Below are 57,671 nucleotides of genomic sequence, written 5' to 3' on the forward strand. Positions count from 1 at the left end.
CATTTGAATTGTCAATTTTGACAAGTCTATCGAGAAAGTTATTAGTTGCTTTTCTGAGTATATCAATTACTTGCTGGTCTGAAGAGTTAAGTCCACGAGCTTCCCAATTTTCAGAATTCTCATAAATGTCTGAATTTTTAATCTCGTTTACCGTTTTCAAAAGTTTATCGTTATTCATGTTTTTTCAGTGTTGTCCTTTTTAGTTTAAAAAAGTTTAGCTGCAATAAGCTATAAAAGTTGCTATCTAAAGTACTTTTATGTTAAACATTGTCTGATAATATACACCAAGAACTATAGCTAATCTATTATCAAATTCTTTTAAATCATATTCACTTGCATGTAATAAACTTTTCTTGGCAAGTTTTGGACTGTATCGATACTTAGTATTTACTATTAAAAAATTTCTAATCCCTTCTGCTTTTGTTGAAAATGCAATACATTTAGAAAATTGTTCGTTCAATTTAATCCTAATTGGATTCATTGAATCAACATTGAATAACCTCTTTTCCATCTCCATGTCTTTTCCCGAGCGATTGGACTCTGTCCACAAATTCAGATTACGGATTTTTAATTCCAGTGAATCTTTGAAAAAATCTTCTGACAGTTTTTTGTCACTCCAATCAGAAATAAATTCAAAATAAGCTGCTTCATTGGAAAGCTCAGGATATTGTTTTTTTAATTTAAGTTCAAACAATCGAACTGAATTCTCCAAAACATCCCGTTGTTCACTTTCATAACATTTTTTAGATGAAATATTTTTTTCTGTTTTACATGAAAGAAGTCCCAGAAATAATATGATTATTAGTTTTTTCATATTAAAATCAACTTTATAAAAATATAGATTGCTTTAATAATCAATATCTATTTAAAATTGTTGCTATTTGTTGTTAATAGTCTTTTAATTTAAAAAAAGTTTAGCCGAAATGAGCTATAAATCTTGTCAGCAACTGTTTTTTAATTCAGTTAGTTCATTTATTATATTTGGAAAATTAGTTGGGTTAAATTCAAATTCCACTTTAATAAAATCTGAATAGTCTTTTTGATGAGGGCTTCTTTTTTCAACTTTCAATTCGACTAATAAATGTCCAAGGTTGTCAATATTCCTGAATCTCAAATAAAATTCGTTTGGACTCATACTTTCCAATTTCTCGTCTCCAGTTCTGTTTTTTTCCATTTCAGTTAGCTTTTGAATAAAAGCTTCTAAATCTGATAACGCAATCCAAATTGGTCGATCAAATTCAGCATTTAATTCCTCTGTCACTAAATTTATTTTCAAGCGACAACTTGGGTAATTTGCAGTCTCTAAATCAGATATGTTTAGTTCTATTTTTCGAGTTCCTGTTTCGTTTTGTATCGTCATTCACAAATAGTTAATCTTCTTTTGAGTTTAAATAATAAGCAATAATTCAACACTAGGGTTATCGTAAGCAAGATAGAATTAGTAATGAATTTTATACAGTATTGCCAACTTTTTCTTATACAGATCATTAATTTTTTAAATTCAAAATATTGTTAATGATTTTTTTAAGATTATTGAGATATTGAACTATCCTGTTCCTGTTTATTGTAAACTTTAGGTTCTATTTCTTGCATATTTGATTTTTTTTGTTCGAGATACTCTGATTGTGACTCTGTATTTAATTTAATTATTGTTGTAAAATATGCAGTTAATAATGCTACTATGAAAGCAATAACAATTCTTATAATTTCTGTCGCTAATGGATTTCTTTTAATTAGATTAGAATCTGGATTCAATGAAATATCAAAATCTATTCTTGTTTCGTTTCCTGATTTTTCTTTTTTATACTTTCCAGAACTTGTTATTTTACTGGCCACATCCTTTATATCAATATCTTTTAGGTGTTCTTTATTACCTGTTACTTGTGTAAGTGCGTATCTAACACCACAGTGTCCTTTCTTTTCTTTGTGGATTTTATTTTTAATGAATTTAATAGCCTCATTCTTTTTTAAATCATCCATATATAAAACATTAAGTTAAGGCTCGAATTACTTTCGTTCCTTTTAATTACATTAGCAAATGTAATACTTACAGCTGTTCAAAAACAGCTAAAAATCAACCTTTTAATGCAATTTTATTAACATATTTGTTTTATTAATCCATCTTAAGCTTTTGTAGCATTTCGTTGGTAATAGGTTCGGTATAAATACCATAACCGTTTACCAATTGTCCTTTTAAACCATACTTTTCAGATGAAATAGCATACAGTATACTATTATCTCCTGGATCGCTCATGCCTTCAAAACGGAAGTACTCGTCTATTTCAAACTCATTATGAAATACTGTATACTCACCATTTCTACACTCAATACAGTTTTGCTTAAGGTTAAAGTCTTCAACATAGCCTTCTTCGCGTAGTGCGTTCATAGCTTGACTTAAGGTTTCAAAATCTCTCATAATTTTATGTTTTAACTTGTGTTATTTTAACGCAGACTCAACAACAATTTCTCCTGTAATCATTTTTTCAATAGGACATTTTGAACCCATTTGTAAAAGTTTTTGGCGTTGTTCATCGTCAAGGTTACCAATGAGCTCGATCTCCTTTTTAAACGTTACCGTTTGTGTGGTTATATTGCGTTTAAAACCAACATTTACAATTACTTGTTGTAAATCCCATTCCTTTCTATTGGCATACATCCTGATAGTCATAGCAGAACATGCAGCTAATGACGACTCTAACAACTCGGTTGGTGTTAAGCCTAAATTTTGTCCGCCAACCGATTCTGGCTCATCGGCAGTTATAATATGATTTTTAGCTTGAATTTCGGTTTTATAAAGTTGTGTGCCAATGGCAGCTGATACGGTTTTCATTGTTGTTTATAGGTATTATTAATGTAATTCAACTTATATTTCATCTTCGATTTCATTTTCAATGAAAATATCATCCTCCAAAGCGTTTTGGTTCTGGTAAAGGAATACGAACGGTTTCGGTTGGTACACTAGGGAATTTGTTGTCCTTCCAATCTTGTTTGGCTTTTTCAATAAGCGCTTTGTCTGAAGCCACAAAATTCCACTCAATAAAACGTTCTTCTGGAAATGCTTCACCACCAAAAATATACACGGTTGAATTAGCTTCAATTTCAAAAGCACAAAGTGTCGCGTCTTTAGCTACCAAAAGTTGTTTAGGTCCATAGGTATGACCATCGCTAGTAATGCTACCTTCTAGAATGTAAAGCGCGCTTTCGCCAAATAAATGTTCGCCAATGGAAACGGTTTTGGTTTCGGTTGTTTTAATTTCGATAAAATACAACGGACTATACACTGGCACAGGCGACTGCTTACCAAAGGCTTTACCTGCTATGAGTTTAAATTGCACGTTGTTGTCTGTCCAACTAGGAATGTCGTTTGCAGAAACGTGTGTAAACGATGGTTCGCATTGCTCATGAGCTTTTGGTAAAGCCACCCAAATTTGTAACCCATGAAGCATTTTTTTAGAATCTCGTAAACGGTCTGGTGTTCGCTCGGTATGTACAACGCCTTTTCCTGCGGTCATCCAGTTTACAGCACCAGGAGTAATTTCCATAGCTGTTCCTAAACTATCACGATGCATTACAACTCCTTCAAACAAAAAGGTTAAGGTAGATAAACCTATATGCGGATGCATAGCAATATCCATATTATCTTGGTCGCTCATACAAGCTGGTCCCATGTGGTCAATAAAAATGAATGGTCCTACCATTCGTTTTTGACGAAATGGTAACAATCTACCAACAATAAAATTGCCTATGTTAGCTGCGCGTTCTTCAATTATTAATTTGGTATTAGACATAATTTATGTTGTGTTTAAAATTTATCATAACCCTTAAATTTTGGGTTTACATTTGTGTGTGGTTTCTAACTTCAAAAGGTGCTGGAATGTCTTATTTTGCTAATGACACAGCTAATCCTAGCACAGCAAATATGCCTCCGCCAACCATTCCGCCTATTCCAATTGATATAGCATCTTTTAAGCTTATTTTTTTGGAATCGGTCATGATATTTTACTTTTTTGGATGATTAGCCTAATATAGTTTTTTTATACCTAATACGTATAATAAAATTTTCTCATCAAAGAATCTTCTTCTCAAAACACACGCTATTTTCTACTCCTTCGTATTGACCGTAATTAGAAATAATGTTATAACCGTTGCGTTTGTAGAGTGCAATTGCCTCTGGTTGTTTAATTCCTGTTTCTAGCTTGCAAGAGGTATAACCCAATGTTTTGGTCCATTGTTCTAGAGCTTTTAAAATTGTAGTAGCAATCCCTTTACCGCGTTGTTCAGGAAATACAAACATTCGTTTTACTTCCATTGAGATATCATCTAAAGGTTTTATGGCGCCACAACCTACTGCATGATTACCATGATAAGCTACAATGCAATGTTTTAAGGCTTCGATACCATTAAACTGATTGTAAAACTCGTGGTCGTCGCCATCACGAATTTTTAAATCGGCATCTAAATGACTGACTAATGTTATAAAGTCTGAATGTGAAGCGTCTGTATGCTTTAGAGTGATTTCCATACTTTAAAGCTACAAAACTTTTGTTATTAATTGGTTGTTAAACTTTTTACAAACTCTAAATGTTTGCTGTTTGCCATTCCATTAGGATTACAACCTAGTTTTCCTTCAGGAATTTCAATACCTAATTCTTCATAATGCTTAATCCAACCTTCGTGAAATACTTTGTTTTCAGGGTTTTTAAAAGTCATAGGCTCTAGCTCAAAAATAGCATCTTCTTTAAACACTTCGTAGATATATTCTGAACAATAGAGTCCGTCGTCTTCTAAAATATATGTGGTGTTATAAGGTTGACCCAAAAATGTTTTGGCACGATTGAGCGCGTTTTCAACCTGATTTGAAGTTATGTTTTTAATTCTGTAAAAATCTGCAACATATTTTACAGTATCAGTTGCTTTCATAAAGGCTTCAAGAGGTTCGTAAACGACACCTTTACCTAAATCGGAATGATAGATGTAAATTGAACCATCTACCACATCACAAACACCAATGTGGCTATAGTTTGTTGCTTTTTGAGTTTGCGTTACATTATTAATTGCTTCAGAGAGCGAACTGCTTGTTGCGCTTCTAAAAACAATATCTCCTGATTGTATTTTGTTTGAATCACTACACGCAAAAACAAAACTTAAAATGAGAACTAGAAAGCTTAACCGTTTCAATACTTCTAAATTAATTTACTTACAATGTCTTTAACTGGTAAAATAGCGTTGGTATGTTCTATACTTGGTCCTGCAACCCAAACCGTTTTATAAGTGGCTTGTTGTGCTGCTTTTTCAGTGGCTTTCATACCAATATAAAAACGGACCATTTTCACCCATTTTTTAAGCTTTCGGTTTTTGTTAAGCATACGTTCTAACCAAGGTGATTTGGTGCCTATTTTTTTTACATAAGGTGTATTAATTACTGTACAAGGTGTTCCTGAAATACGTTCGGTCATAACAATATCATCAGCACCATAATCTACACAAGCTTGTTTGTACTCATTAGTAACTCCTGCTTCTTCTGAAGCAATAAACGGACTACCTACTGAAACACCAGCTGCTCCATAAGCTAACATAGTATCAACATCGGCTTTAGTTCCTACTCCACCTGCTGAAATAACAGGAATAGATAAATTATCGTTTAACGTTTTTATAAGTGTTTGCGGATCTATATTACCACGATGTCCACCAGCTTGATTATTTACAGCCACAACAGCATCAGCACCTAAACTTTCAACTTTTTGACCGAATTTTAAATCAGTTATATCACAAAAAACTTTAATTCCTACAGCATGTGCTTGATTGATGGTTTCTTCAGGACTTCCTAATGAGGTTAAAATAAAATCGCAACCTTCTTCGCACAATACACGCAGTTGGTCTTTAGCTTTCGGATTAGATTTATTCACTATCAAATTAAAACCAAACGAACCGCCTTCTACTTTTGCTGCTTTTAATTCTTTAATTGCTGCTCGTAACTCCTCTAAAGTTCTGTAGTTCAATGCTGGAATACAACCTGCAATACCACATTTCATAGCTTCTTTAACCATTGCTACATTAGACACCAAAAACATTGGCGCCATAATAATAGGGTGTTTTATATCTAATAACTCTGTTAGCTTTGTGCTCATTGTTTGTATATTTTGTCTAACAAATATACTACATTTTTATTATGCATGCATAATATTTTAAGTGAATTATAAAGCAAGCAAAAGAAAAAAAACACCCTATTGGTTAAGTTCTTATTTTTCTGGACTGATAATCTGTGGATAGTAATTTTTAAGAAATTCTTTTTGTCTAGCTATCATCTGTTCCCTTAACTTATCTAACTCCATTAAATCCATTCCAAAGTTACTATCAAAAAAAGTATCGTTGAAAAAGCGTTGGTTAAAAAGTGAATCTTGAGAAAAAATAGCACCAAAATTATCATCATTAAATTTTGAAAAGCTAGAATGAAATTTTGATTTAAAAGATTCTATTATACTATCTCTGTCTAAAGAAGACAAATTATTTAAATGGCTACTAGAAGACCATGAATAAATGCTATCATACTTAATTAAGTTTCCGTGTTCATCAAACTCTTTATCTACCTTCCAGCTGCCTTTTGGTTTATCATTATTAACATGCTCTTTTAAGTTGCTTAACTCTTTTTTCTCCTCTGAATTTTGTCCATTACAACTTACACACCATGAAAATAACACGAGTAAAAACATATACTTCTTCATAACTAAAAGCCTTAAAAAGTTAAACAAAACTGTATTAAATTCAAGAAGAGATTGTCTATGAACCTCTTCTTGAATATAGTATTAAAACTCTAGAAAAAACACTTAAGATATTTTAATAGTCCTAGCCGGTTTTTGTTTGGCTTCTTCTTTTTTAGGTAAAAGAATATTTAAAATACCTTCTGTGTAGCTTGCTTGGATTTTATCCTCATCTACTGTTTCAGGTAATGTGAAGGTGCGTTTAAATGATGAGTAACCAAACTCTCTACGCGTGTAATTCGCTTCTTTTTGTTCATTTTCTTGCTTTACTTCAGTAGATATTGATAAAACTTGATTGTCTAAATCTATTTGGAAATCTGATTTTTTAAGTCCAGGAACAGCCATTTCAACATAATAAGCTTCTGCTGTTTCTCTAATATTTACCTTTGGTAAGGTAACTCCTGTATTAAAGTTGGAAGTGAAAACCGAAGGTAGTTCTCTATTAAATAAATCATCTAACCAATTAGACCATGTTGGGAAGTTTAAATTTGAATTTGTAGTTGCTAAACTTCCATTTTTTGGAACAGTTACTAAATTGCTCATAATTAAAAAATTTAAGTTAAACATTATTTCAAATTTGAAATCTAATCTGATTTCATGATGCTATATTTCAAAAAAAATACCAAAATGAATATTTGTCATTTATTTTAACATTTCATTTGCTAAACCAACTGATTTAAAAAACTTTACTCACAAAAATATTGTCAATTTGACATTTTAAACATGCTGATAATTAGTTAGTCTATAATGAACTACCCAAGCTTATAGTAACCACATTTTAAGTAAGCACCTTCTGGAAATCCAATTGGATGGTCGCTATCGTGTTGAGTTTTTAACTGTAATTGAAATGGTCTGCCTGCTTGTTTTAAAGCTTGCGAATTAATATCAAAAAAGGCTTGATACTGAACTCTTGACGAACAAGAAGCCAATACTAACATGCCTTTTTTAGCAGTTAACTGTTCTCCCAACACAGCTAATTGCGCATACTTTTTCTTTGCTAATCCTATTTCTGATGCTTGTTTGGCAAAACTTGGAGGATCTATCACTACTACATCAAAGGTTTTACCCACATTAATCAGTTTTTGCATTTCGTCAAAAGCATCGCCTGCAATGGTTTTATGAATCCCTGAATAGGTGTTTAGCTTTCCGTTTTCAATAGCAATTTCTAGGGCTTGCTCACTAATATCTAAACTTGTCACTTCTGTAGCACCATTAGCCAAAGCGTGCACCGAAAATCCGCCAGCATACGAAAACACGTCTAACACTGTTTTACCTTGACTTAACTCACCTACGCGTTTTCGGTTTTCGCGATGATCTAAAAAATAACCCGTTTTATGACCTTTAATAACGTTTGCCGAAAAATTTACACCATGTTCTACAAACTGAACAACTTCATTTTCTAACGTTCCAAAAACTACATCGCCATCTTTTAGTTGGTGTGCTTTGGAGTTTTGTAATCCACGACTTAATCTAATGACAACCGTTTTGGCTTGTGCTGTTTCTTGAAGCATTGGTAATAGGGTTGCTAAATAGGGTAACCAAATTTCAGAGTATAGTTTTACGACCAAAACAGATGCATAAACATCAGCAATCAAACCTGGGAAACCGTCATTTTCTCCAAATAATAAACGGTAGCTATTGGTTGTGGTTTCTAATAAATCTAATCGTTTTTCAAAAGCGGTATCAATCTTTTGCTTAAAAAACGCTGTATTAATTTCAGCTTTTTCCATGCCACTATGTAGCATTTTAATACGAATTGGTGATGACGCATCGTACAAGCCTAAACCAATAACTTTATTTTTATTCTTATTGAAAACAATTGCCAAATCACCTGATTTTGCATCGTCATTTATCTTAACAATACTGTTAGAAAACACCCAAGGATGCGCGTTTAAAACAAACTGCTCGCCTTTTGCTGTGAGTTTAACAGCTAATCGTTTAGGTTGATACGCTGATTGAATTTTTGGTGAAAATGGCATATATAATTTTTATATAAAAGTAAGTGTTTGAAAATAAAAAAAACAATCAAGCAGATGATTGTTTTTTACATAATATGTGTTGAGTTTCGTAAAATTTCCTAGATAAACCCAGAAAATGAAATCCTTATAACTCCTGCATGATTTCAGAAAAAATACGATATGACGCAACCCTATCTTGATGGTCGTAAATATGCGAAACAGCAATTAACTCATCTACTTTGGTATCTTCTAAAAATTGCTTTGTTTTAGATTTTACTGTAGCCTTATCTCCTATAAAGCTATACTGTGTCATTTGCTGTACTTTAGGATGGTTAATAACATCTCGCATTTCTGGCGTTATAACACTTGGAGCTTTTACATAATCGATATTTCCTGTAAGTACACCCAAAATCATTTGATACATTGATGACGATAACGCATCTGCCATCTCATTAGTTTCGGCTGCAATTACACCAATTCCTGCCATAGTATAGGGTGTTTTTAAATATGCAGAAGGCTTAAAGTTTTGACGATAAATGTTTAGAGCTTCTTTTAACTGTGCTGGTGCAAAGTGACTAGCAAACACATAAGGCAGTCCTTTTTTTGCAGCAACATAAGCACTATCTGTACTAGAACCCAATATATATAACGGCACATGTACACCTTCCGAAACATATGAACGAACTTTACCTCTGTAAGAACTTGTGAAAAAATTCTGAATTCGACTCACTTCATCAGGAAATTGATATACAGCTGTCATTCTATCAGACCTGATAGCTTGAGCTGTTTCCTGATCGGTTCCTGGAGCACGACCTAAACCCAAATCAATTCGATTAGGATATAAGTTACCTAAAGTACCAAACTGTTCTGCAACAATTAGTGGCGAATGATTAGGCAACATAATACCACCAGAACCTACACGTATTTTTTCTGTACCTCCTGCAATGTGACCAATTAACACTGAAGTTGCTGAACTTGCAATACTTTTCATATTATGATGTTCGGCAAGCCAAAAACGATGATATCCCATTTTTTCAGCTTGTTGTGCTAAATCTAAACTGTTAGCAAAAGTATCTTGAATGGTTGTATTTTCTGCTACAGTGGCCAATTCTAATATAGAATAAGGAATTTGTGTTTTCATATTTTTTTTGGGATAAAAAAGCGCAACCATGACTGATTGCGCTTTTTCAAATGTTATGTAAAAATTTTTGAGATGCTGAATCAAGTTCAGCATGACAGCTTCGAACTTATTTCACTTCTTCGAAATCTATCTTTCGACAGAGCCTGTATCGAGCTTGTCGAGATGCTCAAGACGGGCTACTTGACTTCTTCGAAGTCTACGTCTTCTACATCGCTACCTTCGTTAGATGCACCTGCACCACCTTGAGGTTGCTCTGCTCCTGCTGCACCTTGTTGTGCTTCAGCTTGTGCTTTGTACATTTCTTCGCTAGCTACTTTCCAAGCTTCATTTATTTTTTCTAAAGCTGGATCAATTACAGCGATATCTTTTGTTTCGTAAGCTTTCTTCAATTCTTCAAGAGCTTCTTCAATTGGTTTCTTTTTATCATCAGATAATTTGTCACCAAATTCTTTTAGCTGACTTTCAGTTTGGAAGATCATAGCGTCAGCACTGTTTAATTTATCAGCAGTTTCTTTTGCTTTAGCATCAGCTTCAGCATTTGCTTCTGCTTCTTGCTTCATCTTTTGGATTTCATCTTCTGTTAATCCTGAAGACGCTTCAATTCTTATATCTTGAGATTTACCAGTTGCTTTATCAGTTGCAGATACTTTAATGATACCATTAGCATCAATATCAAACGTTACTTCAATTTGTGGAGTACCACGTTTTGCTGGTGGAATACCATCTAAATGGAAACGACCAATTGTTTTGTTATCTGCTGCCATAGGACGCTCACCTTGTAATACGTGAATTTCTACTGATGGCTGATTGTCTGCTGCTGTTGAGAATACTTGACTTTTCTTTGTTGGAATAGTTGTATTCGCTTCAATTAACTTGGTCATTACGTTACCCATAGTTTCAATACCAAGAGATAATGGTGTTACGTCTAATAAAAGTACGTCTTTTACATCACCTGTTAATACACCACCTTGGATTCCAGCTCCTAATGATACAACTTCGTCTGGGTTTACACCTTTACTTGGTTTTTTACCAAAGAATTTTTCTACAGCTTCTTGTACTGCAGGAATACGTGTAGAACCACCAACTAAAATAACTTCGTCAATATCACTTTTACTTAAACCTGCTGCTTTTAATGCAGACTCACATGGCTCAATCGTACGTTTTACTAAATCGTCAATTAATTGCTCAAATTTAGAACGTGTTAATGTACGTACCAAGTGCTTTGGTCCGCTAGCTGTAGCTGTTACGTAAGGTAAGTTGATTTCTGTTTGTGCAGAAGATGATAATTCAATCTTTGCTTTTTCAGCAGCTTCTTTAAGACGTTGTAAAGCCATTGGGTCTTTACGTAAGTCCATTCCTTCTTCAGCATTAAATTCATCTGCTAACCAGTTAATGATTTTTTCATCAACATCATCACCACCTAAATGTGTATCTCCATCTGTTGATAATACTTCAAAAACGCCATCTCCTAATTCTAGGATAGACACGTCATGTGTACCACCACCAAAGTCAAATACTACGATTTTTTGGTCTTGTCCTTTTTTATCTAATCCGTAAGCTAAAGCAGCTGCAGTTGGTTCGTTTATAATTCTACGAACTTTTAATCCTGCGATTTCACCAGCTTCTTTTGTTGCTTGACGTTGTGAGTCATTAAAGTAAGCAGGCACTGTAATTACAGCTTCACTTACATCTTGACCTAAATAATCTTCAGCAGTTTTCTTCATTTTTTGAAGAATCATTGCTGATAATTCTTGAGGTGTATATAAACGACCATCAATATCAACTCTTGGTGTATCGTTATCACCTTTTACTACTTTATAAGGTACGCGTTCTGCTTCATTTTTTGATTCAGAATATTTGTTACCCATAAAACGCTTGATAGAATAAACCGTTTTTGTTGGGTTTGTTACTGCTTGACGTTTTGCTGGGTCACCAACTTTAATTTCACCACCTTCTACGAAAGCGATTACAGATGGTGTTGTACGCTTACCTTCTGCGTTAGGAATTACAACTGGCTCATTACCTTCCATTACAGAAACACAAGAGTTTGTTGTACCTAAATCGATTCCAATAATTTTACTCATAATTTATTTTTATTTGTTTTTAAGATTTCCGCTTTCGCAGAAATGTTGTGTTCTAATTTTAATTCGGTTTGTATAAGTCAATGATTGTGCCATGACAAAAAATATGACACGATGTCACTTTTTATAACTTTAATTTTACACATTATTATATTGGGAATGCTCCAAATGTGAGTATATTTGACGCACTAAAACGATTTCGTGAATGGAGTGTATTTCGGTTTTTGATATGCTAAAAATAGGCGTTGGTCCTTCAAGCTCTCATACTTTAGGTCCTTGGCGCGCAGCTGAACGCTGGATTAAAGAATTAAAAGACAAAAACAGGTTTGATAAAATTGAAAAAATTGCTGTTGACCTGTATGGTTCTTTATCCTTAACAGGAAAAGGACATGCTACTGACTATGCGGTTATGCTAGGTTTAAGTGGTGCTGATCCTGAACGTATTCCTGTTGACACCATTGATGTCATTATTGCATCAATAAAAAACACCAACACCCTTTTATTCAACAATGAAAAGCCTTTAGAATTCAACCCAAAAACTGAAATTACTTTCAACAGAAAGTTTTTACCGTTTCATGCCAATGCTTTAACGTTTACTGCTACTATAAATGGTAGAAATTATAAATCTACCTACTACTCTATTGGAGGCGGATTTGTTGTACAAGAAGAACGAAAAACAGCCAAAGCCAATAAAATCATTTTTTACTGCACATTTCCGTATCCTACTGAAACAGGAGTTGATTTACTTAAGTTTTGTAAAGACTTAAATCTACCTATTTCTGGAGTGGTATTGGAAAATGAAAAGTCTATTAATGATGAAAACCATATCGATTCAGAGTTAAGCAGAATTTGGAACACTATGCTAGAATGTATGTATGTAGGTTGTCATACAGAAGGAAATCTTCCTGGAGGATTAAATGTGAGACGTCGCGCTTATGATATGCACCAAAAACTTAAAGGTGATTTACCTTATCAATCTCCTGAAGAATGGCTACAAGTTATTAGAAAAACCGAAGTAAAGTTTCGACAAATATTAAAATGGGTAAGCTGCTTTGCACTTGCTGTAAATGAAGTAAACGCCTCATTAGGTCGCGTGGTTACTGCACCAACCAATGGTAGTGCTGGTGTAATACCTGCTGTATTGATGTATTATATGGTAATTGAAAACCATGAAGCAGATTTTGAGCACATCAAACGATTTTTACTAGTTGCAGGAGAAATTGGCAGTATCTTTAAAAAAGGAGCCACTATAAGTGCTGCAATGGGAGGCTGTCAAGCCGAAATTGGAGTATCATCAGCAATGGCTGCTGGAGCTTTGTGTGAATTACTTGGAGGAACTCCTGAACAAGTTCTAGTTGCTGCCGAAATTTCTATGGAACACCATTTAGGGCTAACTTGCGACCCAATTGGTGGTTTGGTACAAGTCCCATGCATAGAACGCAACTCTATGGGAGCCATAAAAGCGATTAATGCTGCAGAATTAGCTTTAGATACTGATCCTAATAATGTAAAAGTTCCGCTTGACAAAGTAGTAAACACGATGTGGGAAACCGCTAAAGACATGAATTCCAAATACAAAGAAACCAGTGAAGGCGGTTTAGCAGTTGGTGTAAATTTAGTGGATTGTTAATCTTTCCTTATTTGTAGACTGCTCCATTGATAAAAATTCATTAAAACTCATTATTTTTACAGAAATAAACAAACTATAATCTTATGTCAGTAGCTAAAAAAGAATACAAAAGAATTACCGTAAAGTCTTTAATAGAGATGAAACAAAACGGAGAAAAAATCTCCATGCTTACTGCTTATGATTATACCATGGCAAAAATTGTTGATGGTGCAGGAGTTGATGTTATTTTGGTTGGTGATTCTGCTAGTAATGTTATGGCAGGACATGAAACTACACTGCCAATTACTTTAGATCAAATGATATACCATGCCTCTTCGGTAATTAGAGCTATAAGCAGAGCTTTAGTGGTTGTAGACTTACCTTTTGGTAGTTACCAAAGTGATCCTAAAGAAGCGCTACGCTCTGCCATTAGAATTATGAAAGAATCAGGAGGTCATGCCGTAAAATTAGAAGGTGGTAAAGAAATTAAAGAATCTATAAAGCGTATACTGAATGCTGGAATTCCTGTTATGGGACATTTAGGTTTAACACCTCAATCTATATACAAATTTGGAACTTACACAGTAAGAGCTAAAGAAGAAGAAGAAGCAAAAAAATTAAAAGAAGATGCTTTAATGCTTGAAAAAGCAGGTTGTTTCGCCATTGTGTTAGAAAAAATACCTGCAAAATTAGCAAAAGAAGTTGCTGAAAGTGTTAGTATTCCTGTAATTGGTATTGGAGCTGGAAATGGTGTTGATGGTCAAGTACTAGTGGTTCATGATATGTTAGGAATGACTCATGAGTTCCACCCACGTTTTTTACGTCGCTATATGAATTTATACGAAGAGATGACAACATCTATTTCGCAATATGTAGATGATGTAAAATCGGTTAATTTTCCTAATGACTCTGAGCAGTATTAAGTCTTCAGTAAGCAGTAAGCAGTAAGCAAAAATATTCGTGTATTAGTGACTGAGAAACTTCTTTCCAATAAAAACAATCTTCAAGTACTTTATGAAGACAATCACATTATTGTGGTTAATAAACGTGCAGGTGATATTGTACAAGGCGACAAAACTGGAGACAAGCCTTTAAGTGATGTTGTAAAAAGCTATATTAAAGATAAATACAACAAACCTGGAAATGTGTATTTAGGGGTTGTACATCGTTTAGACAGACCCACAACAGGAATTGTATTGTTTTCAAAAACCAGTAAAGCACTCCCAAGGCTTAACAAGCTATTTGCTGAGAAAAAAACTAATAAAACTTATTGGGCTTTAGTTAAAAACCAACCACCTAAACAACAAGATACGTTAATTCATTGGCTGCGTAAAAATCCTAAAAACAATAAGTCTACTGCTTTTATAAAAGAATCTTCAGATAGTAAAAAAGCTATCTTACATTATAAAATCTTGAAGCAACTTGACAATTATTTCTTGTTAGAAATTGAACTAGAAACAGGTAGACATCATCAAATTCGTTGTCAATTAGCAAGTATTGGTTGTCCTATAAAAGGCGACTTAAAATATGGTTTTAAAAGAAGTAATCCTGATGCAAGCATTAGTTTGCATGCTAGACAACTAGAATTTACTCATCCTGTAAAAAAAGAAGCCATTTCGGTTATTGCGCCTTTACCAAAAGATACTATTTGGGACGCTTGTCTCTAACCTAAAGGGTAAGTTAAGGTTAAAGTAACCCCTTCATTAGGTTTTGAATATATATCAAACTTAGCATTAATTAATTCTGCTCTACTTTTCATATTTATCAGTCCAGAGCCTTTTTCAGCAGATTTCATGTCAAAACCTTTACCGTCATCAGTTGCTGTTATAATTAGTTCTTCAGGTTGATAGTTGAGCGTTACTTTTAAGTTTTGAGCTTCGGAATATTTAACTGTGTTTGAAAAAAACTCTTGTAGAATTCTAAATACAATTATTTCATGCTTTTTATCGCTAAACTCTTTTCTTTTTCCTTTAACTTCCAATTCAGTTGATGAAAATTTCATCCGCTTTAATCGGTTAAGTTCATTACTTACAGAGTCTTCAAAACCCATATTTAGTAATACTTCATTGTTTAAAGACTTTGAAAGTGCTCTAACTTCTTTAAGACTATCTTTAACTATGTTTGACGTTTCGTCAACTTTCCCCTTTATGTTTTCAGGAACTAATGCTCCTAGCATATTCAGTTGCATATTAGCATAAGACAACAACTGACCTACATTATCATGCAACTCCCAACCTACATGCTTTAAGGTTTGCTCTTGTATTTCGGTTTGAGCTGTTGCAATTTCTTCATCAAACGCCTGCTGTTGCGCTATTTTGTCTAGTAAGAGTTTATTTTTTCGCTTTTGAAACACTATAAAAAAGACAACGATAAATCCGCATAAAATAAAAAGTACAAACACCATATAAATCAACAAATTCCTTTCAGCAGAAGTTGATATTGGTTGTTGTTCTTGTAAAAAAATCATTAAAAAATTAGTCATAATCAGGGTTTGAAACTATAAGACCTACAGTAAAAGTCAAATACATTAATGAAATTGCAAATAAGTTAATATACCCTCTTAAATTAACATAATCCATATCTGCTACTCTAAAATAAGGCTCAAAAAAAGCCAAAGGTGTTTTTACTAACCAAAAAACAAGAATAGTGCAACTGATATAAAAATTCAGTGATTTATAAAATTTTAAAATTTTATCACTTTGTAGCATTTCAAAAAAATAATAAAACACACACAGCATAATTATTACTGCTCCTAAAACACTAATTGAAGGAATAGAAGTTTTGAAAAAATCAGGTAGAGTCAAAATGATAATACAAAGTGAAGCAATTAAAAATAAAGCAAGCGCTATTTTCAAAGTACTTTTAGCCCTTTGATTAGTGAGAATCTTGAGATAATACCACACAAAAAACACAATTGCCCCTAAGCTCCAACATATTGTATACCACCAATAGTTTTTTTCTAATAAAGTACCTAGTAAAAAACTAAAAATTCCATCTCTAACCCAAAAAGTATAGCGTCCTATAACACCAAACGCCACCACATAAATTAAAAAGTAAATAAAGTATTTAGCAGCTGTATGACGGTATCTTTTATATAAGATTAAACCCGTTACAGCTGCTATTATTTCTACCACTAAGTAGAGGTAGCTTGCATAATCATTTATAAACTTGACCAAAAGTAGACTATAATTTATTGAGGATAATTAGCTCCAGGAGGATGCCCATTACCGCCTTCATTAAATCCACTACCTCCAGTAATATCTCCTTTTCCTCCTTGCATAAAGTGGCTAAAAGCATTCATACTACCATCAGATGTGTTGGTTGCACTTTTTAGATAGCCAGTTGGCACAAAAAACATCGTTGTATAACCTGGAATACCGTTAGCATCTGGATAAGCTCCAAGATATACCCTAATACCATTCATTGTAAACCCTAACGAATCGGCTTCGTTTTCAGCATAATCCAAGTAAGCTCTCATATCATCAAGTGAATACCAAGATGATCGGTTATCTCCTCCTCTTCGCGTCACAATAGAGTCACTGATTAATTGATACCTTGGATTGTAAGCCGCATCCAAAGCTTTAGCTTCTTGAGGTGTTATCAATCCTTTAGGAGGTGTTAAGTTCTCCATTCCTGTTTCAGATTGTTTACAACAAAAAAAGTAAGTCAACACTGCTCCTAAAGCAAATCCTAACAAAAGTAAAATTAGTTTTTTCATAAGTTTTGAATTAATAGTTGGTTCTAAAATATTGAAATCTTTCAATACTGTAAAGTATTTTTTATTGTTTTACTGCTTTAACAATTTTAACCTTATCTTTTCATTAGGCTTTTTTTGCGCTAATCTACTAATAGACAATTCGTTTAAATGCAAAACTCTAGGATAACCGCCTGTTGTTTGACAATCTCGCATTAAAACAATTAGCTTACCTGAAGGTGTCAACTGAATAGTTCCTGGTAAAACCATTGAGGTTATTATTGGCGCTAAGTTATTCTCTAACTTTTCATTAAGTTGATAAGCCATCCGGTTATTAAGTTGGGACACTGAAAACTCTTGATTAAAAAGTAATGCTTTTTGACTATCGTTTAAGCTTTCAAACTCAGGTCCTTCAAATACCTCTATAGTTTTACTTTTAAAGTGATTGGTATTAACTTTAAGTGTTGCATTATGTTCTAAATTAAAAACGGAAGTTGTATTAATCTTTAAAGAGTCTCCCACAGCTATTTTATCTGCTTTAGTCACGTTTGAAAACATACTTTTACTCTCCATTACACTTTCAGACTGAAAGCCTCCCAAAACCGCTAAATAACACCTGTAACCATAATTTAGTTTACCAAATGAAAGTACATATCCTGCTTTCACTTTTATCGCTTTATTTAAACTAATTGATACGTCATTTAATTTTGGAGATAAGTCTGCTCCTGTTAAACAAATCACTGTTTCTGCTTTAAAAAGAAGCGTTGATCCTGTCATTGTCATCTCCAAAACAGCAGCATTTTCGTTGTTTCCTAAAATTGTGTTTGCAATTTTTGAGCTATATGCATCCATAACACCAGAAAAAGGTATTCCATAACGCTGAAAACCAAACCGACCTAAATCCTGAATAGTTGAAAATAATCCTGATTTTAAAACCTCAACCATTTATTACCTCACTTTCTAATTCATAATTCCCATATGCTACTAATTCTGAAATAGCTTTATGTTCATTTAAAGATATTGGGTAAAACTGAATTTTATCTCCACTCTTCGCAAAACAAGGCTCGTCTTTTGAAACATCAAAAAACTCAATTGGCGAATTGCCTATAATATTCCAGCCTCCAGGACTCACATTTGGGTATATTCCTGTTTGGTATTCTCCAATGGCAACAGCTCCTTTTTTTACTTCCATTCTAGGGGAAGATTTTCTAGGAAAATGCAGTTGATTTTCTAAACCTCCCAAGTATAAAAAACCAGGTAAAAAGCCTACAAAAAAAACAGTATAAATAGCTTGCGAATGTAGTTTTATAATTGCTGATTTTGACAGCTTTTTTTGAGCAGAAATTTCTTCTAAATCAATACCAAAAAACGCATCATAGCACACAGGAATTTTCCACAACAATTGGCTTCTATGTCCAACCTTTTTACGATTAAAATAAATCGATTTCAATGCTGAAATTTCATCATTGATATTATCAATAGTAAATTTACAAATAATTAGTATCGAGTTATATGCATTATTTATCTCAACTACTTCTTTAACATAATTATCAGCTATACTATTTTTAAAAATTAGAACATCTTCAAGAATAATTTCATTTATTTCATTAGGCCATTCTATTAAAATTGAACGCTCACCATAAGCTTTATATTTTAGATTAAAATCCATCAAAACATTAGGCTATTTTAACATGAAGTTCTTTTAATTTTTCGGTAAGATATTGCAATATTTTTTCAACGTTTGGAGAGTCTCCATGCACACAAAAAGTATCTGCTTTTACATCTACTTCTACTCCACTTATTGTTTTTACTTTCTGCCTTGAAATCATATTAAAAACATGCTCAAAAACTGCTTCAGGATGATTTAAAACAGCATTGCTTTTATCTCTTGATACTAAGCTTAAATCTTCATTATAATTTCTGTCAGCAAACGCTTCGTACATTACAGGAATTTGTTCTTCCAAAGCTAAATTTGCTATCACAGAACCATAAGGCACATACAATTTTACTGGTAACGCTATACTTTTTATCACCTCAATAATCACACTAGCAGTCTTTTCATCCTTCATCGCCAGATTATACAATGCGCCATGAGGTTTAATATGATGCAATGCAAGATGTTCGGTACGCAAAACATTCATAAACCCTCTAACCTGCTGTTTTACCGAAGTATATAAATCAGCACAAGACATCTCCATTGGCTTTCTTCCAAAGTTCTCTATATCAGGAAATGAAGGATGCGCACCAATTTTTACACTAAACTCTTTAGCTAGTTTAGCAACAGCAATCATTGTTTCCTCATTTCCAGCGTGTCCTCCACAAGCTATATTACACGAAGACACATAAGGCAACAACCTAGCTTCGTTACCTAAACCTTCTCCAACATCAACATTAATATCTACGGTATATCCATTCATCATAACACATTAAACACTTTTAAAACACTTTTTAAACCTAAGAAAATAGCCACTAAAAGAATCACTACTCCCACAACATTCTGCAATAAGCTGTTTTTATATTTACCCAGCAATTCAGATTTATTCATGACCCAAATCAAAAACACAGCAACTAGAGGCAACAGCAATCCATTAGCCACTTGTGCAAACTTGATTAGCTCTATAGATTTTATTCCTAAAGAAGAAAATACAACTCCTAAAACTAGAACAAACAACCAAACACCTTTAAAGGTCTTAGATTTTAAATTGGTACTCCAACCCAAACATCCACTAGCAACATAAGCAGCTGCCAAAGGCGCAGTAATTGCACTTGTAATACCTGCCGAAAACAGTCCGATAGCCATAAAATACTTTGAAAAACTACCAAACAAAGGCTCTAAACCTAAAGCTAAATCCGCAGCATTGCTAATTGTTTTAGTCTGAATCGCTGAAGCTGAAATAATAATGCACATTGACACCACTCCTCCCAACACAACAGCAACTATAGTATCTTTTCTAGCATACTGCAAATCACTTTCAGCACGCCACTTTTCTTTAACCAATGCTGCATGTAAAAACAAATTATAAGGCACCACAGTAGTTCCTATTAAACCAACAACAGTCAACACACTTTCTTTAGGCATTTTAAAACCAAATAAACCCTTAAAAACCTCCATTAAGTTAGGCTTTGTTAGTATTGCTGTCACTAAAAAAGCAACACTCATTACCATAACCATAGCTACTAATATCCTTTCTAGTGTTTTATAATTTCCAATAGTTAAAATTAAAAACGCAACCAAACCGATGATTAAACTAAAAACATTCACATCAAACACACCAACTTCAACACTCGGATTACCAAATAGCGTTTCCAAACCCAATACGCCTCCACTAATGTTTCCTGCTTCATAAGCTGCATTACCTACAACTATCGCTGACAACATTAAAACAATTACAACAGTCTTAAAAACAGGATTTTTAATTTCAGTCCTTATAACTTCCGAAAGACCTTTTTGAGTAATTACTCCTAATCGTGCTGACATTTCTTGCAATACTATTGTAGCAAATACTGAAAACAACATAGCCCAAAGCAACGCATAACCAAACCCAACTCCTGCAAGCGTACAAACTGTTACTGTTCCAGGTCCAATAAAAGCCGCTGCTACCAATGGTCCTGGACCTATATTTTTAAACCATGCTTTCATTAGCCCAACCAACCTTCCCTATCTAAACTTCTATATTGAATAGCCTCAGAAATATGCGCTCCATTTACCGCTTCACTAGCCTCTAAATCTGCAATAGTACGTGCTACTTTCAAAATTCTATCATAAGCTCTAGCAGAAAGATTTAAACGCTCCATCGCTGTTTTAAGCAATTGCTTTGAATTATCATCCAAAACACAAAATTTTCTAATCTGTTTTGTGTTCATTTGCGCATTGTAATGCACATTATCAAACTCTTTAAATCGCTTAGTTTGAAATTCTCGAGCAGCAGTAACGCGTTTTCTTATATCAACCGAAGATTCACCTTTTCTGTCATCAGATAGTTTTTCAAAAGGCACAGGCGTCACTTCAATATGAATATCAATTCTATCCAATAATGGCCCAGAAACTTTACTTAAATACCGTTGCATTTCAGCAGGAGACGAAGTTACAGGAGCATCAGGATCGTTAAAATAACCTCCAGGACTCGGATTCATACTTGCCACCAACATAAACGACGATGGATAGGTTACTGTAAATTTAGCTCTAGAAATCGTCACTTCTCTATCTTCTAACGGTTGACGCATTACTTCTAAAACCTCTCTTTTAAATTCTGGTAATTCATCTAAAAATAGCACACCATTGTGAGATAAAGAGATTTCTCCTGGTTGAGGGTAGCTTCCTCCACCAACTAGCGCAACGTTGCTTATAGTATGATGAGGACTTCTAAATGGTCGTTGTGACATCAACCCTGTATGTTCTTTTACTCTACCAACTACCGAATGGATTTTTGTAGTTTCTAAAGCTTCACTCAATGTCATTGGAGGCAAAATACTTGGTAATCGTTTTGCCAACATTGTTTTTCCAGCTCCTGGAGGCCCTATTAAAATAATATTATGACCACCTGCTGCAGCAATTTCCATACAGCGTTTTATTCCTTCCTGACCTTTTACATCGGCAAAATCAAACTCAGGAAAATCGAGATTTTTATAAAATTCCTCCCTTGTGTTTATAATAGTCTGTTCTAAAGCTTCATCTTTATCAAAGTAATTAATGACTTGTTTGATGTTATCAACTCCAAAAACCTTTAAATCATTAACAATTGCAGCTTCTTTTGCATTTTGACTTGGCAGAATAAACCCTTTAAAACCTTCTTCTCTAGCTTTAACAGCAATAGGCAATGCACCTTTAATAGGCTGTAATGTTCCATCTAAAGACAATTCTCCCATTATGAGATAGTCTTCTAGGTTTTCAGCTTTTATTTGATTAGAAGCCGCTAAAATTCCGATTGCTAATGTTAAATCATAAGCAGAACCTTCCTTACGCAAATCGGCAGGCGACATATTGATAATTATTTTTTTTCCAGGAATTCGATAACCGTTATTTTGAAGTGCAGCCGCAATACGATAATTACTTTCTTTAATCGCGTTATCAGGAAGACCTACCAAATGATAACCCACTCCATTATCGACATTTACCTCAACAGTAATGGTTGTTGCTTCAACACCAAAAACTGCGCTTCCGAAGACTTTTTTAAGCATAAAAGATTGGTTTCCTTAAATGTAATAAAAAAAGACAAATAACAAATTGATTAAAATTTACTATCATTACTACATATTTGCATTAATAGACTATGAACACCTCCAAACGTATAGGTTTTATTTTAGGACCAGCTTTATTTATTATCATCAAACTTTTTTTTCATCCAGAAGGCTTATCAAGTGAAGCCAATGCTATACTAGCATCTACATCATGGATTGCAGTTTGGTGGATTACCGAAGCTATTCCTATTGCAGCAACTGCACTACTTCCTATAGCTTTGTTTCCCTTATCAAACGGTTTGAGTTTAAGTGACACCACAAGCGCGTTTGGTCATAAGTTTGTGTTTTTATATTTAGGCGGTTTTATTATTGCAATTGCTATTGAGAAATGGAATTTACACAAGCGCATTGCCTTAAACATTATTAACATTATTGGCTCAAACGTTAAGAATATTATTCTTGGGTTTATGGTTGCTACAGCGTTTTTATCGATGTGGATTTCCAACACAGCTACTTCTGTAATGATGCTACCTATTGGCATTGCTATCGTCTCTCAATTAAAAGATAATCCTGATACAATTGAAGACGAAAACCTAATTTTTGGTAAAGCTCTAATGCTTGCCATAGCTTACAGCGCCTCTATTGGTGGTATTGCTACTTTAATTGGCACTCCTCCAAATCTCGTCTTAGCTGGAGTTGTTCTAGATACTTACAACTATGAAATTACATTTTTACAGTGGTTTATGTTTGGGTTTCCTATTTCAATCTTATTGCTTTTTATCTGTTGGAAATACCTCACCAATTTTGCTTTCACCTTTAAACAGAAAGAATTTCCTGGTGGAAAACAAGAAATTAAAAGACTTTTAAAAAACTTAGGAAAACTGAGTTACGAAGAGAAAGCTGTTGCCTTTGTTTTTGCTACAACAGCATTTTTATGGATTACACGCTCCTTTTTATTCAATACAATATTACCACAGCTCGATGATACCATCATAGCAATTATTTTTGCTATAGTCTTGTTTTTTATTCCTTCCAAAGATAAAAAAGAGAAACTCATGACTTGGGAAGATGCTGTAAAATTACCTTGGGGAATTATTTTGCTTTTTGGAGGAGGAATGGCTCTAGCAAAAGGTTTTGAAACAAGCGGATTAGCACAATGGATTGGCAATCAAATGACAACCTTAGTAGGAATCTCATCAATACTAATCGTGTTATTACTTATTGCTGCTATAAACTTTTTAACCGAAATTACTTCCAACTTAGCAACCACAGCTATGCTATTGCCTGTTTTAGCGTCAATGGCAATAGCTGTAGACATGCATCCTTATATCCTTATGGTTGGTGCAGCAGTGGCTGCATCTTGCGCTTTTATGCTTCCTGTGGCAACACCTCCAAACGCTGTAGTTTTTGGCTCTGGTTATTTGAGAATTCCTGATATGGTTCGTAAAGGCATTATAATGAATGTTATATCAATAGTCATTTTAACCTTGTTTGTGTATTTTATGCTGCCTTTACTTTGGGATATTGCTGTTAATGGCTTTCCTGAAAATTTAATAGCTAATTAACGTGAGTTCGATATAGCTGTTTTTAATAAACTGACTACAAGCAATTTAAAAATCACTGTCAGGTCGAGCGCAGTCGAGACCTAATCAAAATAGACCTATTTTAAGACCTTTCGACTGCGCTCAAGGTGACGATGGTATAATTTTATTGGCTTAAGGAACAACTCTGTTAATGTTTTACATCTAACTTCACGTTAATTAACAGAAGATATAAACTCCAAAGCTCGTTTTTCGTTGTAATAAATGTTCTTCCTATCGATAAACCCAACATGACCTCCATACTTAGGCATTTCTAAATGTAAATTAGGATTATGTTTAGCCTCTTTAACAGGAAAACATTCTGGTGATAAAAACGAATCGTTTAAGGCATTAATAAGTAAGGTTGGTGTTTTTATATTTGATAAAAACTGAAGACTGCTACTCTTCTCATAATAGTCAAAAGCATCTTTAAATCCATGCGCTTTGGAAGTATAAACATCGTCAAAATCTTTTAAAGTTTTAATTGAATTAAATTCCTTATCACTCATTTTAACAGAATGTTGCATTTTCTTTTCTTTCAAGTTTTTTAGCAAATGCTTTTTGAAATTATTGTGAAATAAAATATTATTCATTTTATGTAATTCACCCGAAGATCCTTTTAAACTACAAGGTACTGAAACAGCAATTACAGCTTTAATTTGATTTGGAACATCATCGCGTTCTCCTATATATTTCAAAACCATATTACCTCCTAAACTGATGCCTTTTATGTATATATGCGTATATGATTTTTGCTCTAAAACATGCTGAATGACAGCCTCTAAATCTTCGGTAGCACCAGAATGATACGAACGAAATTTTAAGTTTGGTGTTCCACTACATCCTCTAAAATTAACTGCTACAGCATCTATGTTGTTTGTATTAAACAGTTTTGCAGTTCCTGTAATGTATGGTCGTTGCGCATGACCTTCTAATCCATGCAACAACACTATAAGTTTATTGGTTTTTTCTTTTGAAAAACTCCAGTCTAAATCCAGAAAATCGCCATCTGGCAAATGGATTCGTTCTCGTTCTTGAACAACTCCTTTAACGCGTCGCACCAAACCAGAATACACTGTTGACACAAATCCGTTTCTAAAAAAATAAGGCGCTTTGTATTTTGACTCTACTATTGGCATTATTAACTCACTTCTAGTGGTGTAAACGTAAACGCACTACCATTAAACAATCCTTTATCACTTAACTTTAACGACGGAATCACTAACAACGCCATAAAACTCAAAGTCATATATGGCGCATTTAACGTGCTACCTAATTGTTTTGCCATAGCATCTAAGGCTGCATAGTCTTTTCCAATAGCAACACCATCTTTATCACTCATAATTCCTGCAACAGGAAGTGGTACTATTTTTTCTTCGGAATTGGAAATCGCACAAATACCGCCTTTATGTTCAATAACCAGATTAACCGCTTTACAAATCGCTTCATCATCCACTCCAACAGCAATAATATTATGCGAATCATGACCTACCGAACTTGCTATAGCTCCTTCCTTAAGTCCGAAGTTTTTTATAAACCCTAGAGCTGGACTTTGATTTTGATAACGGTTCACAACAGTCATCTTTAAGATATCGTTTTCAATATTTGATATCAAATTTCCATCTTTAAGCAAGCTGTCAGCAATGATTTCATTGGTTACCAATTGTCCTTCTAGTGCTTCAATAACGCGTATTTGTTTAGAAGTTGTTTTAAACTTAAAGTCTTTAACTTGCTTTTTTTCAGTATTAAAATTATTCAATACTTCAAAAGGAGTTGATTGAATTTTAGATTCACCTTTATCATAAACCAACTCACCATTAATATAGGTTTGAAGGGTTTTAAAATCCTTTAAATCATTGACAATAACAAAATCTGCCGCATCGCCAACTTTTAGCAAACCTACATCTAAATCATAATGCTCTACAGGGTTTATGCAAGCTACTTGCAGCACTTTAAACACATCTATACCTTTTGCTACAGCTCTTGCACACAACGTATTGATGTGACCAAGTATTAAATCGTCTGGATGCTTATCATCACTACAAAACATCATGTTTTCAAAATGTTCTGGTAACAAATCGATTAGAGCATTGAAGTTTTTAGCTGCACTACCTTCGCGTATTAAGACTTTCATACCTTTTTGGAGCTTTTCCAAACCCTCTTCAAACGTAAAACATTCGTGGTCGGTTGAAATACCTGCGTTGATATATTTTGAAATTGCTTCACCTCTCAAACCTGGAGCATGACCATCAATGGGCTTATTAAAGTGTTTTGCCCATTCTATTTTTTTTAGAACTTCTGGATCGTCATTAAGCACACCAGGATAATTCATTAGTTCTGCTAAATACTTAATCTCTGGATTAGCCATCAATTGCTTAATTCCGTCAGAATCTACAACAGCTCCAGCCGATTCAAAAGTAGTAGCAGGAACACATGAAGGCGCACCAAAATTGAATTTAAAAGGTGTTTGTTTTCCGTTTTCAATCATAAACTCCACACCTTCTACTCCAAGCACATTGGCAATTTCATGAGGATCAGAAACCGTTGCCACTGTACCATGAGTTACAGCAATTCGCGCAAACTCACTTGGCACTAGCATAGAACTTTCAATATGTATGTGTGCATCTACAAAACCAGGTAGTATATACTGGTTTACGTTATGTGCTTTTTCTTCAATAGCTGCTATTTTTCCATCTTTAATAGTAATTTCACCTTTAAAGATGCGTCGATTAAGAATATCGACAATTTGTCCTTGTAAAATCAAGTTATTTTAATTCTATTTTAATAATTTTCTTAGTCTTGTCAGTAACTTTAAAACGACTGTCGGCACGCTTACCAATAACCCAAATAATGTAATCTCCAGAGCATAGTAAAAGTGTGTTTTCTTTGTCTAAGAGCGACATTTTCTCGTCTTTAAAGTATTTGCTTAATTTCTTTTTCCCTTTCATTCCTAACGGATGAAAATAATCGCCTTCCTGCCAATGTCTTACTGTTAAAGGAAATTTGAGCTTTTTCTTATCTACAAAAATACGATTAGCGTCTTTCCCAAATAGTGCATCAGCTTCATCAAAAAAGAGAACTCCAGCAGTGGTTTTAATTTTATCGTCACATTCAGAAATTGTTATTACTTGCTGCTTATCTTCAGTGTTTAAATCACTCAACAGCAAGTAATCTCTATCTTTTATTAAACGATGGGTTTCAGAAAACACTTGCTTACCTGATTGCGCATCTAACAAATTAAATACATCGTTCCACTCGGTAAAACCATAAACTTTTAATAATTCATACAAATAGGCTTTTGGATGACTGAGTTGCTTAATTTCTGAAATGTCAAATTGAATTTCAAACTCTGTAATGTCTTTTATAACCTTATCGGAAACATCATCTATCCTATCGTCAATTATTGCTTTTGAGTCTTTTAAAAACGCTTGAGTTTGACTAAAGGTTTGCAATAATTGTGGATTAATATCTTTCAACACAGGAATAACCTCATGACGTATTTTATTGCGCAAATATTTTGTGGATGCATTTGTACTATCTTCTCTCCATTTTAAATTATTGTCGTTGGCATATGCTTCAATTTCCAAACGAGAAAATGGCAATAATGGTCTAACCGTATTGTTATTTATAATTGGAATTCCTGTAAAACCCTCTAAACCTGTTCCTCTTGTGAGATTGATTAAAAAGGTTTCTAAATCATCATCAGCATGATGAGCAGTTAAAATGTAGTCAAACTTAAGTTGTGCTGCTAAGTCATTAAACCAGTTGTAGCGCAACTCCCTTGCTGCCATTTGCGTAGATAGTTTGTGCGTTTTGGCATAGGTTTCGGTTTCAAAATTTTGTACAAACACTTCAATTTCTAAATCATCAGCAAGTTGAACGATAAAATCTTCATCTGCATCGCTTTCTTTTCCTCTTAAATTAAAATTACAATGCGCTAAAGCAAACTTAAAATTAGCAGCACGACATAAGTGCATTAACACCACACTATCAATTCCGCCAGAAATTGCAATAAGGAGTTTACTTTCTTTTAGAAAAGGAAGATTTTGTATGATATGTTTATTGAATCTTTCTAGCATTAGTTTTTAATACCTATTTCAAATATAACAACTTGAAACCTTTAACATTAAACTTTAAGCGGAAATTTTCAACTCTCCAACACCTCTCTCATAGCTTTAGCTTTAATCAAGCATTCTTCATACTCTTTTAAAGGGTCGCTTTTTGCGGTAATTGCACCTCCAACCGAATAGGACACATATTGATTGCTTTGATTGTACAAAATACTACGTATCACTACATTAAAATCGAAATCGCCTTGAGGTGTAAAATACCCAACAGCTCCAGAATACAAACCACGCTTGGTTTCTTCTAAAGTTTCAATAATTTTCATTGCCGAAATTTTTGGAGCTCCTGTCATACTTCCCATTGGAAATGTTGTTGCTATTACATCAACTGGATGTGTCGTGGATTCAATTTGAGATGTTACGGTTGAAATCATTTGGTGTACTTGTTCAAAACTGTAGACTTTACAAAGCTCTTTCACCTCTACACTGCCTTTAGTGGCAGTTTGAGACAAATCGTTTCTTACCAAATCCACTATCATAATGTTTTCACTTCGTTCTTTTTCGTCTTTAGCAAGCTCTGTTTTAAGTCTATCATCTTCGTCTTTATCTTTTGAGCGTTTAGCTGTCCCTTTAATAGGTTGCGACACAATTGTAGTTCCTTCTTTTTTTAGGTAACGTTCAGGTGAAGCCGAAAGTAAATACTTATCGTCTAATTTTAAAAACGTTGCAAAAGGCGGTTTGGAAATAGCATTAAGCTTGTTATAAATGTTTAAGGGCTGAATTAAAGTGTCTTCAGCATAAAACTCCTGACAAAAATTAGCTTCATAAATATCTCCTCTATGAATGTGTTTTAACATGGTATTTACCTTGTTAAAATAGTCGTCTTTGTGGATGCGAAGCTTTATTTTAATGTTTTCGGTTTGAGGTTCTTCAACGGTATTTAAAACATCTACAGCATCTATAGTTTTTAAATCGACATCAAGCTCATCGCTAACAAAATTTAAATACCTAACTTCAACCACATCATCTTTAAAAAGGAATAATTTTTTGGGTTGAAAAAAGAACAATTCAGGAAACTGCAAACCGTCAAAATTTCTTGAAGTCAAGTGCTCAACATCGTTTTTTAAATCGTAGGTTAAATACCCAAAAATCCAATCGTTTGTTTGGGTTTGATAGTCTTTTAATGCTTTAAATGCATTTTCATAATCGGTTTGAATACTCGTTATAGCATCTACTGCTAAAACTGCATCAAATGTAGAATATTGGGTGTTGAAAGCATTTGTATCTAACCAAACAACTTCGCGAAACTGTTGGCTCCAATGCAATAATTTTTGTTTATATTGCTCAACGTTACTAATGTTTTGCTTGGATATTGTTCTCAAAAGGGTAATTCTTATAAGTTTCCAAATTTATTAAGAAACTATCAATTTAGAATAATATAAAAGACTTTACTTAATACTAAACAAAAATCTACTTTTTGCACATGAACTTAAAGCGCTCTTTTTCAATCAACATACTTCTTACAGTATGTTTTGTTTTGGTTTCTAACCTTAGTTTTTCAAATTTAACTCTTTGGGATTGGTATACGTATACAAATACCGATTTGGGTTACTCATTAGAGTTACCTAATGAACCAAACTATCAAGATGATTATGATAGTTTTATCATCTATTCCTACAATGACACGAATTCAAAGCGCGTGTATTCCTTTTTTGCTTTAGATTTAAGAGATCGAAATCAAGATAGTAAACCGAGTGAAATTGTTGATAATTTCACAAACAACATCGTCAACAATCTTAATGGAGAGCTGCTAGACAAAAAGGAAATAAAATACAGTGATGGACTCCAATACAAGATACTTGTAAAGATTAACGAAGAAAAACTAATGAGTGCTCAGTTTACTTTACAAAATAATATACTGTACTACTTATCGGTTGAAGATTTAAAAGACAGTGTTGACAACAACAATACCAAACGCTTCTTTAATTCACTTAAAGTTACAAGCGCTAAACCTATGGAAGTTAAAGAATGGCTGGATTTTGTGAGTGAAAAAGGTGCATTTTCTATCACTATCCCAGAAGAACCTACTGACTTGTCGCGCGAATATCCAAATCCGTTAGAAGAAGATGGTGAACCTTACTATTTATACCTTTATTCTGCACCAGACTATAAAAACGACGACAACTATCTATTTAGATACAACGACCAACCGCTTGGATATTTTATGGAAGATCCTGCTGGTGGATTTGAGTCTATGCAAGAGACATTAACAGCAAGAGCTGAACTATTATCACCTCCTAAAACTATATTTTTAGATGGTAATGAAGGACGAGAATATGAATTATTGCTTGATGGTAAATTTCATACTATCTGCAGAATTTATTTAAGAGGAAACAGAGCCTACCTTTTACTAAAGCAAAAACTAAACGAGAAAGAAAAAGCGACTACTGACGATACTTTTTTTAATAGTTTTAAGTTTGAACCTTACAAAACTCCTGAGCTTACAACCTTACAACCAAGAGGCACAAACTTTGAAGTTCTGTTTTTTGACGACCTTAAAAGAGTTATTGACACTGTTGGTTATGAAAGTACTTATCTTAAAAACTCCAACGACTATTTTGCACTCAATGAAATGTCTGGAGGAACGTATCAGTTTGGATACAGTGATTTGAAAGATTATTTTAAAATAGCATCTAAAGATGAGTTTTTTGAAACCAATATTGACGCGCTTAAATCTTGGAATGACAGTATTATAAAGCAAAAAAACATCAAAGTTGGTAATGAAGATGGTGTTGAATTTCATATTCAAAATGAAGGTACAAAGGTGATTACAAAACATCAATTATGGCTTCAAAACAAACGCTTGTTTTTAATGACAGGTTATTTAAGCGACGAAGAACGCGACAGCAAACTAACTGACTCTATATTCAACTCCTTTAAAGTCATTTCAAAAGAACCTGAGTTTGATGTATTCAGTTCAAAAACTGATGCAATTTTTAACGACTTACGCTCAAAAGATTCAATTGTATACAATAATGCACTTGGCGCTTTTGATTATTATGAGTTTGAAACAACCGATCTTCCTAAACTCTACGAAGCTTTAAACTACAGCTACGATTCTCAAGAAAAAACCAATCTTATAAAAGACAAAATAGCTGAACAATTTTCATTGGTTAGCGATAGTAAAACTTTAGACGTTTTAAAAAATCTGTATACCAATGAAAGTACAAACGATGATTTAAAAGCAACAATCTTAACAATTATTCCAGATTTAGAAAATGATGATGCTTTGAGTGTTTACAAAGATTTATTTCTTAATAATCCACCTGTAAATACTGAAAATTATACTTGGGGAGTAGTGTCACCATTTACCGATTCACTTAATTATGCTATTGAAAACTACAAAGATTTTTCAACCTTAATCAAGCATGAAAAATACCGTTCAGATGTTTTAGATGTATCATTAAACATCCTTCAAGACAGTACAGGTCACAGTAGTTTGGTAAGTGATAATATGGAAAAACTGTTTCAGTACATGGAGTCTGATCTTCAAAAATATTTAGAAGAAAAAGATAAAGACGAGTACGACTATTCAATGAACTCATTAATCTATTCGTATTTAAACTTTTTAAATAAGTCTTCATACAAGAATGAATTCACCGACACTTTCACCTCTACTCTAGCAAAAGAAAAAGACAACCAATGGTTTAGCTTACAAGCAACAACAGCACGAATTGTTAACAACTACCCACTTGATAACGCTTTTATTGAAACACAAATGGATAGTTTGTTTTCTAGATACGAAATCATGGAAGCTTACCACAAAACTAATCAGTTTAATAAAGTTCCTAAAAAATATATTAAGCCTGAAGAGTTTGCAAAACTTGCACTTTACAATTATGTTGGCGAAGACGAAGGCTATCCAGACACTATGACTGTAGTAGGGAAAATTAAAAATGAAGGTGACGAATACTATGCTATTTCTTTTGGATATGAATACGAAGAAGCTGAAGGTGAAGAGTATTTAGCCATTGTAGGACCAATAAAAGAAATCTCTCAAAAAACACCATACGAAAGGTACAAATGTTATACTGAATGGGATAGCGTTGAAAAGGACTGGAAAACACAAACCAAAAACCTTATTCCAAGTTTAATAGAATATGGCTACTAAGTTTAATGGATTAAGCCTATTTTTGCAACATGGAACACGATGTTACTTTTCAGGACTTAAACCTTAACACACCACTTTACAATGCCATTGACGATTTAGGATTTGTAAAACCAACTCCTATACAATCGGAAGCATTTAATGTTGTAGCATCTGGTAAAGATGTAGTAGGAATTGCACAAACTGGTACTGGTAAAACCTTTGCCTACATGCTTCCTATACTTAGAAACCTAAAATATTCTAGACAAGAAAACCCACGTGTATTGGTTTTGGTACCAACTCGAGAATTGGTTGTACAAGTTGTTGAGGAAATTGAAAAACTTTCTAAATACATCAACAATAGAATTTTGGGTGTTTATGGTGGTACAAACATCAACACTCAAAAACAAGCTGTTGCTCAAGGAACCGACATTATAGTTGCTACTCCAGGTAGATTGTATGACCTTGCCATGAGTAGAGTATTACAGCTTAAGTCTATTCAAAAACTGGTTATTGATGAAGTTGACGTTATGTTAGACCTTGGGTTTAGACATCAGCTCATGAACATTTTCGATATTTTACCTGAACGCAGACAAAACATTATGTTTTCAGCAACTATGACCGAAGATGTAGATGAATTAATCACAAACTTTTTCATCAACCCACAACGCGTTACTGTTGCTGTTACAGGAACACCTCTTGAAAACATTATACAACAACGCTACGAGGTAAAGAACTTTTACACAAAGGTTAACCTACTAGAACACGTGCTATTTGATAAAGCAACTTTTAATAAAGTGCTGATTTTTGTGTCTAATAAAAAAATGGCTGACCGCTTGTTTGAAAAGCTAGAAGACATCTTTCCTGGCAATTGTTGTGTGATTCACTCCAACAAAACACAAAACTACAGACTACGTAGTATTGAAGCTTTTGAAAGTGGCGAACATCGTATTTTAATAGCTACAGATGTTATGGCTCGTGGTTTGGATATTGATAATGTAAGTCATGTAATAAATTTTGACACACCAAAATATCCTGAAAACTATATGCATAGAATAGGTAGAACTGGTAGAGCTGAAAACTCAGGAACCAGTATTGTATTTTCTACCGAAGACGAGCAGGATTACATTGAAGCTATTGAAAACTACATGAATTTAAAAATAGCATTAATTGAATTTCCTGAGGAAGTAACTATTTCTACGGAATTAATTGAAGAAGAACGACCGCAAATAAAGGAGCATTACAACCCTTTAAAACGTAACAAAGACGATTATGAACCTGGTGCTGCTTTTCATGAAAAGAAAGAAAAAAACAAGAAAACAAACCAAGGCGGTTCGTACCGAAGAGAAATAGCCAAAAAATATAAGAAGCCTAAAACTAGAGGCGACAAAAACTACAACAAAAAAAAGAAAAGAAAATAGAAAAAACCCTCTTCAAATTAATGAAAAGGGTTTAAGAAAGCCACAAGGTATCAAGGTTCTTTAAATATTAACCAAATTTAAATTACTATAACCCTAACTATAGTTAACCTTGTACCTTAATGTGACTTTCGGATATATCTTTAATTGGCACAATAAGTTTTCCTGTATCAGTTTTTAATATTACTGATATGTTTTCAATAGCTAAAACCTCATACGTTTTGCCATTGTACTCTATGATTTGTCCTATCTCATAGGTTCTTCTTGCGTAATAGGTTCTTAAAATATCTCCTACTACTACCTTTGCTCCAAAACCAAATGCCAAAGCAAATGCTAGTAAAAAGGCAGCCATTATCATAGTGATATTGCTAGTGATAATATCAGTATCAACTCCTGCTTGGTTTAAAGCTGTAACTGACACAAACACTAGAATTAACAAAAACACTATTTGACTTATAATTTTTGCCCCTGAAAGCTCCATAGATTCAAAAAATGACCTAATCGACTTTTTTACAAAGTTTGCTAATAACAATCCAACTGTAAAAATGACTAAAGCTGTAAATAATTGAGGTAAATAACGAAGTAAGTTGCTTATCTCTTCAGAAACCATTGTTAAGTTTAGTATATCAGAAACTACAATAATTAACATGATATACATTACCCATTTTACAAACTTTGAGGTAATTTTTATAATGTTGAAGTTTAACTTTTTACCTTCAAAAATTTCTATTTCATTAATCTTATCATCAAGCTTATCTGCTTTAGCAAACTTTAATGCTTTTTTGATAATACCAACAACTACTTTTGTAAGTATCCATCCAATAATTAATACTACAATAGCACCAATTATATTGGGTATTACCTTACCTATTTCGGTAGTCATAACAGACAAAGAGTTCATCACGTCTTCGTTCCATTCAGTTATTTTTTCCATGTATTGCTTTTTTAGTTGATTTTTATTTGTTCCTTTCTTTAATAGTTGCTTCAATAATTTTTGCCACGTCTACTGAAAACAGACTAGCTAGTTCCATAAGTAATTTAGCAATGGCAATATCATTCATGACTTTTGCCTTCAATTCATCAGGCACCTTTTTTAAAGGCTTGTCTATTTGCTTAAACGGATTTTCCATTACTCAAAGTTGTTTTTATACTCATTAATAAGTTTGTCCTTGGCGCGCTTAATTCTCATCTTCACTGCGCTTTCTCCAATACCTAAAACACTTTCAATTTCCTTTATAGAAAGGTAATCTTGGTATTTTAATAATAAAATCATTTTCTCCTCAGGAGAAATTAGGTTCAGGGCTTCTTTTAAATTATGAACTTTCATTTGAAGGAAATCTTTATCATCTTCTTCAAAAGAAATGTTCTCAATATCATGATAATCTACTGCGTTCTTTTCTATTTTTTTTGCTGTGTTCCTAGTAACATAGTTTACACAGTGGTTGTATGTAAATGCATAAAGCCAAGTAGAAAATTTTGATTTTTCTTTAAAACTAGCCAATTTAACAAAGAGCTTTAAAAACACATCTTGAGTCAAATCTTTTGCCTCATCTTCATCCTTTGCGAAACCGTAACACTTATTATACACCATAGTGGCATACCTGTCATATAGCACTTCAAAAAGCAATGTATCGTTGGTTTTGACAATTTTTCTTACCAAATCCTCATCAGATACTGCATTAATGTTATTAATGGTTTCCAATAGCTAGGGAATAATTTTAAATATGGTTTTATATTTAGACACCTACATCTAATTAAAGTCACATTTTTTTGTGTAACTTTTTTTAATTTACTAAATCTTCTTGAAAAACAGATTTATTTAAGTTGAAGAATGTGCAATTTCAAAGTGCGCTATACACACACAATCAAGCGGTAATAAATACCTTTTAGTTAAAAGAATTGTGAAAAATTAAAACCAGAGACAACAAAAAAATAAAAAAAGCGAAGGAAGAAGTATTAGAATGATTTTAGTCAACTAAGGTTTTCTCTATTGACCACGAATTGTTTTCTAAGCTCAAAATAAACATACCTTTTTTTTCACAAATTCCTGAGCAATGAAAATACAGACTTATATAAGCTTTAGTTTTTTCATAGTTGTAAATTGGTTTGGTAATACTTAACAAACCATCTGAACAACCTAACTCCTCATAAATTGTTCTTCTGTCTTTGGTATGTTTTATAGCTTCTAAACTATCTATTTGCTTTTGAGTGATGATATTTAGTTTAGGCAGTAAAGTATCTGGAATAGTAAAACCTTCTGCATTTTTTACTTTAGTCTCAAAATCATCATTGAGGTTTAATGTTGCCCTTACTAATTCTAGATTTTCTTTTTTATTAAATACAATAGGAAGTCCTTTTTGGAATATACAATTAGTATAAAAGTCATTTGACGGATTATCAGTAAACTTTTTAATGATTTCTTTTGTTATTAAAAGTTCGTTTTCTGTTTTATTCTTAGAGTCATTACATCCTAAAAACAATACTATTGAAAGTATAGAAAGTACATAAGTTATTAGGTTGCATTTTATCATAATCAATGATTGTCTTAGTTATAATTAATTACGCAATATTTACTATTTTTTAGAAACCAGGGTCAAATTGTTGGTCTATAGCTTTTAAAACAGCTTCTTTGGTTTGCTTTTCAATAGTGTTAATCATTTTATGAAGCGTTTCTATTGTTTTTTCTTTATATAGAAAATGTCCCTCTTCAAGTTGTTCAAAAACATCTTTAATACTATGTGAGCCACTTAATGAGAACGCATCTCTATTACCGTATAAACTAACAGTAAACCATTCTTTTAAATAATGTTCAGTTTTCCAAATCTTGGTGCTTTTCCAATGGAAGCTCCAATAGCCATTGGGCTCATGGGTTTTAAGTGTGAATTTTTTTTCTGGTTTTAGGTGTTGTAATTCTGCAAGAACAGCTTCCATCTTATTTGTAATTGATGAAATGAGTTTAGCCTTATCAACGTTTGATGATACTTCAGATTTCAGATTTCTAAACTGTTTACTATTTAGCAATTGCTTTGCTTTGTTTTTTACGCCTTTAGTAGCGCCATCTTGCGATAATTTTTCTACATCAGTATAGGTAACAGCTTTGTGGTCTAATAGTAACTCTTGAAGTTTTTTATGGTTAGATGTCATTATTCTTTCTACAAGTTCTTTTGTTAAATCGTTAGTTAACAACTCTTGTCTTATAGCTTCATTAGGTTCGTCTACAACACCAGGTTGTAGCAAAATGCGTGTATCTGTGTAAGGCTTTAAATAAAACAGTAAATGATTTAGCTTATCAACCAGTTCTAATCGGTTTTGTGTAGAAAACTCTAACTCCGGATTTTCCCAAACACCTTCATAGTCTAGCGTATTGGTTTTAGTATTGAATTTTGGCAGTAAATAAATAACCTGCAATTGGTACGCTCCATTAATGTCACCTTCTGGTTGCCATGATACATCAATCGCTTTTAATCGTGTGTGTGAACTGATAAGCAATAGAGAACTGCCTGTAAACTCGTGTATGTTGTCTTCTGTTGGATCTGTTTCGGTTAACAAATTCCATTCTACAGACCAACCTGCTGGTATTTTTAAGGGTTGAAGGTTCATTTATAAAATTACTAATGTAAGATTAATTTAGTCTTCAATCCAAATGTGTTGCTTATAATAAGGATATGGTAAATCGTCGAGTGTTTCGTATTTAAATTCTGATTCTTCTTTGCCTGTTAACCAGTTTACCCAACCCCATTTTTCATTTTTTTTCATTGCTAGTTTTAGTACACCATCAGCATCAAAATTTTTATAATCTTCGTAAATACAAGGTACTGACAGTTTTGTGCTTTCATTATAACTCCAATACGACAAATGCATACCCACTTTACCTTTGTTGTAAACTGCTGTATATTTTGAGTTGTATCCAAAAAAACGAATACTATCGTATTTTGCAGGTATAAGTGTTGTTAAATCATTTTCGCCTAATGATTGATACATTCCCCATTTTTTAGTGGCTTTATTCCTTGCTTTAAACACACCATCGCCATTACTTTCATCAAAAATGAGTATATCTGCTTTTAGTTTTTTCTTTGAGGCTACAAACATATCTTTTGCCCAACCTTCTATCCAAACTAATGGTACGTCTTCTGGGTTATCGAAAGTGGGATCTACTAAAACTATATCTTCAAACCAATCTACTAATCCCCATTTTTCATTTTGCTTTATAAGCGCATAAAATCTACCATCTACTTCCTTGAGTTTTACAGCGTCATAAATGCAATTTACTCTTTCTACAGCATCAGGTATTTCATAAGGATTTAAAAGAATACCGTATTTTTTTTTGATTTTTACAATGGTAAAAGGTTCCTTGTTTTTAAACCAGCCAATAGAATCGAATTTTGGTTCTATTACCATATCAAAGTCGATAATTTCTTCTTCAAAATCTTTATAAGCATCTATATGATAAATGCCCCATTTTTTGGTAGATTTCATTAATACTTTGGCAAAACCATTTTCATTAGGTATCCATTCTATCTTTTTGCCTTTTATTTTTTTTAAGATTTGTTTGTTTGAAACCTCTTGTGACATGACAAGGGATGAAAATAAAAAAAGTGAGATAATAAAAGCTATTTGTTTCACACTAAGAGTGATAGATTGTTTCATCTGTTTATGTTTATTATTCACGTTTCATAATTGGGTTTTCGACTAAGTACTTAAAATGCTTTAATGTTTCTTCTCTAATGTCATCGTCATAGATAGTAATTGAAAAGTTAAATTCATTTTTAACATAATCAGACCAATATTCACCTTGTGGTTTTGCTCTTCTTAAAAACCCATAATCTTCATAAAAAACAAATTCAATTTTATCACCATTTTGATACACTTCATAAACATCATCAAATATTATTTGCACATCATACAATACATTATAATAATAACGACCTTCATAATACACCTTATCTGATTCATACCTTAATGAGGCAAATATTTTTCTGGTGTTTTCATCTGTATAAATTTTAAAACTATGTGTGGTAGAGTTATTGCTTCCAAAATAACCAGAATTATTTTTTATTTCATCTATACTTACTAGCTGTAAATTTCTAACTGATGTTAATTCTTTAATGGTGTTATTTATGTCCTCTTTAGATATGGAGGAGTCTGACCAATAAAACATATCGTCATAATCATTAGTATTAGACTCTTCTTTTCGATCGTATTTATTTTGAGAAACTATTTCTCCATTTTTGTACACAATTTCTGCTGCCAATGATGCATTATCATAATAATACTTCCACAATCCGTCTTGTTTGCCTTCAATTAGGTTTCCCTTAGCTTCTAAATTACCATTTTCATAATAGTTTTTACCTTCGCCATGATGCTTGCCATCTTTATAATAATAATGATATTTTAAATTCCCACTTTCATAAAATTCTTTAAACTCGCCATTTAATAAATCGTTTTCAAAATTATTGACCTTTTTTAATTTACCACTTTCATAATATGTGTCTCTAGAATTTAAAACATCTAAAGAATAATTTTCCATATCTGTTATTATTCCTTTTTCATTATAATTAAATATATATCCATCTTTTTTACCTTTGAGTAGGGTGCCGCTCATCCTCTTGGTTCCATCTTCATAATAAATTATAAACTCACCTGTTAGAACAATTTCACCATCCTTAGTGTTTTTATCTTTAAATGCTTTTAGTAGTACATTTCCATTGTCATGATACTCATAGTATTCTTCTGGTTTGTTTCTCTCTTCTGCCATTTCGACCAATTCTGTCCATTGTGCAGAAACTATACTCGTGAAGAGTAATGTTGTAATTAGTAGTAGGTTTTTTTTCATGGTTATAACATTTAGTTTTTTTGTTTTTTAGAAAAATACTCGAAAGCATTGCCTTCACTTCTTTTACTGAAGTTTACTTCTTCCTTTACCTTTCCATTGCTGTCATATTCTTTCCATACTCCAACTCTTTCATCATTCTCATAAGTTCCTGACATGGTTAGGTGATCATCTTCTTTATCATAATATTTCCATTCTCCTGTTTTACTGCCATCTTTTTCTACAAATCCTTTGGCAGATATTTTTCCGTTGTCAAAGTATTCTTCAGATTCTATTTTTAAATCTGTTTCTGAAAATTCATACCAAGATTTACTTACTATTTGACCAAGTTTAGTGTGAAGAATTACTGTATTTGGATGAAAAAACAATGTATATCTACCCTGAGAATATCTACCATAATAATCAAAATCTGCACTTTGAAAAAAATTGTCGAACGTATAATTACCAGGTTCTAGCTTTAATTCTTTAAAACCTTCAGGAATTCCTGGTTTATCTTGATATGAATAACTTTTAAATTCTTCAAGTGATACTTCTGTGCTATCCTTTTTCTGTAAGAGTAGAACCATTTTTGGACCACCACCTGTAACTTCAAAAATTGTAAACATAACATCAGATCCAAGTTTTATTGGTTCATTATCATTTTGACTAAAAACAGGAAGTGTACTTAATAGTACAAAGATGACTAGTAAGTAATGTGCATAGGCTTTTTTCATGATTTCAGATTTTAGGGTTTAAGAAATAACTTACATTTTAACAAATCTAAAAATTAAATAAATATGTTTATATACTCAATTTGAGTATTTTATTACACTATTCATTAAATTTCATCCTATCCAGAACAAAAAAAGCGAACCTTATGGTTCGCTTTTTTTAGATTCTGAATTTAATTCAGAATAACAATATTATAAATCTACACATGTAAAGCTCTATCTCCAGTTGCTGCTAAAGCAGCTTCTTTAATAGCTTCAGTAAATGTTGGATGTGCATGAGACATACGAGATACATCTTCAGCACTTGCTCTATACTCCATAGCTACAACTGCTTCTGCAATCATATCAGCAGCTCGAGCACCAACCATGTGTACTCCTAAAATTTCATCGGTAGTTTTATCAGCTAAAACTTTAACAAATCCATCAAGATCCATACTTGCTCTACTACGTCCTAAAGCACGCATAGGAAATTGTCCTACCTTATACTCTACTCCAGCGTCTTTAAGTTGCTCTTCGGTTTTACCAACAGCTGCAACTTCTGGCCAAGTATAAACTACACCTGGAATTAAGTTATAATCTATGTGTGGTTTTTGTCCTGCTAAGGTTTCAGCAACAAACACACCTTCTTCTTCAGCTTTATGCGCTAACATTGCACCTTTAATAACATCTCCTATTGCATAAATGTTTGAAGCACTTGTTTGTAAATGGTCATTTACTTCAACTTGACCTCTGTCGTTTATTTTTACTCCAGCAGCTTCAGCATTTAAACCATCAGTATAAGGACGACGACCTACTGATACTAAACAGTAATCGCCTTTAAATTCTACTTCTTCGCCTTTTTTATTATCAGCTTTAACGATAACTTCATCTCCAACGCGTTCTACCGATTTTACTTTATGAGAGGCATTGATGTTGAATTTTTGTTTTTTCAATACTTTATTCAACTCCTTAGAAACACCTGCATCCATTGTTGGTAAAATTCTATCTGCATACTCCACAACAGAAACCTCAGCACCTAAACGCTTGTATACTTGACCTAGTTCAAGACCAATAACTCCACCACCAATTACAATTAAATGATTAGGAACTTCTTTAAGTTTTAACGCTTCAGTAGAAGTGATTACACGTTCTTTATCAATGTTGATAAATGGTAAGCTAGATGGCTTAGAACCTGTTGCTATAATGGTGTTTTTAGCTTCAATTTCTTCTTCTTTTTCTCCTTTGATAAGGATATGAGTAGCATCTTTAAAGCTTCCTAAACCTTCATATACATCAATCTTATTCTTCTTCATTAAGAAATCAATTCCACCTGTAGTTTGGTCTACTACTGATTGCTTACGAGCAATCATTTTTTCTAAGTTTACCTTAACCTCACCAGAAATATCAATTCCATGCTCTTCAAAATGCTTAATAGCATCTTCGTAATGGTGAGACGAGTCTAAAAGTGCTTTACTTGGTATACAACCAACGTTAAGGCAAGTTCCTCCTAAAGTTGAATATTTTTCAATGATTGCAGTTTTCATTCCTAGTTGAGCGCAACGGATAGCTGCAACATATCCACCAGGACCAGAGCCTATAACGGCTACATCGTATGAATTCATAAGATTGTTTTTTGTCAGATTTTATTTAAAACTATTACAAAAATACAACATTGTATTTTTATTTACGAATGTGAGTTCACTAATTTTAAAGCTATAATTTACTTGAGTATTACGATTTGTAAATCTCTAAAACTCATTTCGTTTTAAGAAGGAAAACCTAGCATAGTTCCCATGCCTACTGTAAACAACCAAGACCCATAAATAGCATGTTCAATGGATACCAAAAGTGTTGATTTTGTTTTGGTATAGGTTAGCGCAAACAAGAGTCCGCCAAGAAAGGTTAAAACAAGCACCAAAGTACTTTTAAACATGATGTGTGCTAATGAAAACACTACTGCATTTAAAACTATTGCAAAAGAGGTGCTTTGAAACAATATAGCGTATCTTTCAAAAAAAAACGTTCTATAAATAAGTTCTTGAGGATATACCGAAAACACACTGTAAACAAACAAAATGACCAACCATAGCAAGGGCTTATTTAACAACACTTCAAATAAACGAGCATTATCAGTAAACCAAACAAAAAGCGTGGTTAATACAGCTATAATGGCTAGTTTTATGACAGTTTCTCTCCAAAACTGTTTCCAGTTTAAGCCTTGGGCTACTTTAAATTTTTTCCGCTCAACTTTAAGTAATAAATATATGACATACAAGAATCCTCCTAACCCAATACCCAACTTAATAAATGGTGAATAATCTAACGCAAAACTTATTGGTATTAGAATGAAAATAATGAAAAACTCTATGAGTTTATAAGTGTTAGATTTCATAATTAAACGCGTATTGCTGTTGTGTGTTTAACTTCGTTAATTACAAACATACTATGTGTACTACCAATATGATTTATAGAGGTTAATTTATTAACCATAAACTCTCTAAAGGCTTCCATATCGCTTACTATAACTTTTAAAAGGTAATCATAATCACCACTAATATGAAAACATTCTACAACTTCTTCTAGATTAGCAACATCTTTTTCAAATTTAACCACATATTCTTGAGTGTGCTGAATGAGTTTTATATGGCAGAAAGCAATAAACGACTTATCAATCTTTTCCTTTTTTATTAACGCTACATATTTATTGATAACGCCTTCACGCTCTAACTTTTTGATACGCTCGTAAACAGCAGTTACCGACAAATTCAACTTTAACGACAACTCTTTATTGGTTTGCTTACTATCCTGCTGAAGCAAATGCAGAAGCTTTTTATCTATATCATCAAAAATCATATTGAAAAATTTTCTTCAAACTAACATGTTAGCAGATTCATTTCGTAAAATATTTTTATAAAAGTAGCAAATAACAGATTAATAATCTAAAATTATACACATATATTGATAATACATCTATTTATTCGGATTTTTGATGTATTAACTAAATATAACTTTACCATGTCGTTTAAACCCGCAAATAATATACAAGACTTACAATATTTTGGTGAGTTTGGAGGTGTTAACCCTTCTATTTCAGATTCATCTACTTACACCTTTTTATCAGCTAAAACTATGTTTGATACGTTTGAAGGTAATGCAGATGGTTGCTACCTGTATTCTCGTCACTCATCGCCTTCTAACCTTTATTTAGGAGAAGCACTTGCTGCTATGGAAGGTACTGAAACCGCAACGGTAACAGCATCAGGAATGGGAGCCATTACACCTGTCATTTTACAGCTTTGTGGTGCTGGAGATCATGTAGTATCTAGTAGAACTATTTATGGTGGTACTTATGCGTTTCTTAAAAATTTCACACCAAAACTTAATATTAGCACCTCGTTTGTTGATATTACTAAACTAGATGTTGTTGAAGCGGCAATTACCGAAAACACTAAAGTTTTATACTGCGAGTCGGTTAGTAATCCTTTATTAGAAGTTGCCGACATAAAAGGACTTGCTGCTATAGCAAAAAAACATAATTTAAAACTTGTAGTAGACAATACGTTTTCGCCATTATCAATATCACCTGTTAAATTAGGTGCAGACATTGTAATACACAGTTTAACGAAATTTATTAATGGCTCTAGCGATACTGTTGGTGGTGTTGTGTGTGGAACTCAAGAATTTATTGACGCCTTAAGAAACGTTAATGATGGTGCTTGTATGCTATTAGGAAGCACAATGGATAGTTTACGCTCTGCTTCTGTTTTAAAAAACTTAAGAACACTACACATAAGAATGCAACAACATAGCCATAACGCTACATATTTAGCTCAAAAATTTCAAGCAGATGGTTTAAAAACGGTATATCCAGGATTAGAATCGCATCCTTCACATGAGTTATTTAAAAGCATGATGAACGAAAAATATGGTTTTGGAGGTATGCTTACCATAGATGTTGGTTCACTTGATAAGGCCAATGCACTTATGGAACTAATGCAAGAAAAAAACCTTGGGTATCTTGCTGTAAGTTTAGGGTTTTATAAAACATTATTCTCTGCTCCAGGTTCTTCAACATCATCTGAAATACCTGAAGACGAACAAAAAGAAATGGGATTAAGCGATGGTCTTATTCGTTTTTCTATTGGATTAGACGCTGATATTGAACGTACATACAACATGATGCGTGAATGTATGGAATCTTTAAACATCTTAGATAAAAAAAGTGAAGCTAGCTTAGTTTAATTTTTTTGACATAATTAATACACTAAAGACGCTTTCATAAACCGAAGGCGTCTTTTTTATTTTACAAAATCATTATAATTCAAGTATTTAAAAACAGTTAAACATCTGCATTTGCTTTATAGACAACATTATCGTAACATTACATCTATAAAACTTCTAACTAACACCTATGGAAAGCCAAGATATAAAGCCTAGACAACCACAAGATGAACATATTGTTGAAAACAAACAATTAAATATATGGGAAGCTTTAATACCTGTTATTGCTTTGGTTGGTATGCTAGCTTTTAATGTATTTGTTTATGGTGATAATGCGCTTAGTGGTAGCAATCAGTTTATCTTACTTTTAGGCGCTGCTGTTGCTGCTGTTGTTGGCTTTTATAATAAAGTAACGTTTAGCCAAATGATTGATGAAGTGGCTGAGAATGTAAAATCAACCACAGGAGCTATTTTAATTCTACTCATGGTTGGTGCTTTAGCAGGAACATGGCTTATTAGTGGTATTATTCCTGCGATGATATATTATGGTTTACAAATACTAAATCCTACCATATTTTTAGCTGCTTGTGTAATTATATGTGCAATTATATCAGTGGCTACAGGAAGTTCTTGGACAACTTCAGCAACCGTTGGTATTGCCTTAGTTGGTATTGGCGAAGCGCTTGGTGTTTCTTTAGGAATGACAGCAGGTGCTGTTTTATCTGGTGCTTATTTTGGAGATAAAATGTCTCCGTTAAGTGATACTACAAACCTTGCTCCAGCTATGGCAGGAAGTGAATTATTTACACATATAAAGTATATGGCTTTAACCACAGTACCTACAATTGTAATCACATTAATAGTATTTATCATTCTAGGATTTACGCAAGACACAACAGGAAATGCAGATACCTCTTTACTGCTTAATGATATTGATAGTACTTTTAATATTAATGGTTGGCTGTTTTTAGTTCCAATAATTGTTATTGTACTCATCATCAAAAAAACACCTCCACTTGTTGCACTTTTAATAGGAACTTTATTAGGAGGAATTTTTGCATTGCTATTTCAACCACACATAGTCACACAAATTGCAGGAACTGACTCTTTAACATTGACTTCTGCTTACAAAGGTATAATGGATGCTATTACAGTAAAAACCACAATAGCTACTGACAATGAAACACTACAAGATTTATTTTCTGCTTCAGGAAAAGGAATGTATGGCATGTTAGGAACCATTTGGTTAATTCTTTGTGCAATGGTTTTTGGTGGAGTTATGGATGCCATTGGAGCATTAACAAGAATTAGTCAAGCACTACTAAGTTTAGCAACAACCACATTTGGTCTTTTTGCAAGTACAGTGACTAGTTGTTTAGCATTAAACGTTACTGCTTCAGATCAATACTTAGCACTGGTTGTACCTGGAAAAATGTTTAAAAAAGCTTATGAAGACAAAGGGTTAGCACCTGAAAATTTAAGTAGAACGCTTGAAGATTCTGGTACAGTAACTTCTGTTTTAGTACCATGGAATACTTGTGGAGCCTACCAAAGTGGTGTGCTTGGAGTACCTGTTGTAGATTATTTCTTTTTCGCCATATTTAACTGGTTAAGCCCTTTTATGACCTTAACTTTTGCTGCGTTTTCGATTAAAATCAAACAATTATCTGCTAAGAAATAATTATTAATTCAATCATTTTAAACTCATTTTACCAAGTTGATATTTTAGAGTATCAATAATTGCTGATTTAACAAAAATCAACACCTTATTTTGATGCCATATTCTAATACTATTTGTATATAATTTTATATTATTTATTTCTATCAAAACACGCTGTTTAAGTCCTTATGTTTGTAGTGAAATTAATAATCACTTAAAAAATAAATAAACATGGCATTCGTAGGAAAACAATTTCCAGATTTAAATGTAAACGCAATGAACGAAATGGGTGACACCTTTAAATTAAACGTTCTTGAAGAAGCAAAAAACAATAACAAAAAAGTAGTATTATTTTGGTACCCGAAAGATTTCACTTTCGTATGTCCTACTGAATTACACGCTTTTCAAGCTGCTTTAGGTGAGTTTGAAAAACGCAACACCATAGTAATTGGAGCTTCTTGTGATACTGCTGAAGTTCATTTTGCTTGGTTAAGTACTGCTAAAGATAATGGTGGAATTGAAGGTGTAACTTACCCTCTTTTAGCTGATTCTAACAGAAATTTAGCATCAACTCTTGGTATTTTAGATATCTCTAACGAAACTTACAACGAAGAAACTGGAGTTGTAACTGTAGATGGCGATAACGTAACTTACAGAGCTACTTACATCATTGATGAAGAAGGTATCGTACAACACGAAAGCATCAACAACATGCCACTTGGTAGAAATGTAAATGAATATTTAAGAATCATCGATGCTTTAACTCACGTACAAGAAAAAGGTGAAGTTTGTCCTGCTAACTGGGAAGAAGGTAAAGATGCAATGCAAGCTAATGCTCAAGGTACAAAAGAGTATTTAAAAGCACACTTAAACTAAGTATTAGTTATGGTTCAAGAATTAGATCAAGACAATTTACAAAGTATAGTTTCTGAAAACGATACAGTTGTTGTGCAATACTCAGCAACTTGGTGTGGAAACTGTCGTATAATGAAGCCAAAGTTCAAGAAATTAGCAACAGAAAATGAAAATATTACTTTCGTTATTGCTGATGCTGAAAAATTTCCTGAGAGTAGAAAATTAGCAACTGTAGACAACTTACCTACGTTTGCTACTTTTAAAAATGGTGAATTCAAAAATCAAGTACAAACTAATAAGTTCGATGTTTTAAAAGAACTTGTTGATGAAGTTATTTAATTATGAAGTTACCAGTAATAAAACAATTAACCCAGTTTATCGAAGATAATGACGAAGACTTCGTATTAGAGACTATTGAAACCTTAGAAAACCTAACCGAAGTACCATCATTAAAAGATGAAGAGTTAGATGTTATAGGTGAATTAATTTCTAATATGTATGGTGCAATTGAAGTACACAAAATGGTAAAAGATGGCACACCAAAAAAGGAAGCTTTAAATACTTTTATGTCTCGTGTTCTTGGATCTATCGATAAATAATAGCATTAATTGAAAAAGAAGAATAAAAAACCACTTCAAATGAAGTGGTTTTTTTATGTTTTATAATTTCTCTGCTATTGTCTTTAGTTCTTTTTCTTTAGCATAATCCAAAGCTGTTTTACCCTCTAAATCTTTAAGTGATTTATCAGCATTATGAGCTAAAAGCACATCTACAACTGCCTCTTGGTTATATTGTGTTGCATACATTAAAGCGGTTGTACCATTATTGTTTTGCGCATTTACATTAGCATTATGTTTTAGCAACATCTCAACTAACGCAAGATTTCCTTTAAAACTCACTCCTATTAAGGCTGTATTACCAGAAGCATCCTTTCCATTAACATCTGCATTATGCTCTAATAACACTTTAGCAATACCTTCTTTATCAAAGTAGCTAGCAAAAATTAAAGGCGTAAATCCTCTTGCATCAGTTATACTAGCTAATTTAGGATTTCTATCAAGTTGTAGTTTTATGTTTTCAGTATTACCAGACTGTATGGTTCTAAAAAATAATTCGTTTTCGTTCATATCTATGTATTCAATAAAAAAAGGAACACATTACATAACTAATGCATTCCTTTTTAAAGTTACTATTTATCAATTATTTCAAATCAAATCTATCAGCATTCATCACTTTAGTCCAAGCTGCCACAAAATCTTTAACAAATTTCTCTTCAGCATCATCGGCTGCATATACTTCAGCAACTGCTCTTAATTCAGTATTTGAACCAAAAATTAAATCGGCACGAGTACCTGTAAACTTCACTTCACCAGTTCTTCTATCTCTTCCTTCAAATAATTGGTCATCACTAGAAGTTGCACTCCATGTGTAGGTCATATCTACTAAATTCTTGAAAAAGTCATTGGTAAGATGACCTACATTATCAGTAAATACTCCATGTTTAGAACCATCATAGTTAGCCCCTAAAACTCTTAAACCTGCTACTAATACTGACATTTCAGGAATAGACAATGCCATAAGATTAGCTTTATCAATCAATAAATCTTCAGCAGCAACCTTAACATTTGGGTTCATATAATTTCTAAATCCATCGCCTAGTGGTTTTAAATAGTTGAATTGCTCAACATCAGTTTGCTCTTGAGTAGCATCTCCTCTACCTTGAGCAAAAGGCACTGAAATATCATGTCCTGCATTACTAGCAGCTTCTTCTATAGCCGCAACACCTCCAAGCACAATTAAATCTGCCATAGAAATTGTTCCGCTAAATTGGTTTTGAATGCCTTCATAAACTCCCAAAACTTTATTTAATTCTTCTGGGTTATTTACTTTCCAACTGCGTTGTGGCTCTAATCTTAATCGTGCTCCATTTGCTCCACCTCGCTTATCAGAATCTCTATACGTTGAAGCCGAAGCCCAAGCTGTTCTTACCAATTCAGAAATTGATAAACCTGACGCTAAAATCATTTTCTTTAATGAGGTAATGTCACTGTCGCTTAGTTTATAATCCACTTTAGGAACAGGATCTTGCCAAATTAATTGCTCACTAGGAACTTCTGGCCCTAAGTAACGATCAATTGGTCCCATATCTCTGTGTGTTAACTTATACCAAGCTCTAGCGAAAGCATCTTCAAAAGCTTTGTGGTCTTTATGAAAGCGTTGTGAGATTTTTAAATATTCAGGATCTGTTTTTAAAGCAATATCTGCTGTGGTCATCATTAAGGCTTGCTTCCCATTTGGGTCACCTGCTTTTGGAGCCATACGTGCTTTAGACGCTGCTGTTGGCGTCCATTGGTGTGCTCCTGCAGGACTTTTGGTTAATTCCCAATCATAATTCAATAACACATCAAAATAATCGGCATCCCATTGTGTTGGGTTTGGTGTCCAAGCACCTTCAATACCACTAGTAATTGTATCGTCTAACACACCACTTTTATAAGTGTTTTTCCAACCAGTACTCATTTGCTCTATTGGTGCACCATGTGGTTCAGCACCTACATATTGACCAGGATCTGCAGCTCCATGTGCTTTACCAAAAGTATGACCACCAGCAACAAGAGCAACTGTTTCTTCATCATTCATTGCCATACGACCAAAAGTTTCTCTTACATCTTTAGCAGAACCCATTGGGTCTGGTTTTCCATCTGGACCTTCAGGGTTTACGTAAATCCATCCCATCATAACAGCAGCAAGAGGATCTTCTAAATCTCTTTCATTGTAGTTATCACTATTTCCATAACGCTCTTCGTTTGCTCCCCATTCTGTTTCGCTTCCCCAATATACATCTTGCTCAGGTTCCCAAATATCTTCTCGCCCACCAGCAAAACCAAAGGTTGGGAATCCCATAGACTCTAACGCACAGTTTCCTGCAAGAATCATTAAATCTGCCCACGAGATTTTATTACCGTACTTCTTTTTTATTGGCCATAATAATAATCTTGCTTTGTCTAAGTTTCCGTTATCTGGCCAGCTATTTATTGGTGCAAAACGCTGATTACCTGTACCTGCTCCTCCACGACCATCTCCAACTCTATAAGTACCTGCACTATGCCATGCCATACGAATCATAAAACCTCCATAATGGCCATAGTCTGCAGGCCACCAATCTTGCGAGTCGGTCATAAGATTTAAAACATCTTGTTTTAATTCTGCAAAGTCTATGCTATTAAATGCTTCAGCATAATTAAAATTTTCTCCTAGTGGATTCGATTTTGCAGCATGTTGTCTTAAAATATTTAATTTTAATTCATTTGGCCACCAATCTCTATTCTTTACTCCACCTCCACCAACAGTATTTTGCTTTCCGCTTAAAAAAGGACACTTGTTTGGGTCTGAATTGTTAGAATGATTATTGTTTTCCATTTTTATTATTTTTTTATGATTCTATATTCTATAAAATTAAGAAAAATGCATCCTAAAAGATTAAAAATTACATTTTTATAAATAATATTATTATTGATAAAACTTATAGAAAACAAAAATTCAATAACAAACAGTAATTAAAACAAAAAAAAGGTCTCAATTGAGACCTTTATTAATGACTAATACAACTTTATTATGATTTTGGGAGAAGCACTGTATCAACAACGTGTATAACTCCATTGGATTGGTTAACATCTGCTATTGTAACTTTAGCTGTGTTACCATTTTCATCAGTAATGTAAACATCGCCTCCTTTGGTCCACGCTGTTAACCATCCACCACTTACAGTTTCTATTTTTGCTTTTCCATCTCCTTTCTTTATCATTCCCATAACGTCACTAGCACTCCATTTTCCTGCAACCACATGATATTTTAATACAGTTTGCAGTGTAGAGATGTTTTCTTCCTTTAATAGGTTTTCAACTGTGCCCTTTGGCAACTTACCAAAAGCATCATTTGTAGGTGCAAAAACTGTAAAAGGTCCCTCGCTCATTAACACATCAACTAATCCTGCTGCTTTAACTGCTGCAACTAGTGTAGTGTGGTCTTTAGAGTTTACAGCATTTTCTACAATATTTTTACTTGGGTACATTGGAGCTCCACCTACCATTTTGGTATCTTCTTTCTTCATTTTGCTTTGTGCTATAGTATTTGTGCCTATAGTAAATGTTGCTAACAAAATAATTGAAGTGAATAATTTAATCTTTTTCATAATACTTTAGATTTAAGTTTATAATTGTTTGGTATATAAACGAAAAAACTCATCAAGCGGTTTTAAAAAAATAAAAGTCCTCAGTAATTCATCAAACTAGTCATGCTTTGTTACCTAGTTAAATTTTTGTTTTATTTTGAAATTCTATGGTACTTTTTTTGTATCTTATAGAAAGAATTTAAAGCGAATTATTATGGAAGATGTTAATTATATAAAAGTGTTTTCAGGTAATTTTATTATTGTGCAATTGGTATTGGACAGATTACAAAGCATTGGCATTAATGCTATTATTAAAGACGAGTCAGAATCTGGTAGGCTTGCTGGTTTTGGGTCATCCATTCAAGGATTTCAAGAACTCTTTGTTAACAAAGACGAATTGGACAACGCACTACCCATTGTAGAGTCAGTAAAATCTGAACTTAAAGTATAAAAAAAATCCTGATGAATTTCATCAGGATTTTAGTTTTATGATGCTGTTACAGCGTACATTTTTTCTCTTTGCTCCTTTATCTTTTTATCATCCATATACTCATCAAAAGTCATATATCTATCGATAATTCCGTTAGGAGTTAGTTCTATCACTCTATTTGCAACCGTTTGGGCAAACTCATGGTCATGTGTTGTAAACAAGACTGTTCCTTTAAAGTTTTTTAATGAGTTGTTGAATGCTGTAATACTTTCAAGATCAAGGTGGTTTGTTGGTTCGTCCAACATCACTACGTTAGCTCTCATCATCATCATCCTACTCAACATACAACGCACTTTTTCACCTCCAGATAATACATCTGCAGTTTTTAAGGCTTCTTCACCACTAAAAATCATTTTCCCAAGAAAACCTCTAATATAAACCTCTTCGCGTTCTTCTTCGGTAGTTGCCCATTGACGTAACCAATCTACAAGCGTAAGTTTGTTTTCAAAATACTCGCTATTATCAAGTGGCAAATAAGATTGAGAGGTTGTAACTCCCCAAGCATACTTACCAGAATCGGCTTTTTCTTTTCCGTTAATAATTTGATAAAACGCAGTAGTTGCTCTAGAGTCTTTAGAATACACTACTACCTTATCCCCTTTAGCTAAGTTGATATCTACATTTTGAAATAGTACTTCACCATCAATTGAAGCTGATAAGTTTTCAACGTTTAAAATTTGATCTCCTGCTTCTCTTTCTCGTTCAAAAATAATTGCAGGATAACGTCTGCTCGATGGCTTAATTTCAGAAATATTAAGCTTATCAATCATTTTCTTTCTACTGGTAGCTTGCTTAGATTTTGCAACATTGGCAGAAAAACGTCTAATAAACTCTTCCAGCTCCTTTTTCTTTTCTTCAGCTTTTTTGTTTTGTTGTGCTCTTTGTCTTGCAGCTAATTGTGAAGACTCGTACCAAAACGTGTAATTACCTGAGAAGTGATTGATTTTTCCAAAATCAATATCAGAAATATGTGTACATACTGCATCTAAAAAGTGACGGTCGTGAGATACCACAATAACGCAGTTGTTATAGTTGGCTAGGAAATTTTCTAACCATGAAATTGTTTCATAATCCAAGTCGTTGGTAGGCTCATCCATGATAAGTACATCTGGATTTCCAAATAAGGCTTGTGCCAATAACACTCTTACTTTTTGCTTACCATCTAAATCTTTCATTAAGGTATAATGAAGATCTTCTTTGATGCCTAAGTTAGACAACATTGCTGCAGCATCGCTATCGGCATTCCAACCGTTCATTTCTTCAAATTGCACTTGCAGCTCTCCAATTTTTTCAGCGTTTTCATCAGTATAATCTGCATAAAGCGCATCTATTTCTGTTTTTAACTTAAATAATGGTTTATTTCCCATTATTACAGTTTCTAACACAGTATGCTCGTCATATAAATTGTGCTCCTGCTCTAAAACTGACATACGCTTACCTTGCTCTAGGTGAACGTGACCAGACGTAGGATCCATTTTTCCTGATAAAATCTTTAAAAAAGTAGATTTTCCTGCTCCATTAGCTCCAATAATACCATAGCAATTACCTTGATTAAATGTGGTATTTACCTCATCAAACAAAATACGCTTACCAAATTGAACCGAAAGATTAGATACTGTTAACATAGTGTCTATTTTAATTTTTTGCAAAAGTAGAAAAATGAATCCATAAAGAAGAAACTTAAAGCTGTTTTTTCAATGTATTAAAAAAGCTTGCAACTCAAGTTTTAACAGCGTATTAACAACACATATACGTTTCAAATTTTATTTTTGTGTGATATGCATATTTAGCCTACGTTATAGTAATATATATGAAGTTTTACATCATAAGTTTTTTAGCATCTGTATTGGTTTTTGGATGCAAAGATATTTCAACTGAAAACATTGATTACACCTATTTTGGCGGTGAAATTATTAACCCTAAAAATAATCACGTTACATTATACAGTCCAGAAACTGGATACGATACTTTATTTCTTGATAAGCAGAATCGTTTTTTAAAAAAGCTAGAGACTTTTAAACCTGGTTTATTTTCATTTATGCATGGAGGCGAATACCAATTGGTACTTTTAGAGCCTAGTGATAGTATTATGCTTAGACTAAACACTATAGATTTTGATGAATCTTTAGTATTTACAGGTCTTGGTTCAAAAAAGAACAATTACCTGATTAAAACATTTTTAGAAAATGAAATTGAAATAAAAAAGCGTAATACGTTTTGCCGAATGTCGCCTGAAGAGCTTGAATCGTATTTAGACTCTACAAAAAAAATAAAGCTTGAAGAATTAAATAGTTTTTTAGACAAGAAACCTTTTTCTGACTTATTTAAGTCTATTGCTAAAGCTAATATTGACTACAATTACTATTACTATAAAGAAATTTATCCTTTTGGTTACTACGGTAATCATCAACTAGCCCATTACAAAGATTTACCTCAAGATTTTTATGATTACAGAAAAGAGATAGATTATGGACTAGACCATTTAAGTGAATACCCAACCTACAACCAATTTATGTTGGCACATTTTAATAATCTAGCGCTTACTGATTATTATGACAATGTAGCTGATTATCATGAGACTTTTGATAGACAGTCTTTGGATTACAACTTAGAAAAACTACGATTAATTGATAGCTTGGTAACTTCTGAAAAAGTAAAAAACTATCTTTTAAAAATAAACACCAGAGAATTTGTATATAACAGTACTGATACTAATGAAGCTTCTCTAGTACTAAATTCATACTTTGAAAAGACAACTAACGAAAAAGACAAGAAAGACATTGATAGGCTATTAGCGGTTTTAAATAATTTAAGACCCGGAAAAGATTTACCAAACGCTGAACTTTTAGATTTTAATGGTGAAGCTGTTATGCTAAACAATTTAATTTCTAAACCTACTGTTATTTATTTTTGGTCTTCAAACAACGATTTGATTTTTAAGAATAGTCACTACCGAACCAAACGCTTAAAAGCTAAGTTCCCTCAAGTAGAATTTATTGCTATTAACATTAACAACGACGATAAAAAACATTGGAAAAGCACACTGCAAAATTCAAAATTTCCAACTCAAAATGAGTATCAGTTTAAAGACAAAAGCACCTCAAACATTTTGGCTATCAACTCAATTTACACTGTAATTTTAGTTGATGATGACGGTAAAATAGTGACCTCTAGAGGAAGCCTCTTTAATAAAGATTTTGAAAACGAGATACAAACGCTAGTTAGCAGATAAACCCAATAAAAAAACTCCTGAATTATTCAGGAGTTTTCTTTTTCTAAATATTATTAAATCTAATTCTTAGTTACCCTTTTTATAATCGGCTAAAAACTTCTCTAAACCTATGTCAGTAAGTGGGTGTTTTAACAACCCTGTAATTGAACTTAAAGGTCCTGTCATTACATCTGCTCCTAGTTTAGCACAATCAATTACGTGCATTGTATGACGCACAGAAGCTGCTAAAATTTCAGTATCAAACCCATAGTTATCATAGATTTGACGAATCTCAGCAATAAGGTTTAATCCATCAGTTGAAATATCATCTAAACGTCCAATAAATGGCGATACATATGTTGCTCCTGCTTTTGCAGCTAACAAGGCTTGTCCTGGAGAAAACACTAAAGTTACGTTGGTTTTTATACCTCTATCACTAAAGTATTTACATGCTTTTACACCATCTTTAATCATAGGTAATTTAATAACTATTTGATCGTGTAATTCAGCTAGTGCTTCACCTTCTCTAACCATACCTTCAAAGTCAGTAGAAATAACCTCAGCACTTACATCACCATCTACAATGTTACAGATATCAACATAATGTTTTAAAATGTTGTTTGTTCCTGTAATACCTTCTTTAGCCATTAAAGATGGGTTTGTAGTTACACCATCTAAAATACCCATATCCTGAGCTTCTTTGATTTGATCTAGGTTAGCTGTATCAATAAAAAATTTCATGTATTTAATTTATTTGTTGTGTTATTTAAGTTGCAAAATTACAATTTATATGCTGGTTTTAATTAGAAATATTATGAAATAATATTAACAATCTACAGTAGTAAAAAACGAAATGGATTACTATTACAGCTTATAATGTTTCATCAGCATTTTTTCATACACCTTGTCAGGTAAAATGCGCTTTAAAACAATAGAAAACTTTTGCATAAACTCACCTACCTTATAGTGCGCTTTTGGATTTTTAGTATTTATCACTTTATAAACTGCTTTTGCCATTAACAATGGGTCTTTTCCACTATCAACATGCTCATCCATTAGTTTTAACGTGTTCCCATAAGGTGTTTTATAAGGCGACTGCTCTTGTACTGGAGCATGGTAACGACCAGCAGCTATATTAGTAGCAAAATCTCCTGGAGCAATATTGGTCATTTCAATATTAAAATTTTTAATCTCCATTCTAAAGGCTTCAGTAATTAATTCCAACGCACCTTTACTTGCACTGTAAACGCCTCTGTATGGCAATCCCATGTATCCAGCAATAGAGGTAATATTGATAATTAGTCCACTTTTTTGCTTACGCATTTGTGGCAATACCGCTTTTATTACATTGATAGGTCCAAAAAAATTAGTTTCAAAATTACGTTTTATCTCGTCGTCTGGAATTTCTTCAATAGGTCCAGTAATTCCAGCTCCTGCATTATTAACCAAGACATCTAGTCGACCTTCTTTGTCTATAATAGTTTGAACAGCTTTGGTAATAGTTTGGGTATTTGAAACATCTAAAGCTAAAAGGTTTAACTTCTTTCAGAATATCGCTCAGGATTTCTACTGGTTCCATAAACAACAAATCCTTTTTCTAAAAGAAACTCTCCAATAGATTTCCCTATACCAGAAGAACCTCCTGTGATTAAAACAACTTTAGACATAAACTATAATTAATACTGTAAAATTAACAATGTAATATTCATTCAGAAGAAAAAGTGAAAAAGATTTGAGTTTTGGGTACAAAAAAAGGCAAGCTACCTACATCACACCGCTACGACCGCGTACCTTTGCTGCGTTCCCGCCCTGGAGGATTAAGCAGGAGCTGGTTGTGTAGGACTTGCCGACTGCAAAGATACAACCTTTTAATACTTTTGCAATAGTTTTTTAAACTGAATTTTATTAAATAAATTGCTTCAAAATTTATAGGCATGAACAACAGATTTAAACTACTATCAATCACACTTTTAGCCTTATCTCTATTTGCTTGCGGAAGTAGTACCGAAACTAAAAAACATAACTTTTCGCTTCAAACTAATGCTAAAAACAACGTTATAACCTTAGGTGAAACCTTAAATCTTTCTATAAAGAACCCAAAAAATGAAACTATAACTGCTGTGTCTTATAAAATTAACGACAAACAGGTTTCTGAATCTTTCGCAACAAACGATTTAAAATTAGGTGTTCAAACGCTAACAGCAACTATTAGCTATGACAATACCACTGCTGATGTGTCTACAAAAATTACTATTTTAAATAATACCAAGCCTAAGATTTACACTTATAAAATTGTAAACACCTATCCTCACGACATTACATCTTACACACAAGGTCTTGAGTTTTACAATGGTGAATTGTATGAAAGCACAGGACAATACAGAGAATCTAAACTGAGAAAAGTAGATTATAAAACTGCCGAAGTTTTAAAGAACATCAACTTACAGAGCCAATATTTTGGAGAAGGTTTAACCGTTTTAAACGATAAAATCTATCAATTAACATGGAGAGAAAACACAGGCTTTGTTTATGACGTCAACAGTTTTGAGAAGTTGAGTAGTTTCACCTACGGAAAAAGCAACGAAGGTTGGGGACTTTGTAACGATGGCACTCGTATTTTTAAAAGTGATGGCACAGAAAATATCTGGTTGCTAAACCCTGAAACTCTTGCCGAAGAAGAAACCATACAAGTGTATAGAGAAAAAGGAAAAGTTGTTGGCTTAAACGAACTGGAATGGGTTAACGGAAAAATATACTCTAACCTGTATCAATTTAATGGTGTAGCTATTATCAATCCAAAAAATGGTGCTATGGAAGCGGTTATCGACTTTTCACCTTTACGCAAACTAGTTACACAACATCAAGGACTAGACGTACTTAATGGTATTGCCTACAATCCTGATACCAATACTTTAT

The 57,671-nt window shown here is 33.1% G+C and carries 56 protein-coding genes, 1 other RNA gene and 1 pseudogene (1 of these 58 running past the window's edge); 14 read left to right on the plus strand and 44 right to left on the minus strand.

Features of this window, described 5'->3' with window-relative positions:
• Nucleotides 1-244: 244 nt before the first annotated feature.
• The 14 genes from ACQ0RB_RS09705 to dnaK form a co-directional block, all read right to left on the minus strand.
• Nucleotides 245-814 carry a hypothetical protein gene (locus ACQ0RB_RS09705; protein ID WP_430498133.1) on the minus strand — a complete coding sequence of 190 codons (570 nt, stop codon included), beginning with the start codon at nucleotides 812-814 and terminating at the stop codon, nucleotides 245-247.
• Nucleotides 815-940: 126 nt separating this feature from the next.
• Entirely contained in the window at nucleotides 941-1,360 is a 420-nt protein-coding gene (locus ACQ0RB_RS09710; protein ID WP_430498135.1) for a WapI family immunity protein, read from the minus strand.
• Nucleotides 1,361-1,530: 170 nt separating this feature from the next.
• On the minus strand, nucleotides 1,531-1,980 hold the full coding sequence (locus tag ACQ0RB_RS09715) for a hypothetical protein (protein ID WP_430498137.1): 450 nt from the start codon (nucleotides 1,978-1,980) through the stop codon (nucleotides 1,531-1,533).
• 133 nt (nucleotides 1,981-2,113) lie between these two features.
• Nucleotides 2,114-2,416 carry a phosphoribosylpyrophosphate synthetase gene (locus tag ACQ0RB_RS09720; RefSeq protein WP_131506972.1) on the minus strand — a complete coding sequence of 101 codons (303 nt, stop codon included), beginning with the start codon at nucleotides 2,414-2,416 and terminating at the stop codon, nucleotides 2,114-2,116.
• Between the two features lie 21 nt (nucleotides 2,417-2,437).
• Nucleotides 2,438-2,830: an OsmC family protein gene (locus tag ACQ0RB_RS09725; RefSeq protein WP_131506974.1), complete on the minus strand. Its 393-nt coding sequence runs from the start codon at nucleotides 2,828-2,830 to the stop codon at nucleotides 2,438-2,440.
• A gap of 70 nt (nucleotides 2,831-2,900) precedes the next feature.
• Nucleotides 2,901-3,788 (minus strand): pirin family protein, encoded by an 888-nt coding sequence (locus ACQ0RB_RS09730; RefSeq protein WP_430498139.1) that lies wholly within the window; start codon nucleotides 3,786-3,788, stop codon nucleotides 2,901-2,903.
• A 278-nt stretch (nucleotides 3,789-4,066) separates the two neighbouring features.
• Entirely contained in the window at nucleotides 4,067-4,522 is a 456-nt protein-coding gene (locus ACQ0RB_RS09735; protein WP_430498141.1) for a GNAT family N-acetyltransferase, read from the minus strand.
• Between the two features lie 26 nt (nucleotides 4,523-4,548).
• Nucleotides 4,549-5,178, minus strand: coding sequence for a YiiX/YebB-like N1pC/P60 family cysteine hydrolase (locus ACQ0RB_RS09740; protein WP_430498143.1), 630 nt, complete (start codon nucleotides 5,176-5,178; stop codon nucleotides 4,549-4,551).
• 5 nt (nucleotides 5,179-5,183) lie between these two features.
• Nucleotides 5,184-6,128: an NAD(P)H-dependent flavin oxidoreductase gene (locus tag ACQ0RB_RS09745; RefSeq protein WP_332006936.1), complete on the minus strand. Its 945-nt coding sequence runs from the start codon at nucleotides 6,126-6,128 to the stop codon at nucleotides 5,184-5,186.
• A 111-nt stretch (nucleotides 6,129-6,239) separates the two neighbouring features.
• A complete protein-coding gene (locus ACQ0RB_RS09750; RefSeq protein WP_129760256.1) occupies nucleotides 6,240-6,722 on the minus strand; it encodes a hypothetical protein in 483 nt (160 codons plus the stop codon).
• A gap of 102 nt (nucleotides 6,723-6,824) precedes the next feature.
• On the minus strand, nucleotides 6,825-7,301 hold the full coding sequence (locus tag ACQ0RB_RS09755) for an Hsp20/alpha crystallin family protein (RefSeq protein WP_430498146.1): 477 nt from the start codon (nucleotides 7,299-7,301) through the stop codon (nucleotides 6,825-6,827).
• Between the two features lie 209 nt (nucleotides 7,302-7,510).
• The gene (locus ACQ0RB_RS09760) at nucleotides 7,511-8,737 is read right to left on the minus strand and encodes a class I SAM-dependent rRNA methyltransferase (RefSeq protein ID WP_430498148.1); all 1,227 of its coding nucleotides are present in this window, start codon (nucleotides 8,735-8,737) and stop codon (nucleotides 7,511-7,513) included.
• Between the two features lie 124 nt (nucleotides 8,738-8,861).
• Nucleotides 8,862-9,857, minus strand: a complete 996-nt coding sequence (locus ACQ0RB_RS09765; RefSeq protein ID WP_430498150.1) for an LLM class flavin-dependent oxidoreductase — start codon at nucleotides 9,855-9,857, stop codon at nucleotides 8,862-8,864.
• Nucleotides 9,858-10,033: 176 nt separating this feature from the next.
• Nucleotides 10,034-11,941 carry a molecular chaperone DnaK gene (gene dnaK, locus ACQ0RB_RS09770; protein WP_134199172.1) on the minus strand — a complete coding sequence of 636 codons (1,908 nt, stop codon included), beginning with the start codon at nucleotides 11,939-11,941 and terminating at the stop codon, nucleotides 10,034-10,036.
• 202 nt (nucleotides 11,942-12,143) lie between these two features.
• On the opposite strand from dnaK, the gene ACQ0RB_RS09775 reads away from it, so the two are divergent.
• The 3 genes from ACQ0RB_RS09775 to ACQ0RB_RS09785 all read left to right on the plus strand — a co-directional run bounded on the left by ACQ0RB_RS09775 (nucleotide 12,144) and on the right by ACQ0RB_RS09785 (nucleotide 15,214).
• Nucleotides 12,144-13,568, plus strand: coding sequence for an L-serine ammonia-lyase (locus ACQ0RB_RS09775; protein WP_430498152.1), 1,425 nt, complete (start codon nucleotides 12,144-12,146; stop codon nucleotides 13,566-13,568).
• Nucleotides 13,569-13,651: 83 nt separating this feature from the next.
• Nucleotides 13,652-14,470 carry a 3-methyl-2-oxobutanoate hydroxymethyltransferase gene (panB, locus tag ACQ0RB_RS09780; RefSeq protein ID WP_129760262.1) on the plus strand — a complete coding sequence of 273 codons (819 nt, stop codon included), beginning with the start codon at nucleotides 13,652-13,654 and terminating at the stop codon, nucleotides 14,468-14,470.
• Nucleotides 14,471-14,515: 45 nt separating this feature from the next.
• Nucleotides 14,516-15,214, plus strand: a complete 699-nt coding sequence (locus tag ACQ0RB_RS09785) for an RluA family pseudouridine synthase (RefSeq protein WP_430498154.1) — start codon at nucleotides 14,516-14,518, stop codon at nucleotides 15,212-15,214.
• Here the strand turns inward: ACQ0RB_RS09785 and ACQ0RB_RS09790 are convergent.
• From ACQ0RB_RS09790 to ACQ0RB_RS09825, 8 genes are all read right to left on the minus strand, one after another.
• Nucleotides 15,211-16,029 carry a sensor histidine kinase gene (locus ACQ0RB_RS09790; protein WP_430498156.1) on the minus strand — a complete coding sequence of 273 codons (819 nt, stop codon included), beginning with the start codon at nucleotides 16,027-16,029 and terminating at the stop codon, nucleotides 15,211-15,213. The two genes, ACQ0RB_RS09785 and ACQ0RB_RS09790, sit on opposite strands and share 4 nt — an antisense overlap.
• Complete coding sequence (locus ACQ0RB_RS09795) at nucleotides 16,022-16,681, minus strand: hypothetical protein (RefSeq protein WP_430498157.1); 660 nt, start codon at nucleotides 16,679-16,681, stop codon at nucleotides 16,022-16,024. Before ACQ0RB_RS09795 ends, ACQ0RB_RS09790 begins: the two co-directional genes overlap by 8 nt.
• 56 nt (nucleotides 16,682-16,737) lie before the next feature.
• The gene (locus ACQ0RB_RS09800) at nucleotides 16,738-17,265 is read right to left on the minus strand and encodes a hypothetical protein (RefSeq protein WP_430498159.1); all 528 of its coding nucleotides are present in this window, start codon (nucleotides 17,263-17,265) and stop codon (nucleotides 16,738-16,740) included.
• 69 nt (nucleotides 17,266-17,334) lie between these two features.
• On the minus strand, nucleotides 17,335-18,186 hold the full coding sequence (locus tag ACQ0RB_RS09805) for a biotin-dependent carboxyltransferase family protein (protein ID WP_430498161.1): 852 nt from the start codon (nucleotides 18,184-18,186) through the stop codon (nucleotides 17,335-17,337).
• Nucleotides 18,179-18,910: a 5-oxoprolinase subunit PxpB gene (pxpB, locus tag ACQ0RB_RS09810; protein WP_430498163.1), complete on the minus strand. Its 732-nt coding sequence runs from the start codon at nucleotides 18,908-18,910 to the stop codon at nucleotides 18,179-18,181. The genes ACQ0RB_RS09805 and pxpB overlap by 8 nt, the downstream gene beginning before the upstream one ends.
• 7 nt (nucleotides 18,911-18,917) lie before the next feature.
• Nucleotides 18,918-19,661 (minus strand): 5-oxoprolinase subunit PxpA, encoded by a 744-nt coding sequence (pxpA, locus tag ACQ0RB_RS09815; protein WP_430498165.1) that lies wholly within the window; start codon nucleotides 19,659-19,661, stop codon nucleotides 18,918-18,920.
• A complete protein-coding gene (locus ACQ0RB_RS09820) occupies nucleotides 19,658-20,881 on the minus strand; it encodes an Nramp family divalent metal transporter (protein WP_430498167.1) in 1,224 nt (407 codons plus the stop codon). The genes pxpA and ACQ0RB_RS09820 overlap by 4 nt, the downstream gene beginning before the upstream one ends.
• The gene (locus ACQ0RB_RS09825; protein ID WP_335975563.1) at nucleotides 20,881-22,419 is read right to left on the minus strand and encodes a YifB family Mg chelatase-like AAA ATPase; all 1,539 of its coding nucleotides are present in this window, start codon (nucleotides 22,417-22,419) and stop codon (nucleotides 20,881-20,883) included. The genes ACQ0RB_RS09820 and ACQ0RB_RS09825 overlap by 1 nt, the downstream gene beginning before the upstream one ends.
• A 92-nt stretch (nucleotides 22,420-22,511) precedes the next feature.
• Between ACQ0RB_RS09825 and ACQ0RB_RS09830 the strand changes: the two genes are divergently transcribed.
• Nucleotides 22,512-23,984, plus strand: coding sequence for an SLC13 family permease (locus ACQ0RB_RS09830; RefSeq protein WP_430498170.1), 1,473 nt, complete (start codon nucleotides 22,512-22,514; stop codon nucleotides 23,982-23,984).
• A 191-nt stretch (nucleotides 23,985-24,175) separates the two neighbouring features.
• Here the strand turns inward: ACQ0RB_RS09830 and ACQ0RB_RS09835 are convergent, their stop codons facing one another.
• The 4 genes from ACQ0RB_RS09835 to pabB form a co-directional block, all read right to left on the minus strand.
• Complete coding sequence (locus tag ACQ0RB_RS09835) at nucleotides 24,176-25,138, minus strand: YheT family hydrolase (protein WP_430498172.1); 963 nt, start codon at nucleotides 25,136-25,138, stop codon at nucleotides 24,176-24,178.
• Between the two features lie 2 nt (nucleotides 25,139-25,140).
• Nucleotides 25,141-26,763, minus strand: coding sequence for an adenine deaminase (gene ade, locus ACQ0RB_RS09840; protein ID WP_430498174.1), 1,623 nt, complete (start codon nucleotides 26,761-26,763; stop codon nucleotides 25,141-25,143).
• 1 nt (nucleotide 26,764) lies between these two features.
• Entirely contained in the window at nucleotides 26,765-28,078 is a 1,314-nt protein-coding gene (gene tilS / locus ACQ0RB_RS09845) for a tRNA lysidine(34) synthetase TilS (protein ID WP_430498176.1), read from the minus strand.
• A gap of 68 nt (nucleotides 28,079-28,146) precedes the next feature.
• Entirely contained in the window at nucleotides 28,147-29,445 is a 1,299-nt protein-coding gene (gene pabB, locus ACQ0RB_RS09850; protein ID WP_430498178.1) for an aminodeoxychorismate synthase component I, read from the minus strand.
• A gap of 101 nt (nucleotides 29,446-29,546) precedes the next feature.
• On the opposite strand from pabB, the gene ACQ0RB_RS09855 reads away from it, so the two are divergent.
• The gene (locus tag ACQ0RB_RS09855) at nucleotides 29,547-32,234 is read left to right on the plus strand and encodes a hypothetical protein (RefSeq protein ID WP_430498180.1); all 2,688 of its coding nucleotides are present in this window, start codon (nucleotides 29,547-29,549) and stop codon (nucleotides 32,232-32,234) included.
• A gap of 29 nt (nucleotides 32,235-32,263) precedes the next feature.
• A complete protein-coding gene (locus ACQ0RB_RS09860; RefSeq protein ID WP_131507019.1) occupies nucleotides 32,264-33,631 on the plus strand; it encodes a DEAD/DEAH box helicase in 1,368 nt (455 codons plus the stop codon).
• A 103-nt stretch (nucleotides 33,632-33,734) separates the two neighbouring features.
• Here ACQ0RB_RS09860 and ACQ0RB_RS09865 read toward each other — a convergent pair whose 3' ends face one another.
• The 11 genes from ACQ0RB_RS09865 to ACQ0RB_RS09915 all read right to left on the minus strand — a co-directional run bounded on the left by ACQ0RB_RS09865 (nucleotide 33,735) and on the right by ACQ0RB_RS09915 (nucleotide 43,000).
• The gene (locus ACQ0RB_RS09865) at nucleotides 33,735-34,562 is read right to left on the minus strand and encodes a mechanosensitive ion channel family protein (protein ID WP_262733409.1); all 828 of its coding nucleotides are present in this window, start codon (nucleotides 34,560-34,562) and stop codon (nucleotides 33,735-33,737) included.
• A 22-nt stretch (nucleotides 34,563-34,584) separates the two neighbouring features.
• A complete protein-coding gene (locus ACQ0RB_RS09870; protein ID WP_430498181.1) occupies nucleotides 34,585-34,758 on the minus strand; it encodes a hypothetical protein in 174 nt (57 codons plus the stop codon).
• Nucleotides 34,758-35,330 (minus strand): RNA polymerase sigma factor, encoded by a 573-nt coding sequence (locus tag ACQ0RB_RS09875; RefSeq protein ID WP_430498183.1) that lies wholly within the window; start codon nucleotides 35,328-35,330, stop codon nucleotides 34,758-34,760. Before ACQ0RB_RS09875 ends, ACQ0RB_RS09870 begins: the two co-directional genes overlap by 1 nt.
• A 265-nt stretch (nucleotides 35,331-35,595) precedes the next feature.
• The gene (locus ACQ0RB_RS09880; protein ID WP_430498185.1) at nucleotides 35,596-36,159 is read right to left on the minus strand and encodes a hypothetical protein; all 564 of its coding nucleotides are present in this window, start codon (nucleotides 36,157-36,159) and stop codon (nucleotides 35,596-35,598) included.
• A gap of 49 nt (nucleotides 36,160-36,208) precedes the next feature.
• Nucleotides 36,209-37,228, minus strand: coding sequence for a hypothetical protein (locus tag ACQ0RB_RS09885; protein ID WP_430498187.1), 1,020 nt, complete (start codon nucleotides 37,226-37,228; stop codon nucleotides 36,209-36,211).
• A 27-nt stretch (nucleotides 37,229-37,255) separates the two neighbouring features.
• A complete protein-coding gene (locus ACQ0RB_RS09890; RefSeq protein WP_430498189.1) occupies nucleotides 37,256-38,200 on the minus strand; it encodes a WG repeat-containing protein in 945 nt (314 codons plus the stop codon).
• Nucleotides 38,201-38,288: 88 nt separating this feature from the next.
• On the minus strand, nucleotides 38,289-39,461 hold the full coding sequence (locus tag ACQ0RB_RS09895; RefSeq protein WP_335975538.1) for a toxin-antitoxin system YwqK family antitoxin: 1,173 nt from the start codon (nucleotides 39,459-39,461) through the stop codon (nucleotides 38,289-38,291).
• A gap of 11 nt (nucleotides 39,462-39,472) precedes the next feature.
• A complete protein-coding gene (locus tag ACQ0RB_RS09900; RefSeq protein ID WP_430498191.1) occupies nucleotides 39,473-40,171 on the minus strand; it encodes a toxin-antitoxin system YwqK family antitoxin in 699 nt (232 codons plus the stop codon).
• A 197-nt stretch (nucleotides 40,172-40,368) separates the two neighbouring features.
• Entirely contained in the window at nucleotides 40,369-41,769 is a 1,401-nt protein-coding gene (lpdA, locus tag ACQ0RB_RS09905) for a dihydrolipoyl dehydrogenase (RefSeq protein WP_430498193.1), read from the minus strand.
• Between the two features lie 143 nt (nucleotides 41,770-41,912).
• Nucleotides 41,913-42,539: a CPBP family intramembrane glutamic endopeptidase gene (locus tag ACQ0RB_RS09910; RefSeq protein WP_430498195.1), complete on the minus strand. Its 627-nt coding sequence runs from the start codon at nucleotides 42,537-42,539 to the stop codon at nucleotides 41,913-41,915.
• A 2-nt stretch (nucleotides 42,540-42,541) separates the two neighbouring features.
• Entirely contained in the window at nucleotides 42,542-43,000 is a 459-nt protein-coding gene (locus tag ACQ0RB_RS09915) for an Lrp/AsnC family transcriptional regulator (RefSeq protein ID WP_129760285.1), read from the minus strand.
• Nucleotides 43,001-43,162: 162 nt separating this feature from the next.
• Between ACQ0RB_RS09915 and ACQ0RB_RS09920 the strand changes: the two genes are divergently transcribed.
• The 5 genes from ACQ0RB_RS09920 to ACQ0RB_RS09940 all read left to right on the plus strand — a co-directional run bounded on the left by ACQ0RB_RS09920 (nucleotide 43,163) and on the right by ACQ0RB_RS09940 (nucleotide 47,482).
• Complete coding sequence (locus ACQ0RB_RS09920; protein WP_430498198.1) at nucleotides 43,163-44,389, plus strand: aminotransferase class I/II-fold pyridoxal phosphate-dependent enzyme; 1,227 nt, start codon at nucleotides 43,163-43,165, stop codon at nucleotides 44,387-44,389.
• 169 nt (nucleotides 44,390-44,558) lie between these two features.
• Nucleotides 44,559-46,049, plus strand: coding sequence for a Na+/H+ antiporter NhaC (gene nhaC, locus ACQ0RB_RS09925; protein ID WP_430498200.1), 1,491 nt, complete (start codon nucleotides 44,559-44,561; stop codon nucleotides 46,047-46,049).
• A gap of 210 nt (nucleotides 46,050-46,259) precedes the next feature.
• Nucleotides 46,260-46,904: a peroxiredoxin gene (locus tag ACQ0RB_RS09930; RefSeq protein ID WP_131507042.1), complete on the plus strand. Its 645-nt coding sequence runs from the start codon at nucleotides 46,260-46,262 to the stop codon at nucleotides 46,902-46,904.
• A 9-nt stretch (nucleotides 46,905-46,913) separates the two neighbouring features.
• Nucleotides 46,914-47,222 (plus strand): thioredoxin family protein, encoded by a 309-nt coding sequence (locus ACQ0RB_RS09935; RefSeq protein WP_129760289.1) that lies wholly within the window; start codon nucleotides 46,914-46,916, stop codon nucleotides 47,220-47,222.
• Between the two features lie 2 nt (nucleotides 47,223-47,224).
• Nucleotides 47,225-47,482 (plus strand): DUF6952 family protein, encoded by a 258-nt coding sequence (locus ACQ0RB_RS09940; protein ID WP_129760290.1) that lies wholly within the window; start codon nucleotides 47,225-47,227, stop codon nucleotides 47,480-47,482.
• Between the two features lie 60 nt (nucleotides 47,483-47,542).
• Here the strand turns inward: ACQ0RB_RS09940 and ACQ0RB_RS09945 are convergent, their stop codons facing one another.
• From ACQ0RB_RS09945 to ACQ0RB_RS09955, 3 genes are all read right to left on the minus strand, one after another.
• The gene (locus ACQ0RB_RS09945) at nucleotides 47,543-48,010 is read right to left on the minus strand and encodes an ankyrin repeat domain-containing protein (protein WP_430498203.1); all 468 of its coding nucleotides are present in this window, start codon (nucleotides 48,008-48,010) and stop codon (nucleotides 47,543-47,545) included.
• 73 nt (nucleotides 48,011-48,083) lie between these two features.
• On the minus strand, nucleotides 48,084-50,303 hold the full coding sequence (gene katG, locus ACQ0RB_RS09950; protein ID WP_430498205.1) for a catalase/peroxidase HPI: 2,220 nt from the start codon (nucleotides 50,301-50,303) through the stop codon (nucleotides 48,084-48,086).
• 193 nt (nucleotides 50,304-50,496) lie between these two features.
• Entirely contained in the window at nucleotides 50,497-51,075 is a 579-nt protein-coding gene (locus tag ACQ0RB_RS09955) for a fasciclin domain-containing protein (protein ID WP_430498207.1), read from the minus strand.
• Between the two features lie 193 nt (nucleotides 51,076-51,268).
• On the opposite strand from ACQ0RB_RS09955, the gene ACQ0RB_RS09960 reads away from it, so the two are divergent.
• A complete protein-coding gene (locus ACQ0RB_RS09960) occupies nucleotides 51,269-51,505 on the plus strand; it encodes a putative signal transducing protein (RefSeq protein WP_131507050.1) in 237 nt (78 codons plus the stop codon).
• 35 nt (nucleotides 51,506-51,540) lie between these two features.
• On the opposite strand, the gene ACQ0RB_RS09965 is transcribed toward ACQ0RB_RS09960, so the two are convergent.
• Nucleotides 51,541-53,169 (minus strand): ABC-F family ATP-binding cassette domain-containing protein, encoded by a 1,629-nt coding sequence (locus tag ACQ0RB_RS09965; protein ID WP_129760294.1) that lies wholly within the window; start codon nucleotides 53,167-53,169, stop codon nucleotides 51,541-51,543.
• 185 nt (nucleotides 53,170-53,354) lie between these two features.
• On the opposite strand from ACQ0RB_RS09965, the gene ACQ0RB_RS09970 reads away from it, so the two are divergent.
• Nucleotides 53,355-54,776, plus strand: coding sequence for a TlpA family protein disulfide reductase (locus ACQ0RB_RS09970; protein WP_430498210.1), 1,422 nt, complete (start codon nucleotides 53,355-53,357; stop codon nucleotides 54,774-54,776).
• A 66-nt stretch (nucleotides 54,777-54,842) separates the two neighbouring features.
• Here the strand turns inward: ACQ0RB_RS09970 and fsa are convergent, their stop codons facing one another.
• The 3 genes and pseudogenes from fsa to ffs all read right to left on the minus strand — a co-directional run bounded on the left by fsa (nucleotide 54,843) and on the right by ffs (nucleotide 56,604).
• Nucleotides 54,843-55,496 (minus strand): fructose-6-phosphate aldolase, encoded by a 654-nt coding sequence (fsa, locus tag ACQ0RB_RS09975; RefSeq protein WP_129760296.1) that lies wholly within the window; start codon nucleotides 55,494-55,496, stop codon nucleotides 54,843-54,845.
• A gap of 123 nt (nucleotides 55,497-55,619) precedes the next feature.
• Nucleotides 55,620-56,422: pseudogene (locus tag ACQ0RB_RS09980) on the minus strand (SDR family oxidoreductase).
• 83 nt (nucleotides 56,423-56,505) lie between these two features.
• Nucleotides 56,506-56,604, minus strand: an RNA gene (ffs, locus tag ACQ0RB_RS09985) — signal recognition particle sRNA small type.
• Nucleotides 56,605-56,689: 85 nt separating this feature from the next.
• Between ffs and ACQ0RB_RS09990 the strand changes: the two genes are divergently transcribed.
• Nucleotides 56,690-57,671 carry the 5' portion of a glutaminyl-peptide cyclotransferase gene (locus ACQ0RB_RS09990; protein ID WP_430498212.1) on the plus strand. The gene runs 56 nt beyond the window's last position, so only the first 982 of its 1,038 coding nucleotides appear in the window; it begins with the start codon at nucleotides 56,690-56,692; its stop codon lies beyond the right edge, outside the window.

The sequence above is a fragment of the Gaetbulibacter sp. PBL-D1 genome (assembly GCF_050509525.1).
Classification (GTDB): Bacteria; Bacteroidota; Bacteroidia; order Flavobacteriales; family Flavobacteriaceae; genus Gaetbulibacter_B; species Gaetbulibacter_B jejuensis.

Excerpts from the sequence above, each read along its gene's own strand:
- ACQ0RB_RS09705 (WP_430498133.1), bottom strand. The coding sequence starts at position 814 with ATGAAAAAACTAATAATCATATTATTTCTGGGACTTCTTTCATGTAAA.
- ACQ0RB_RS09710 (WP_430498135.1), bottom strand. The coding sequence starts at position 1,360 with ATGACGATACAAAACGAAACAGGAACTCGAAAAATAGAACTAAACATA.
- ACQ0RB_RS09715 (WP_430498137.1), bottom strand. The coding sequence starts at position 1,980 with ATGGATGATTTAAAAAAGAATGAGGCTATTAAATTCATTAAAAATAAA.
- ACQ0RB_RS09720 (WP_131506972.1), bottom strand. The coding sequence starts at position 2,416 with ATGAGAGATTTTGAAACCTTAAGTCAAGCTATGAACGCACTACGCGAA.
- ACQ0RB_RS09725 (WP_131506974.1), bottom strand. The coding sequence starts at position 2,830 with ATGAAAACCGTATCAGCTGCCATTGGCACACAACTTTATAAAACCGAA.
- ACQ0RB_RS09730 (WP_430498139.1), bottom strand. The coding sequence starts at position 3,788 with ATGTCTAATACCAAATTAATAATTGAAGAACGCGCAGCTAACATAGGC.
- ACQ0RB_RS09735 (WP_430498141.1), bottom strand. The coding sequence starts at position 4,522 with ATGGAAATCACTCTAAAGCATACAGACGCTTCACATTCAGACTTTATA.
- ACQ0RB_RS09745 (WP_332006936.1), bottom strand. The coding sequence starts at position 6,128 with ATGAGCACAAAGCTAACAGAGTTATTAGATATAAAACACCCTATTATT.
- ACQ0RB_RS09750 (WP_129760256.1), bottom strand. The coding sequence starts at position 6,722 with ATGAAGAAGTATATGTTTTTACTCGTGTTATTTTCATGGTGTGTAAGT.
- ACQ0RB_RS09755 (WP_430498146.1), bottom strand. The coding sequence starts at position 7,301 with ATGAGCAATTTAGTAACTGTTCCAAAAAATGGAAGTTTAGCAACTACA.
- ACQ0RB_RS09760 (WP_430498148.1), bottom strand. The coding sequence starts at position 8,737 with ATGCCATTTTCACCAAAAATTCAATCAGCGTATCAACCTAAACGATTA.
- ACQ0RB_RS09765 (WP_430498150.1), bottom strand. The coding sequence starts at position 9,857 with ATGAAAACACAAATTCCTTATTCTATATTAGAATTGGCCACTGTAGCA.
- dnaK (WP_134199172.1), bottom strand. The coding sequence starts at position 11,941 with ATGAGTAAAATTATTGGAATCGATTTAGGTACAACAAACTCTTGTGTT.
- ACQ0RB_RS09775 (WP_430498152.1), top strand. The coding sequence starts at position 12,144 with ATGGAGTGTATTTCGGTTTTTGATATGCTAAAAATAGGCGTTGGTCCT.
- panB (WP_129760262.1), top strand. The coding sequence starts at position 13,652 with ATGTCAGTAGCTAAAAAAGAATACAAAAGAATTACCGTAAAGTCTTTA.
- ACQ0RB_RS09790 (WP_430498156.1), bottom strand. The coding sequence starts at position 16,029 with ATGACTAATTTTTTAATGATTTTTTTACAAGAACAACAACCAATATCA.
- ACQ0RB_RS09800 (WP_430498159.1), bottom strand. The coding sequence starts at position 17,265 with ATGAAAAAACTAATTTTACTTTTGTTAGGATTTGCTTTAGGAGCAGTG.
- ACQ0RB_RS09805 (WP_430498161.1), bottom strand. The coding sequence starts at position 18,186 with ATGGTTGAGGTTTTAAAATCAGGATTATTTTCAACTATTCAGGATTTA.
- pxpB (WP_430498163.1), bottom strand. The coding sequence starts at position 18,910 with ATGGATTTTAATCTAAAATATAAAGCTTATGGTGAGCGTTCAATTTTA.
- pxpA (WP_430498165.1), bottom strand. The coding sequence starts at position 19,661 with ATGATGAATGGATATACCGTAGATATTAATGTTGATGTTGGAGAAGGT.
- ACQ0RB_RS09820 (WP_430498167.1), bottom strand. The coding sequence starts at position 20,881 with ATGAAAGCATGGTTTAAAAATATAGGTCCAGGACCATTGGTAGCAGCG.
- ACQ0RB_RS09825 (WP_335975563.1), bottom strand. The coding sequence starts at position 22,419 with ATGCTTAAAAAAGTCTTCGGAAGCGCAGTTTTTGGTGTTGAAGCAACA.
- ACQ0RB_RS09830 (WP_430498170.1), top strand. The coding sequence starts at position 22,512 with ATGAACACCTCCAAACGTATAGGTTTTATTTTAGGACCAGCTTTATTT.
- ACQ0RB_RS09835 (WP_430498172.1), bottom strand. The coding sequence starts at position 25,138 with ATGCCAATAGTAGAGTCAAAATACAAAGCGCCTTATTTTTTTAGAAAC.
- tilS (WP_430498176.1), bottom strand. The coding sequence starts at position 28,078 with ATGCTAGAAAGATTCAATAAACATATCATACAAAATCTTCCTTTTCTA.
- ACQ0RB_RS09855 (WP_430498180.1), top strand. The coding sequence starts at position 29,547 with ATGAACTTAAAGCGCTCTTTTTCAATCAACATACTTCTTACAGTATGT.
- ACQ0RB_RS09860 (WP_131507019.1), top strand. The coding sequence starts at position 32,264 with ATGGAACACGATGTTACTTTTCAGGACTTAAACCTTAACACACCACTT.
- ACQ0RB_RS09865 (WP_262733409.1), bottom strand. The coding sequence starts at position 34,562 with ATGGAAAAAATAACTGAATGGAACGAAGACGTGATGAACTCTTTGTCT.
- ACQ0RB_RS09870 (WP_430498181.1), bottom strand. The coding sequence starts at position 34,758 with ATGGAAAATCCGTTTAAGCAAATAGACAAGCCTTTAAAAAAGGTGCCT.
- ACQ0RB_RS09880 (WP_430498185.1), bottom strand. The coding sequence starts at position 36,159 with ATGATAAAATGCAACCTAATAACTTATGTACTTTCTATACTTTCAATA.
- ACQ0RB_RS09885 (WP_430498187.1), bottom strand. The coding sequence starts at position 37,228 with ATGAACCTTCAACCCTTAAAAATACCAGCAGGTTGGTCTGTAGAATGG.
- ACQ0RB_RS09890 (WP_430498189.1), bottom strand. The coding sequence starts at position 38,200 with ATGTCACAAGAGGTTTCAAACAAACAAATCTTAAAAAAAATAAAAGGC.
- ACQ0RB_RS09895 (WP_335975538.1), bottom strand. The coding sequence starts at position 39,461 with ATGAAAAAAAACCTACTACTAATTACAACATTACTCTTCACGAGTATA.
- ACQ0RB_RS09900 (WP_430498191.1), bottom strand. The coding sequence starts at position 40,171 with ATGAAAAAAGCCTATGCACATTACTTACTAGTCATCTTTGTACTATTA.
- lpdA (WP_430498193.1), bottom strand. The coding sequence starts at position 41,769 with ATGAATTCATACGATGTAGCCGTTATAGGCTCTGGTCCTGGTGGATAT.
- ACQ0RB_RS09910 (WP_430498195.1), bottom strand. The coding sequence starts at position 42,539 with ATGAAATCTAACACTTATAAACTCATAGAGTTTTTCATTATTTTCATT.
- ACQ0RB_RS09915 (WP_129760285.1), bottom strand. The coding sequence starts at position 43,000 with ATGATTTTTGATGATATAGATAAAAAGCTTCTGCATTTGCTTCAGCAG.
- ACQ0RB_RS09920 (WP_430498198.1), top strand. The coding sequence starts at position 43,163 with ATGTCGTTTAAACCCGCAAATAATATACAAGACTTACAATATTTTGGT.
- nhaC (WP_430498200.1), top strand. The coding sequence starts at position 44,559 with ATGGAAAGCCAAGATATAAAGCCTAGACAACCACAAGATGAACATATT.
- ACQ0RB_RS09930 (WP_131507042.1), top strand. The coding sequence starts at position 46,260 with ATGGCATTCGTAGGAAAACAATTTCCAGATTTAAATGTAAACGCAATG.
- ACQ0RB_RS09935 (WP_129760289.1), top strand. The coding sequence starts at position 46,914 with ATGGTTCAAGAATTAGATCAAGACAATTTACAAAGTATAGTTTCTGAA.
- ACQ0RB_RS09940 (WP_129760290.1), top strand. The coding sequence starts at position 47,225 with ATGAAGTTACCAGTAATAAAACAATTAACCCAGTTTATCGAAGATAAT.
- ACQ0RB_RS09945 (WP_430498203.1), bottom strand. The coding sequence starts at position 48,010 with ATGAACGAAAACGAATTATTTTTTAGAACCATACAGTCTGGTAATACT.
- katG (WP_430498205.1), bottom strand. The coding sequence starts at position 50,303 with ATGGAAAACAATAATCATTCTAACAATTCAGACCCAAACAAGTGTCCT.
- ACQ0RB_RS09955 (WP_430498207.1), bottom strand. The coding sequence starts at position 51,075 with ATGAAAAAGATTAAATTATTCACTTCAATTATTTTGTTAGCAACATTT.
- ACQ0RB_RS09960 (WP_131507050.1), top strand. The coding sequence starts at position 51,269 with ATGGAAGATGTTAATTATATAAAAGTGTTTTCAGGTAATTTTATTATT.
- ACQ0RB_RS09965 (WP_129760294.1), bottom strand. The coding sequence starts at position 53,169 with ATGTTAACAGTATCTAATCTTTCGGTTCAATTTGGTAAGCGTATTTTG.
- ACQ0RB_RS09970 (WP_430498210.1), top strand. The coding sequence starts at position 53,355 with ATGAAGTTTTACATCATAAGTTTTTTAGCATCTGTATTGGTTTTTGGA.
- fsa (WP_129760296.1), bottom strand. The coding sequence starts at position 55,496 with ATGAAATTTTTTATTGATACAGCTAACCTAGATCAAATCAAAGAAGCT.